The organism is Rhodococcoides fascians NBRC 12155 = LMG 3623, assembly GCF_001894785.1.
Taxonomy (GTDB): Bacteria; Actinomycetota; Actinomycetes; order Mycobacteriales; family Mycobacteriaceae; genus Rhodococcoides; species Rhodococcoides fascians.
The window spans coordinates 112,857-170,527 of sequence record NZ_BCWW01000009.1 but is presented as its reverse complement, the minus strand read 5'-3'; the positions used below and the strand labels follow the sequence as shown (position 1 = coordinate 170,527).

General features: G+C 65.3%; 46 protein-coding genes (2 of these 46 cut by a window edge). 21 read left to right on the top strand and 25 right to left on the bottom strand.

Features of this window, described 5'->3' with window-relative positions; translation table 11 throughout:
* Positions 1-935 carry the 5' portion of an MFS transporter gene (locus tag RFA01S_RS19395; RefSeq protein ID WP_371829109.1) on the bottom strand. It extends 367 nt beyond the left edge of the window, so only the first 935 of its 1,302 coding nucleotides appear in the window; the start codon lies at positions 933-935; its stop codon lies off the left edge, out of view.
* Between the two features lie 79 nt (positions 936-1,014).
* Here RFA01S_RS19395 and aroQ point away from each other — a divergent pair, with 79 nt between their 5' ends.
* The 5 genes from aroQ to RFA01S_RS19370 all read left to right on the top strand — a co-directional run bounded on the left by aroQ (position 1,015) and on the right by RFA01S_RS19370 (position 5,342).
* A complete protein-coding gene (gene aroQ / locus RFA01S_RS19390) occupies positions 1,015-1,449 on the top strand; it encodes a type II 3-dehydroquinate dehydratase (RefSeq protein ID WP_032375401.1) in 435 nt (144 codons plus the stop codon).
* A gap of 63 nt (positions 1,450-1,512) precedes the next feature.
* The gene (locus RFA01S_RS19385) at positions 1,513-2,283 is read left to right on the top strand and encodes a DsbA family protein (protein WP_027498181.1); all 771 of its coding nucleotides are present in this window, start codon (positions 1,513-1,515) and stop codon (positions 2,281-2,283) included.
* A 20-nt stretch (positions 2,284-2,303) separates the two neighbouring features.
* Entirely contained in the window at positions 2,304-2,888 is a 585-nt protein-coding gene (locus tag RFA01S_RS19380) for a vitamin K epoxide reductase family protein (RefSeq protein ID WP_032365300.1), read from the top strand.
* A 119-nt stretch (positions 2,889-3,007) separates the two neighbouring features.
* On the top strand, positions 3,008-4,513 hold the full coding sequence (locus tag RFA01S_RS19375) for a C40 family peptidase (RefSeq protein WP_032407326.1): 1,506 nt from the start codon (positions 3,008-3,010) through the stop codon (positions 4,511-4,513).
* 37 nt (positions 4,514-4,550) lie between these two features.
* Positions 4,551-5,342 (top strand): acyl-[acyl-carrier-protein] thioesterase, encoded by a 792-nt coding sequence (locus RFA01S_RS19370; protein ID WP_081371372.1) that lies wholly within the window; start codon positions 4,551-4,553, stop codon positions 5,340-5,342.
* Here RFA01S_RS19370 and RFA01S_RS19365 read toward each other — a convergent pair.
* The 7 genes from RFA01S_RS19365 to RFA01S_RS19335 all read right to left on the bottom strand — a co-directional run bounded on the left by RFA01S_RS19365 (position 5,246) and on the right by RFA01S_RS19335 (position 13,125).
* A complete protein-coding gene (locus RFA01S_RS19365) occupies positions 5,246-6,808 on the bottom strand; it encodes an AMP-binding protein (protein ID WP_238325114.1) in 1,563 nt (520 codons plus the stop codon). The two genes, RFA01S_RS19370 and RFA01S_RS19365, sit on opposite strands and share 97 nt — an antisense overlap.
* Positions 6,699-7,346, bottom strand: a complete 648-nt coding sequence (locus RFA01S_RS19360; protein WP_032407328.1) for an energy-coupling factor transporter transmembrane component T family protein — start codon at positions 7,344-7,346, stop codon at positions 6,699-6,701. Before RFA01S_RS19360 ends, RFA01S_RS19365 begins: the two co-directional genes overlap by 110 nt.
* Complete coding sequence (locus RFA01S_RS19355; RefSeq protein WP_032381305.1) at positions 7,343-8,023, bottom strand: energy-coupling factor ABC transporter ATP-binding protein; 681 nt, start codon at positions 8,021-8,023, stop codon at positions 7,343-7,345. Before RFA01S_RS19355 ends, RFA01S_RS19360 begins: the two co-directional genes overlap by 4 nt.
* Positions 8,020-9,138, bottom strand: a complete 1,119-nt coding sequence (locus RFA01S_RS19350; protein ID WP_032407460.1) for a thiolase family protein — start codon at positions 9,136-9,138, stop codon at positions 8,020-8,022. The genes RFA01S_RS19355 and RFA01S_RS19350 overlap by 4 nt, the downstream gene beginning before the upstream one ends.
* The gene (locus tag RFA01S_RS19345; RefSeq protein WP_032407329.1) at positions 9,138-10,286 is read right to left on the bottom strand and encodes an AMP-binding protein; all 1,149 of its coding nucleotides are present in this window, start codon (positions 10,284-10,286) and stop codon (positions 9,138-9,140) included. The genes RFA01S_RS19350 and RFA01S_RS19345 overlap by 1 nt, the downstream gene beginning before the upstream one ends.
* The gene (locus RFA01S_RS19340) at positions 10,283-10,834 is read right to left on the bottom strand and encodes a biotin transporter BioY (RefSeq protein ID WP_239535631.1); all 552 of its coding nucleotides are present in this window, start codon (positions 10,832-10,834) and stop codon (positions 10,283-10,285) included. The genes RFA01S_RS19345 and RFA01S_RS19340 overlap by 4 nt, the downstream gene beginning before the upstream one ends.
* Positions 10,835-10,992: 158 nt before the next feature.
* Positions 10,993-13,125, bottom strand: coding sequence for an HNH endonuclease signature motif containing protein (locus RFA01S_RS19335; RefSeq protein ID WP_052060711.1), 2,133 nt, complete (start codon positions 13,123-13,125; stop codon positions 10,993-10,995).
* Positions 13,126-13,200: 75 nt separating this feature from the next.
* On the opposite strand from RFA01S_RS19335, the gene RFA01S_RS19330 reads away from it, so the two are divergent.
* Positions 13,201-13,713, top strand: coding sequence for a GNAT family N-acetyltransferase (locus RFA01S_RS19330; RefSeq protein ID WP_032407330.1), 513 nt, complete (start codon positions 13,201-13,203; stop codon positions 13,711-13,713).
* Here the strand turns inward: RFA01S_RS19330 and RFA01S_RS19325 are convergent.
* On the bottom strand, positions 13,703-14,650 hold the full coding sequence (locus tag RFA01S_RS19325; protein ID WP_032407331.1) for a CPBP family intramembrane glutamic endopeptidase: 948 nt from the start codon (positions 14,648-14,650) through the stop codon (positions 13,703-13,705). The genes RFA01S_RS19330 and RFA01S_RS19325 overlap by 11 nt on opposite strands.
* Before the next feature lie 191 nt (positions 14,651-14,841).
* On the bottom strand, positions 14,842-16,020 hold the full coding sequence (locus tag RFA01S_RS19320) for an MFS transporter (RefSeq protein ID WP_162182886.1): 1,179 nt from the start codon (positions 16,018-16,020) through the stop codon (positions 14,842-14,844).
* Positions 16,021-16,109: 89 nt separating this feature from the next.
* Here RFA01S_RS19320 and RFA01S_RS19315 point away from each other — a divergent pair, with 89 nt between their 5' ends.
* Together RFA01S_RS19315 and RFA01S_RS19310 are read left to right on the top strand one after the other, a co-directional pair.
* A complete protein-coding gene (locus RFA01S_RS19315) occupies positions 16,110-16,652 on the top strand; it encodes a GtrA family protein (protein WP_032365292.1) in 543 nt (180 codons plus the stop codon).
* Entirely contained in the window at positions 16,639-17,172 is a 534-nt protein-coding gene (locus RFA01S_RS19310; RefSeq protein WP_032407462.1) for a SixA phosphatase family protein, read from the top strand. The genes RFA01S_RS19315 and RFA01S_RS19310 overlap by 14 nt, the downstream gene beginning before the upstream one ends.
* A gap of 6 nt (positions 17,173-17,178) precedes the next feature.
* Here the strand turns inward: RFA01S_RS19310 and RFA01S_RS19305 are convergent, their stop codons facing one another.
* Positions 17,179-17,379: a membrane protein gene (locus RFA01S_RS19305; protein ID WP_027498199.1), complete on the bottom strand. Its 201-nt coding sequence runs from the start codon at positions 17,377-17,379 to the stop codon at positions 17,179-17,181.
* Positions 17,380-17,536: 157 nt separating this feature from the next.
* Here RFA01S_RS19305 and RFA01S_RS19300 point away from each other — a divergent pair, with 157 nt between their 5' ends.
* From RFA01S_RS19300 to RFA01S_RS19290, 3 genes are read left to right on the top strand one after another with little or no spacing between them, the layout of a single operon-like run.
* Positions 17,537-18,136: a hypothetical protein gene (locus tag RFA01S_RS19300; protein ID WP_072692143.1), complete on the top strand. Its 600-nt coding sequence runs from the start codon at positions 17,537-17,539 to the stop codon at positions 18,134-18,136.
* Complete coding sequence (locus RFA01S_RS19295) at positions 18,136-19,422, top strand: sensor histidine kinase (protein WP_081371368.1); 1,287 nt, start codon at positions 18,136-18,138, stop codon at positions 19,420-19,422. Before RFA01S_RS19300 ends, RFA01S_RS19295 begins: the two co-directional genes overlap by 1 nt.
* Positions 19,419-20,075 carry a response regulator transcription factor gene (locus RFA01S_RS19290; RefSeq protein ID WP_032365291.1) on the top strand — a complete coding sequence of 219 codons (657 nt, stop codon included), beginning with the start codon at positions 19,419-19,421 and terminating at the stop codon, positions 20,073-20,075. Before RFA01S_RS19295 ends, RFA01S_RS19290 begins: the two co-directional genes overlap by 4 nt.
* Positions 20,076-20,088: 13 nt before the next feature.
* On the opposite strand, the gene RFA01S_RS19285 is transcribed toward RFA01S_RS19290, so the two are convergent.
* A complete protein-coding gene (locus tag RFA01S_RS19285) occupies positions 20,089-21,426 on the bottom strand; it encodes an NAD(P)/FAD-dependent oxidoreductase (RefSeq protein ID WP_032381392.1) in 1,338 nt (445 codons plus the stop codon).
* 131 nt (positions 21,427-21,557) lie between these two features.
* Between RFA01S_RS19285 and RFA01S_RS19280 the strand changes: the two genes are divergently transcribed.
* Positions 21,558-22,475 (top strand): LysR family transcriptional regulator, encoded by a 918-nt coding sequence (locus RFA01S_RS19280; protein WP_032399467.1) that lies wholly within the window; start codon positions 21,558-21,560, stop codon positions 22,473-22,475.
* Here the strand turns inward: RFA01S_RS19280 and RFA01S_RS19275 are convergent.
* Positions 22,451-23,449 carry an MsnO8 family LLM class oxidoreductase gene (locus RFA01S_RS19275; protein ID WP_032407332.1) on the bottom strand — a complete coding sequence of 333 codons (999 nt, stop codon included), beginning with the start codon at positions 23,447-23,449 and terminating at the stop codon, positions 22,451-22,453. The two genes, RFA01S_RS19280 and RFA01S_RS19275, sit on opposite strands and share 25 nt — an antisense overlap.
* A gap of 64 nt (positions 23,450-23,513) precedes the next feature.
* Between RFA01S_RS19275 and RFA01S_RS19270 the strand changes: the two genes are divergently transcribed.
* Positions 23,514-23,888 (top strand): VOC family protein, encoded by a 375-nt coding sequence (locus tag RFA01S_RS19270; protein ID WP_032407333.1) that lies wholly within the window; start codon positions 23,514-23,516, stop codon positions 23,886-23,888.
* Here RFA01S_RS19270 and RFA01S_RS19265 read toward each other — a convergent pair.
* Positions 23,885-24,835, bottom strand: a complete 951-nt coding sequence (locus RFA01S_RS19265; protein ID WP_032407334.1) for an endonuclease/exonuclease/phosphatase family protein — start codon at positions 24,833-24,835, stop codon at positions 23,885-23,887. The genes RFA01S_RS19270 and RFA01S_RS19265 overlap by 4 nt on opposite strands.
* A gap of 136 nt (positions 24,836-24,971) precedes the next feature.
* On the opposite strand from RFA01S_RS19265, the gene RFA01S_RS19260 reads away from it, so the two are divergent.
* Positions 24,972-26,612, top strand: coding sequence for a GMC oxidoreductase (locus RFA01S_RS19260; RefSeq protein ID WP_032390571.1), 1,641 nt, complete (start codon positions 24,972-24,974; stop codon positions 26,610-26,612).
* 23 nt (positions 26,613-26,635) lie between these two features.
* The gene (locus RFA01S_RS19255) at positions 26,636-27,202 is read left to right on the top strand and encodes a GNAT family N-acetyltransferase (RefSeq protein ID WP_032407335.1); all 567 of its coding nucleotides are present in this window, start codon (positions 26,636-26,638) and stop codon (positions 27,200-27,202) included.
* Positions 27,203-27,219: 17 nt separating this feature from the next.
* Here RFA01S_RS19255 and RFA01S_RS19250 read toward each other — a convergent pair whose 3' ends face one another.
* Entirely contained in the window at positions 27,220-28,875 is a 1,656-nt protein-coding gene (locus tag RFA01S_RS19250; RefSeq protein ID WP_032407465.1) for an alkaline phosphatase D family protein, read from the bottom strand.
* A 78-nt stretch (positions 28,876-28,953) separates the two neighbouring features.
* A complete protein-coding gene (locus RFA01S_RS19245) occupies positions 28,954-29,448 on the bottom strand; it encodes a MarR family winged helix-turn-helix transcriptional regulator (protein WP_032375383.1) in 495 nt (164 codons plus the stop codon).
* 76 nt (positions 29,449-29,524) lie between these two features.
* Here RFA01S_RS19245 and RFA01S_RS19240 point away from each other — a divergent pair, with 76 nt between their 5' ends.
* Positions 29,525-29,887, top strand: coding sequence for a nuclear transport factor 2 family protein (locus RFA01S_RS19240; RefSeq protein WP_032407336.1), 363 nt, complete (start codon positions 29,525-29,527; stop codon positions 29,885-29,887).
* Between the two features lie 38 nt (positions 29,888-29,925).
* Here the strand turns inward: RFA01S_RS19240 and soxR are convergent, their stop codons facing one another.
* Positions 29,926-30,363, bottom strand: a complete 438-nt coding sequence (gene soxR, locus RFA01S_RS19235; protein WP_174557295.1) for a redox-sensitive transcriptional activator SoxR — start codon at positions 30,361-30,363, stop codon at positions 29,926-29,928.
* 67 nt (positions 30,364-30,430) lie between these two features.
* On the opposite strand from soxR, the gene RFA01S_RS19230 reads away from it, so the two are divergent.
* Positions 30,431-31,816, top strand: coding sequence for an MFS transporter (locus tag RFA01S_RS19230; protein WP_032407337.1), 1,386 nt, complete (start codon positions 30,431-30,433; stop codon positions 31,814-31,816).
* Between the two features lie 17 nt (positions 31,817-31,833).
* Here the strand turns inward: RFA01S_RS19230 and RFA01S_RS19225 are convergent, their stop codons facing one another.
* The 3 genes from RFA01S_RS19225 to rpoB all read right to left on the bottom strand — a co-directional run bounded on the left by RFA01S_RS19225 (position 31,834) and on the right by rpoB (position 39,953).
* Complete coding sequence (locus tag RFA01S_RS19225) at positions 31,834-32,223, bottom strand: VOC family protein (RefSeq protein ID WP_045840689.1); 390 nt, start codon at positions 32,221-32,223, stop codon at positions 31,834-31,836.
* 167 nt (positions 32,224-32,390) lie between these two features.
* Positions 32,391-36,347, bottom strand: coding sequence for a DNA-directed RNA polymerase subunit beta' (locus RFA01S_RS19220; protein ID WP_027498213.1), 3,957 nt, complete (start codon positions 36,345-36,347; stop codon positions 32,391-32,393).
* Positions 36,348-36,446: 99 nt separating this feature from the next.
* Entirely contained in the window at positions 36,447-39,953 is a 3,507-nt protein-coding gene (rpoB, locus tag RFA01S_RS19215) for a DNA-directed RNA polymerase subunit beta (protein ID WP_032365281.1), read from the bottom strand.
* 900 nt (positions 39,954-40,853) lie between these two features.
* On the opposite strand from rpoB, the gene RFA01S_RS19205 reads away from it, so the two are divergent.
* Genes RFA01S_RS19205 through RFA01S_RS19190 form a run of 4 tightly spaced genes read left to right on the top strand, consistent with a single transcriptional unit; the run spans position 40,854 to position 51,406 of the window.
* Positions 40,854-47,276 carry a type I polyketide synthase gene (locus RFA01S_RS19205; protein ID WP_072692142.1) on the top strand — a complete coding sequence of 2,141 codons (6,423 nt, stop codon included), beginning with the start codon at positions 40,854-40,856 and terminating at the stop codon, positions 47,274-47,276.
* On the top strand, positions 47,273-48,649 hold the full coding sequence (locus RFA01S_RS19200) for an aminotransferase class I/II-fold pyridoxal phosphate-dependent enzyme (protein ID WP_032407339.1): 1,377 nt from the start codon (positions 47,273-47,275) through the stop codon (positions 48,647-48,649). The genes RFA01S_RS19205 and RFA01S_RS19200 overlap by 4 nt, the downstream gene beginning before the upstream one ends.
* Entirely contained in the window at positions 48,646-50,802 is a 2,157-nt protein-coding gene (locus tag RFA01S_RS19195; protein WP_072692141.1) for an MMPL family transporter, read from the top strand. The genes RFA01S_RS19200 and RFA01S_RS19195 overlap by 4 nt, the downstream gene beginning before the upstream one ends.
* Positions 50,792-51,406 carry a GNAT family N-acetyltransferase gene (locus RFA01S_RS19190; protein ID WP_032386234.1) on the top strand — a complete coding sequence of 205 codons (615 nt, stop codon included), beginning with the start codon at positions 50,792-50,794 and terminating at the stop codon, positions 51,404-51,406. The genes RFA01S_RS19195 and RFA01S_RS19190 overlap by 11 nt, the downstream gene beginning before the upstream one ends.
* On the opposite strand, the gene RFA01S_RS19185 is transcribed toward RFA01S_RS19190, so the two are convergent.
* The 5 genes from RFA01S_RS19185 to RFA01S_RS19165 form a co-directional block, all read right to left on the bottom strand.
* A complete protein-coding gene (locus tag RFA01S_RS19185) occupies positions 51,403-53,973 on the bottom strand; it encodes an aminotransferase class III-fold pyridoxal phosphate-dependent enzyme (RefSeq protein ID WP_032407468.1) in 2,571 nt (856 codons plus the stop codon). The genes RFA01S_RS19190 and RFA01S_RS19185 overlap by 4 nt on opposite strands.
* Before the next feature lie 212 nt (positions 53,974-54,185).
* Positions 54,186-55,073: a hypothetical protein gene (locus tag RFA01S_RS19180; protein ID WP_032407340.1), complete on the bottom strand. Its 888-nt coding sequence runs from the start codon at positions 55,071-55,073 to the stop codon at positions 54,186-54,188.
* 58 nt (positions 55,074-55,131) lie between these two features.
* Positions 55,132-55,809: a hypothetical protein gene (locus RFA01S_RS19175; protein ID WP_032365277.1), complete on the bottom strand. Its 678-nt coding sequence runs from the start codon at positions 55,807-55,809 to the stop codon at positions 55,132-55,134.
* Between the two features lie 83 nt (positions 55,810-55,892).
* Positions 55,893-57,140, bottom strand: a complete 1,248-nt coding sequence (locus tag RFA01S_RS19170) for an MCE family protein (protein ID WP_032365276.1) — start codon at positions 57,138-57,140, stop codon at positions 55,893-55,895.
* Positions 57,137-57,671 carry the 3' end of an MCE family protein gene (locus tag RFA01S_RS19165; RefSeq protein WP_139278473.1) on the bottom strand. The gene runs 731 nt beyond the window's last position, so 535 of the gene's 1,266 nt are visible here — the last part of the coding sequence; its start codon lies beyond the right edge, outside the window; the stop codon is at positions 57,137-57,139. The genes RFA01S_RS19170 and RFA01S_RS19165 overlap by 4 nt, the downstream gene beginning before the upstream one ends.

Below are 57,671 nucleotides of genomic sequence, written 5' to 3'. Positions count from 1 at the left end.
GCAGGTCCGGGCAGCGACAGCACGATGGCCCACATCGTGGCGTTGCTGACCATGATCGCCAGCACCAGCCAGGACCGACGCATCGGGTAGCGCCCGGTGAGCAAACCGAGCACGATGCCCGACGCCACCGCGGACAGCACCGACAACGTCAGCAGCGCTCCGGCCGTCGACGCCGACAATCCCTGAGCGGTGGTCATGTACGGCACACCCCACAACAAGGCGAACGTGGTGATCGAGAACTGGGTCCCCATGTGCGAGAAGAATCCGAGCCGGGTTCCCGGTCGTCGCCACACCTCGCCGATGGAGTCCAGCGTCTGTCGCAACGACGTCGGCTCCGGTTCCGGAGCAGTGCTGTCGTCGGGACGATCTCGAATCAGAGCGAGCGAGAGGACGAGTGCGAGCAAACCCAGTGCCGCCGCGCTACCGAAAGCGAAAGTCCACCCCGGCCCGTTCAACAGAATCAGAAACGGCACGGCCGAGAGCACCTGCCCGAGCTGACCCAGCAGCCCGGTCAACTGGGACACGATCGGCACCCGCCGCGGCGAGAACCAACGCGGCACCAGACGCAGGACCGAGATGAACGTCAGCGCGTCGCCGATGCCCACGAATGCACGTGCCGCCACCGCGACCGGCAGCGATTCGGTGAGCGCCAACGTTATCTGCGCCGACGCCATGATCAGCGCACCGGCAGCGATCATCTTGCGCGAACCGATCCGATCCAGCAGCACTCCGGCCGGAATCTGCATCGCCGCGTACACGACCACCTGCAGCACCACGAACGAGGACAACAGAGACGGGGAGATCGAGAACCGGTCCGCAGCGCTCAGCCCTGCGACCCCGAAGGCCGTCCGATGCAGCACCCCGATGACATACGCGAAGACACCGACGCCCCACACCACCCATACGGTTCTCCCCGTACTCACCGTCTTCCCAATGCTCACGGGGCAATTGTGTCAACCACGCTGTGGAATGATCGGACCCGGTAGTTCGTAGAGCAGGAAAGCGAGTGACGTCATGGCCAAGCAAGTGCTGGTGCTCAACGGTCCGAACCTGAACATGCTCGGCACCCGTCAGCCCGAGGTGTACGGCCGTGCCACCCTCGCCGACGTCGTCGCCCTGTGCGAGAAGACCGCCGCCACACACGGACTCGACGTGAAAGCAGAGCAGTCCAACCACGAGGGACAGTTGATCGACTGGATCCACGAGGCACGCGGGGTGGCGTCGGGCATCGTCATCAACCCCGGCGGACTGACCCACACGTCGGTGGCACTGCGTGACGCACTCGTCATCCCCGAGGTCCCGATCATCGAGGTGCACATCTCCAACGTGCACGCCCGCGAGGAGTTCCGGCACCACTCCTACGTCTCGCCGATCGCCAGCGGAGTCATCGCCGGACTCGGCATCGATGGATACCGATTCGCAATCGAAAGACTCGCAGTACTTGTCTGATACTGCACTTATTCGACACTGCTCTCATCTGACACTCAGGTTGTCCTGCATAAACTGGTCGCCGTGAACACCAGCAACAAGGCATCGAGAGACGGCAGAGCGTCCAAGGACATCCGGGCAATGCAGAACGGCGACAAGAATCGTCGAACGCTGATCCAGATCGTCGTCGCGGTAGTTCTCATCGCACTCGTTGCAGCCATTGCTCTGTTCATCGTCAACAAGGATTCGACGTCGGGTGAGGCATCTCCCGACGCCAGTTCCACATCGGGCCCGCAGCTGACGCCCACGTCGCTCACCGCGAACGGTGCCATACGTTTCGGCAACCCCGATGCCACCACTGTCGTCAGCGTCGTCGAGGACTTCCAGTGCCCGGCCTGCAAGGCATTCGAGTCGGTCAGCGGATCGACTCTGCAGCAGCTGGCCGACGCAGGCAACGTCGCCGTCGATTACCGTCCCATCTCCATTCTCGATCGCTTCTCGAACGGCACGATGTATTCCACTCGTGCTGCGAGCGCGTCGATCTGCGTCGCCGAGAACGATCGGGACAGTTGGATGAACTGGCACAACTCGATGTTCGCCGAGCAGCCCGCTGAGAACGGCAACGGTCTGCCCGACGACAAACTCGTCGAGATCGCCGCCGCAGCCGGTGCCGACTCCCCCGCCACCGCGTCGTGCATCACCGACGGCAGTTACACGGACTGGGTCACCACCCAGACGCAGACCGTCATCGGCGAGGGCATCAACGGAACGCCGAGCGTCCGCGTCAACGGCACTGACGTCGCCACTCCGACACCCGAGAACATCCTCGCTGCCGCCGCGGCAGCCGGAAACTGAGCAGCAACCGGTAACCGACCATGAGAACTCGCGCCGGCGCTGCAGTCTTCACACTCTTCAGCGCACTGGGGCTCCTCGCCGCACTGACCCTGACGATCGAACGATTCAAGCTCCTCGAAGACGCGTCCTACGTTCCGTCGTGCAGCCTGAATCCGGTGCTCTCGTGCGGGTCGGTGATGGTCACGAAGCAAGCTGCGCTGTTCGGATTCCCCAATCCGATCCTCGGAATCGTGGCGTTCTCCGTCGCTCTCGTCGCCGGTATCCTGTGGCTCGGCCGCGTCGAACTCCCGCACTGGTTCTGGCTCGGACTCAGTGCCGGTCTGCTGCTCGGCGAAGTGTTCGTGCACTGGCTGATCTTCGAGAGTCTCTACGAGATCGGTGCCCTGTGCCCGTACTGCATGGTGGTGTGGGCGGTGACGATGCCACTGTTCGTACTGGCTCTGAGCCGACTGATCAGCACCGGCTCCAGTAATCCGGACGAACGCCCGGGCACAGTCGGCCGTCTTTTCCTCGAATGGCGGTGGACGCTGCTCGCCGTGTGGTACGCAATCGTTGTCGCGCTCATCGGAATCCGGTTCTCGGACTACTGGGCATCGTTGCTCTGACAGTTTCGCAAAACTCATGAGTCGATCGGCTGCACCGTGCATGATGGTTGCAGCACCCGGGTGAGTCTGATCACAGCTCCTGGCTCGGGGAAGAACGATCGAGTAACAGGAGTCGAAGCATGGCAGGCGATCCCTTCGCAGTCATCGTTGCCGTCATCGTGTCTGCCGCAGGCGCAGTCGCCGGAACGGACGCCCCAGCTCCACTGCAGAATCAGGCGGTGAAGGATCAGGCAGCCGCGGTCGCCGCCGCTGCCGAGGACCAGGGCAAAACGATGTCCGATCAATGGGCAGACCTGATGGGCACCATGCCCGAACCCGCCGCCGACGTCGCAGACCGGACCCTGAACGACGCCGCCGAGGGACTGCACACCGCCGTCGAACCGATGCTGCCGGACCTGCCCGCGGTTGCCGAGATCGAGACGCCGGACGCTGCCGCAGCTGCAGGCGCTGCCGACACAGCTGCGCCGGGGGCGGTGTCCCCAGCTGCAGGGGCAGCCGTCACACAGGCTGCGATCACTGCCGGCGCCCCGCTACCCTTCAGTGTTTTTTCGTCGAATGCGGCATCCAGCGCCGTCGCCGGGCTCGCCACCGGCGCTCTGCAATTCGCCGGCCGGACGTACACCGCCGCCGACATCGCGACCCAGACGGCGTTCATGGCGTCGGCCGAAGCCATTCGGCGAGCACTGTTCCCCGGTCTACCCATCACGTTCACCGGCATCAATGTGGGCCCTATCGGTTTGGGTGCAGTGGGAGCAATCACCGCGTTCGTTCCGTGGTTGCAGAAGGCAGGCAACATCTGCGGCGGCGTCAAAGCCACAACGATTGCCGCGCTCTATGCCGCAGAGAACGGATTTCGATACGGTCCGACAGCTCCGGTATCGAGCACCGGCGCACAGGGACCCGGCCAGTTCATGCCGGGAACCTGGGCAACCTACGGCAAGGACTACGACGGCAACGGCGTGGTCGACGTCAACAGCATCGGCGACTCGGTCATGGCGTCGGGAACGATGCTGTGCGACATCTACGGACAGGTCGACGGCTGGAAGCGCGACGGCAAGGTCTCGGGCGACACGACGGACCTGACCCTCGCCGGATACAACGCCGGAGCGGGCGCAGTGTTGCGCTCGGGCGGAATGCCATCGGGGTCAGTCGATTACGAGACTCAGACCAAGCCCTACGTAGCGCGCATCCGGGCCACCGAGGCCCAGTTCGCGGCCATCCTCACTCCGTTCGCCGGGCTCGATCTCACCGGAATGGGCGGGCGGGCAGTGCAATTGGCGATGGATTACCTGGGCCTGCCGTACGTGTGGGGCGGCGGAAACATCAACGGGCCGTCCGGCGGCGGATTCGACTGCTCGGGCCTGACGTCCTACGCACTGTTCAAGGCCTCGGGCGGAAAGGTCACCCTGCCGCGTACGTCGGAGACGCAGTGGAACGTGGGCACCGAGGTGCCGATGGAGCTCGCCCAGCCGGGCGATCTACTGTTCGGCAACTGGGGCGCGGCGGGCCCGGGACACGTGGCGATCTACATGGGCAACGGGCAAATGGTGCATGCGCCCACCACCGGTGACGTGGTGCGGGTGGCACCGGTGTTCGACGGGATGCGAGCTCGCCACATCCTCTGACGGGTATCACGTGGGTCCACCCGCGTACAGTGCGGACGTGACCGATGCACGCGTGGAACCGGCCGGCTTCGACGACGAACTGGCACCCGAGCCGCCGCCCGGTGAAGGCTTCGAGACGAGCTGGCCAGTACGTACCGGCGACATCGACCCCAACAACCGACTCCGGTTCGACGGTGTCGCGCGCTACCTCCAGGACATCGGCACCGACAATCTCGACGCCACCCCTCTGGGTAAGACCGACCCGATGTGGATCGTGCGACGCACCGTCATCGACGTCTTCGAGCCCATCCACTTTCCCGACCGCGTGCACCTGCGGCGCTGGTGTTCCTCGATGTCGACGCGGTGGTCCAACATGCGGGTGGCGGTGACGACCCCCAAGGGTGGTCGCATCGAAACCGAGGGCTTCTGGATCAACATCAGCAAGGACACCGGCATGCCGACGCGCATCAGCGACGGGGCACTGGAGATGCTGGCCAAGACCACCGATCAGCACCGCTTGCGCTGGAAGGCGTGGCTGACCGAACCGGTACCGTCGCAGTCCCAGAGCGACGTCGAATTCCCTTTGCGCGCAACCGATATCGATCCTTTCAACCACCTCAACAACGCGGCGTACTGGCACGCGGTCGAAGAACTCCTGGTGGACTTGCCGCACCTGGCCGCAGCGCCCCACCGCGCCGTCATCGAATACCTCACGCCGGTGCTGGCGAACGAACGCGTGACGCTACGTCACCGCTACGAGGGCGGAGCGCTGACCGTCTGGTTCGTCGTCACCGGAGCCTCGGGCGAACCCACGGTCCGCACCGTCGCCAAGGTTGCACCCAAGGCCTGACGATCGAGCTTGCCGCGCGGGGTACGCGGCAAACCGTCGACGATCGCGATGACGACGGGCAGACTCGGGTCGGGTAGCAACGAACGCAGGTGCCGCCGTATCTGCGCCACCGTCGGTGAAACATCCTGTGCTACAACCACTCCGGCGACCGGTATCTCCCCTGCTCGGTCATCGGGCAGGCCCAGAACTCCGGCATCGAGAACACCGGGGACCGACAATAGCGCCGCCTCGATCGGGGGCAACTCGACCGTGAGGCCGGCTCGAACGATCGTCTCGCTGCCGCGGCCGAGCAAGGTCAACCGGCCCTGGTCGACGCTGCCGCGATCACCGACCGTCATCCACCCGTCGACCGGTCCGTCCGTCAGGGTGGTGTGCTCACCCACCCGACTCAGATAGCCGTCGAACAGCATGTCGCTGCGCACATGCAGCAGTTCTCCCCTGGTCTCCACCTCGACGCCGTCGAACAGCGCTCCCTCGATCTCCGCCCCCTCGATCCCCGCGCCCTCGGACGTTCGACGGTCGTACGAGACGAAGCTCAATTCCGACGCGCCGTAAAAGTGCGTCATGGTCGCGTTCGGTAGCACCGTGGCAAGTGCCGCCCGACCCGACTGCGGCCATCGCGCCGCAGACGAGAGCACCTCGCGGACGCTGGGGTACTGCACGTGCGACCGCGCGATGTCCCAGGCGATCGTCGGTACCGAATACAAGTGTGTCGGAACATCTTCGAGAGCAGCAGCCGCCGTGCGCAGGTCCACCGTCGCGCCGCGAGTAAGCCCGTGCAACGCACCGTAGAGAAAGTGCGTGTGATCGAGAGTTCCCGATGCAGACACTCTGTCGCCCGGACCGAGATCGAACAGAGAATCGGAACGGTCGAGCGTGGCCGCCCAGGACGCCTGATCACGAACGAACAATTTCGGTGGGCCGGTGGTTCCGGAGGTGATGCCCACGAGCAGTTCGGCGCTGCGTGCCGGCGGATCGACGCGCGCAACACGGTCGCCGGCGAGCTGCTCGGGTGCCAGCACCGCGTCGGCACCCCACCTGTGCAATCGTGCGTGCTGACGCGGATGCGCCACGATGAGCGACGGTGCAGTGACCGACATCGCGTCGACGAATTCGCCGGGTAGCAGATGCCGATGCAGCAGAACGACACTCACGCCGGCATGCATCGCTGCCGCGACGACGACCAGCGAGTCGATGTCCGACGTCGGCAAGACCGCGATGCGACGCATCCCGGCCATCGACCCGGCCGCACGTTCCACCCGACGCCACATATCCCGGTACGTGATCCGATCTGTCGCGTCGACGATCGCGATGTCCGCCCGATCGCAGTGCTGCGCTATCCGCGCGGTGAGAAGGTCACTCGTCATCTGCACCGTCATCATCCACACCGTCATCATCGACACCGTCGTCGTCCACACCGCGCGCCACCAGAGCGTCGCCCATCGCATCGGCGGTACGGAGCGCACGCACCAACACCGGTGTGGCCAGGGCCGTCATCGACCACTGCAGGCCGCGGGCCTTTCTTGCCTGCGACACTTCTTGCACGATCGACGCCAACAACGGTATGCAGCGAATGGCAAGGGCCAGAAGCAAACCGATTCGATCCGGGTCGACGCCGAAGCGGCGGACGGGACCGAGGGCTCGGGTGACGGTATCGAGCATGTCGGTGACCCGGGTGGTGAGCGTGACCAATGCGGCCAACGCGACGGAGACGATCAGCACTCCGCAGACCACCACTGCGCGTTGCCAGGTGGTGATGATCACCTGGAACACCCCTATGATCAGCAGCATCCACAGCACCGGACGTAGTTGCGCCAGAGCGACTTTCACAGGGATGCGGGCGACCGCGAACAGTACTGCGACCACCACGGCAACCACACCGACCTCGAGGGGTGTGCGTGCAAAAATCACCGTCGCCAGGATGGCAACGATCAGCGCCAGCAGTTTCGATCCCGGACTCACCCGATGCAGCAACGAATCACCGGGGCGGTAGAGACCGATCATTCGATCAACTCGCGGTAGGCCGGGACCGCGGCAGCCGGGGTGCCGTCGAACGCGATGCGGCCGTCGTCGATGACGATGACGCGCTCGAAGCCGTCCAGCAACGCCAGCTGATGAGTCACGACGATGACCTGCTGGTCCATCGAATTCAAGGCGTCTGCGACGACGCGGCCGTTACGCAGATCGAGCAATGTCGTCGGCTCGTCCGCGACGATCACCTCGGGCCGCCGGATAAGGACGGCCCCGATGGCGAGCAACTGCTTCTGTCCACCGGACAGCAGGTGAGCAGGGTGGTCGCGGTGCCGATCGAGTCGAAACCTGACGAGCATCTCGTCGACACGCTCGGCCACCTCGGTCTTGCTGAGCCCGGACCTCCGTAGCGAGAACGCGAGATCCTCAGCGACGGTGGGCATGACGATCTGAGAGTCGGGATCGGTGAAGACGAAGCCGACCTTCTTGCGGACCTGCGCGCCCTTCTTGGCCGCGTCGATTCCGTCGACCGTGACCCGGCCGGTATCGGGCTTGATCAACCCGTTGATCATGCGGGCCAGCGTGGATTTCCCCGATCCATTGGACCCGATGATGCCGATACGGCGTTCGTCGAATTCGAGATCGATGCCGCGCAACACCTGCCGCTCGCCGAAGGCGTGAGAGATGTTCTCGAAGGCGACCGTACTCATGACACTCTCTCCACCAGCATTGCTATTCCCTGCCCGCCGCCGATAGCGCAGGCCGCCAACCCCAGCGCGGGGCCTCCGGGCTGCAGCATACGAGAGAGCAACCGCACCAACAATATTGCGCCCGACGCTCCCCACGGATGCCCCATTGCGATGGCACCACCGTCCGGGCAGATGCGGTCCTCGTCGATGCCGAGCTCGTCCGCGACGGCAAGCACGACCGACGCGAAGGCCTCGGTGATCTCGACTGCTTCGATGTCGCTCAGCGCCACCCCGGTGCGGGCGAGCAGTTTGTCGATCGCGGGTACCGGTCCGAGCCCGGGAAGGGCAGGATCGGACCCGGCAACAGCGCTGCCGAGAATGCGCAGCGCCGGCATGCCCGCGGCGCGGTCGAGGGTGGTCATTGCCAACACGGCTGCGCCGTCGGAGATTCCACACGAATTACCGGCGGTCACGGTCCCGTCCGTGCTGAACGTGGGGCGCAGCCTACCCAGGCGCTGCGTCGTCATGTTGGGCCGAATGCGCTCGTCGGTAGCCATGTTGTTCACAGCCACGATTTCCGCGGAGAAGTCGTTCGCTGCCGCTCGGGCGAAAGACCTTGCGGCATAAGCGTCTTGGCTTTCGCGGCCGATCCCACGACGCCGTGCGAGGTGATCCGCCGCAACCCCCATGTCCGGGTCGTCGAACCCGTCGGGTGCGAACGGCGCTCGGGTGTAGCGGACCGGCTCCGCGTCGCCGACGGGCGGCCAGAACCGCCACGGGCTGGTACTTGCAGATTCGACTCCCCCGGCCAGAATCATCGTCTCGTCGCCGCTCCGGATGCGCGACGCGGCTTGGGCGAGCGCGTCCAACCCGGATCCACACTGGCGATCGACGGTGACCCCGGGGACGGCGAACCCGAGCCCGGCACCCAACGCCGCCACTCGGGCGACGTCACCGCCTGGGCCGAGGCAGTTGCCGAGAATCACGTCGTCGATCGGAACACCGAGCGGATCGATCTCTGCAGCAACAGCTTTCAGAACCGGTACCGCCAAGTTAGGTGCCGTGACATCGGCGAACCCGTGCCCTGCAATGCCGATCGCGGTGCGTTTACCCGCGACAACAACGGGTGTGGGCATCACGCCAGTGCTCCTCTAGCCAGCAGTGCCCCGCGTGCGATTTTTCCGCTGGCGGTGCGGGGCAACTGCTCTACCACCGTCCACCGCCTCGGTAGTGCCTCTTTGGTCATGATCGCTCGGGCATCGGCGCGCACCACGTCCAGATCGCGTGAACCGTCGAGTTCGATCACGGCAGAGACGGTTTCGCCGAGAATGGAGTGCGGGGTCCCGATCGCCGCGGCGGCGAGGACGCCGTCGATCGAGACCAGAATTCGCTCGACGTCCTCGGCGATCACGGTGGTGCCACCGACGTTGATCGCCGCATCTCCGCGCCCGTGGACGACGAGTTCCCGGCCACGCACGTCGGCCAGGTCGCCGACGGCGAACCAATCACGTGCACTCCAGGCGGCGTAGGGGGACCGCACGAACAGGTAACCGTCGTCGGTGCGCACCTCGACGTCGCGAAGCAGCGCCAGCGTCGGCTGCTCACCCACGACCCTCGCTGCGATCAAGGACAACTCGGCGGCCCCATAATATTCGACCAGTCTCACGCTGTCCGGAACAGACCGAGCTGCAACGGAGTCCAGCATCGTTCCAGCAACGACCGCAATCCGAAGGTGCGGCATCCGCGGAGCGACGTCCCGCAACACAGCGGGGACCGCATGTACCACCGTGGCCTGCGCCTGATCGTCGGTGACACAGGCACCGAGCCACAGCGCATGCAAGGCCGCGAACAGATGCATCGTGGCGTGCAGGGGTCCGGTGATCGCTACCGAATCGGTGGGACGGATGCCGGTGATGTCGGTGAACTCGGCGAAGCTGTCGACCCACGACGCCGCGGTCCGCGCGAGCGGCTTGGGTTTGCCGGTGGAACCGGAGGTTGCAACCAGCAGGAAGGCGTCGGGGTCGGGGTCGCCGCTGCGTTCGGGCCTGGCGGCCGGGTCCTCGACTCGCACCGCGCACCCCTGCCGAGCCGCCGCGACAACACAGACCAACGCGTCCGGCAGATCCAGTGCTGATGCGTCGTGTGATTGGGCGTCGTGAGATTGGGCGTGTGCCGGGAGGTGAGGCCACTGCTCGACGGCGGCGTCGAGTTCGGCGTAGGTGAGACTGCGACCGCGCCAGACGATGGCGGAGTCCTGGCCTCGACCTCCCAGCGTAAAGGTCACCTCTTGATCAGTCCCGGGTAAGCGCGGTGCACGCTCTTGGCCACGACCGTGGCGACGACGACCTTCGCGATGTCGCCGGGCAGGAACGGTCCGTTGGTGGTGATCGCGGCCCAGAGCCCGACGTCGGTGCGGAGCAGCAATCCGATGGTGCCGAAGATGTAGATAACGAGGATTCCGCCGACGGCGTTGATCAGCAGTCCGAGCACGATCGAGTACTTCGGCAGGATGCGGGCGGTGAGCCAACCGATGATCAGCGCTGCCGGAATCCAGCCGATCAGGTATCCGACGGTGGGGCCGGCCATCGCCGCGAGGCCGGTGCGTCCGCCCGCCAACAGCGGCAGGCCGATCATTGTCAGGGCGAGGAACACGAGTACTGCGGCCGTGCCCTTGCGTGGTCCCAGAACTGCGCCGGCCAGGATGATGCCGAGGGTCTGCAGGGTGATCGGGACTCCGGAGAAGCCCACCGTGATCGATCCCGGCAGTCCGAGCGCGGCGATGAGCGCCGCGAACACCGCGATCTGCGCCATGTCGCGGGCGGAGACGTTCATTCGACCGACCTTACGGCTCGGCGGGCGAGTACTGCTGTCGATACCTGACACGGTGGCTCCTCGAGGAAGGGGCGATCACCTGCCCCAGATACTTGAACGGCGTTCAAGGTAGCAGGTGCGTGGCCCTGACCACCTATCGGGCACCGGCAGTCCCGGCGTCAGAAGGGCGCGGGATCGTATCGACTCCAGTCCTGTCGTATGCGTGCGTGTACAACGCGGCAATGTTCGAGATAGGCCCGCCTCTTCTCGGCGAGCCGCTTCCTCGCCATGTCCGTCGAGGCAGCACGGAAGTCCGCGAGCGTTGGGGCTGCGGACCCGCTGTAGTCGAGTTCCCATCGGGTGGGTTCGGACAGGGACGTCTCCTTCCCTGAAGACCGCTTCGGACGTCGGCTGCGACCCGCGTGCGATCCGATCGAGAAGTCCGGCAACGTGATCGAGCGCAACCCGAGCGAGTTCGACCACAGAATCACCCCTCCGGCCACCATCGCCGCCGACCACGTTTTCGAGGTCTTCGCCTGATGATGGAACACGCACACCGGTTGAAGATTGGTCACGATGGTCCAACCTCCCCGCCGCGGATCGTCTTTGTCGAACGGCACCAGATGATCGATCTGGCACCGCGCCGACGGCACGTCGCAACGGGGGAACGTGCACGTGCGATACGCGGCCCGAACGACAGCAGCGACGCGGGCACTGGGTCGATAGGTCATCGCAGCCTGAGATGGACTGCGCTCCCCGCCGTGGCCGTCGGGAAAGATGCCCCGAGCACGCTCGGGCTTCTCGGCAATCCATGCGAGCCACCGCGCGACCAGCCCATCGCGGACAGACTCCTCCCCCAGCACAGGGGCTGCGGGTGAATTCGCGCAGTCACCTGCCCCGCGTATCGACGGAAGCTCGCCGGCAGCGCGCACGCGCCCGATGCCCACCACTCGACGTAGCAACGAACCGGTCGACAACCGCAAGCCTGGGTCCTGACCGCTACCCGGGTGCTTACTGCTGCCCGGGTCTCGACCGCTGCACTCACCGCGCTGCGAGCCTCCAGCGCCGTCCGGGCCTCTTCCGCGACGGTCGTCCTGGTCGCCGGCGCCTGGACCCGCGTCGCCGTCGGAATCGCCGTCGGGACCGGAATCGCCGTCAGGGCCGGACTTGCCATCAGGATTCACGTCGTTCGGGTCACCGCCATCCGGCCCTCTGCCAGACGGTCCTCCACCTTTCGGGTTATCGCCCTCAGGGCCTTCGTCGCCCTCGTCGTCGTCGCCGCACTCACCGCCCTCAGGGCCGTCGTCGCCCTCGCCGCCCTCGCCGTCGTCGCCGTCGTCGGAACTGTTTCCCTCGGGTTTGAGCATGTCGACCAACTCGGTCAGCATGGCCTGCCATTTCGCGTCGGTGGCGACGATGCGCGCCACCTCCGGATCGATGGGCGTCCCGTCCGCCAAGGACGCGGGATCCGAGGACAGTCCCAGCAGCGTCTCCACCGCCACCACGATCTGAAGGAGATGCCCGCGCCGAGCAGGGAGATCATCGGTGCCACCCGCAACCGGGCAGTCGTCACCCAGATCGCACTGACAGGCCAGCGAATGTTCGCCGTGTAGCAACGCCATCAGTCCCGCCGCCCGCAGCATCCCCGTCGACCGCGGATCGTCCTTGCAGACAGTCCGCACGATCTCGACGATGAGCGCATCCGCTTCGGCCGCCTCGAGATGCGTGATTTTTGCGATGAGCGACGAAATACCGCCGGGACCGGTGCGGTCGATCCGCACTCCGACTTCCTCCGACTTCGCGGTCTCGCGAGCCTGCGCAGCGCCGTCCGGATCGGCCCTCATCCACAACCGCCAGATTCGATTCCGCAAGGCCTGCGGACGCATTCGGCCCCCTGCGGCGCAGACCTCATATTCGATTGTCGAGATGGTCTCGTCACTGGCGCGATGCAACACCGAGGTGATGGTGACCACCGTCGACCAGTCGAAGCTGCCGGTCACGAAACGCAAGGCCGTCAACGGCATTCGATGTAAACGCTCGGCGACATCGTGCACCACCGACGCATGGCGACGCGTGCCGGTCATCGTCACGGCCAAGTCGCACAAAGCGCCGCGGACGGTCTCGCCGGGATCTCCGTCAGCGGCTTCGGCGGCCTCGAGACGCATCTCGAGTACGTCGCAGTATGCGAGCAAAGTCGCTGCCCGAGCGAGGTTTTCCTGAACACGGCTGAGCGCGATGACATCGAGAAACCCCGCGATACAGTCATCGACCGACGGCGTCTCCACCGCTCCCCACCCCCCGGTATCGAACATGTATTCGATACTACGAGAGGGGTCCGACAGGAAAATTCGATTCGGTCACCGAGTTCGGGCCGGTATAACGACACCATGCGCAGCTACTCGATTCGTGACGCCCTGCCCGGTGACGAGCATCAGATCGGTACAGCACACGTTGCGATCTGGAAGGCGACGTATGCGGGAATGATCAACGGTGCGAAGTTGGATGCGATGAGGCCCGCGCACCGCATCGATCGGTGGGAGCAGATCATCGCCCATCGCCACGAGTCGTCGGCGCGCGGAGTTCGCACCCGATGTGCAGTCGACGTCGCCGACTCACGCATTGTCGGCTTCGCGACCGGCGGACCCCCGCGCGACGAAAATCCGCCTGCACGCAGGGAATTGTGGTCGTTGAACGTTCTTCCCGAACACCACGGCACCGGCATTGCACTGGCGTTGATGAACGACGCACTAGGTGAGGACACTCCCGCTGCGTATCTGTGGGTGGCCGCGGCCAACGAGCGCGCGATCGCCTTCTATCGCAAGAACGGGTTCGAGCTGGACGGCGAAGCCCGCTTCGACCCGACGTGGGAATGCCACGAGGCGCGCATGGTCAGGGTTTGACGGGTGGTTCGTTTCTGGATCGGTCGGGGTTCACGTTCTCGGGATTCAGCACGACGTCGGTCACCACAGGCGTCGTGTCGACAGCCCGATCGTTGGAACGGACAGCCACCGTGTTCGGCAGGAACGCATCGAGGGCGCGGGGCGTGATCCACCACAGCAGGGCCGCGAACAGGATCAAAATGTTGATCCACTGCAGCACCGTCGCGGAATTGTCGGACGGAATCACCCGGTCGAAGACCTGGATGTTCATCACGAATCCATGAATGAGGATCAGCACCCACAATCGCCGATATCGGTAATACACCCACACCGCCGCCGCGCCCCATATGGCTGCCCACAGGAATCCGCCGCCGCCGAAATACAGGTACAGGAAGCCCCGCAACGTTGCCGACAACCCCATGATCGCCCAGATCGGCATCCTGCCCACCAACAGCAGAACCGGCAGAGCCACCAGAATCGGCTCCTCCCGCAGACCGACAGCGAGCGCGGAAACGACTGCAAGCCAATCTGATTCGACAGAGGCAGGGATAGAGAACCCGAACCGAACGATATTCAGTCGCGACAATACGAGCACTATTGCCGACGCCGCGCCGATCGCAGCACACCATGTCAACGCAGCCTCGCGCGCGGAGCCATGCCGCAGAGGCAGCACCGCCGGCAAAGTCCGTCGCCGTGCGTGATATACCGCGCCGATCGCGATCGCCCCCACAACGACCTGCAGGGCGCCGACCGCGAGATCGGTCCACTGATCGTGCATCGTGAGGATCGGTGCCGGCGCATGCGGCTCACGAAAACGCCACAGCGCACCCACCAAGCCGATGAAATACACGACGACCCACCCGACCACCAGGGCGAGCGCCAGAGCAGCCGTACCGGTGACTGAGAGCGCCCGCCTGCGGGATTCGTCACGGAGACCCGAGTCGGCATCGGTCGCCATCAAGTCACCACCATTCACTCATCGCCGCATCCTGCCCTGCGTCTCGCTATTGCCAACGGGCCTCTCACACGACCGAGACCGTAAACTCCGGACTTGTCTATCACGCACGAGGCCAGAATTCAGTACCGCGCACTCACGGTGACGTATCCCGAGCAACTCACGGCCGAAGAGGTACGTCGGTTGTTGCGCACTTATTTGGAGCCGCAGTCCTGAGCCGAGTCCACGGGAAATTTGCGGCCGTAGAGCCACCCGATCACCGCGACGACGACGCCCGCGGCAGCGATCGCGGCCAATACCGACCCGAAGCCCGATGCCTCGACGACCCGCCCGACCACCAACGGTGCCAGCAGAAATCCGGCACGCGAGATAAGCGACACGGTCGAGATCGCCGCAGCCGACGAGACGCCGGGAAGCCGTCCGGCCAGGCTGAACACGATGGGAAACAGCGGACTCGAACCCAGGCCGGCGACCGCGAATGCAGCGATGACCAGTACAGGCACGTCGACGGCGAGCACCGACAGCCCCGCGATGCCCGCAAATGCGACCGCAACCAGCGCTGCGCCACCCGTCAGTACCGACGACGGTCCGAACCGATCGACGATCCGGTCACCCACCAGGCGTCCCACCAACATGGCCCCCGAGAACGCGACGAACGCCAGACCGGCAGCGCCAGGACCGGCCCCCTGCTCGGTCGTCATGTACACCGCGCTCCAGGACTGCGGAAAATCCTCCATCAGGCCGGCCAGCAGAACCACCGCGCCGAGCATGGCCAGCGCCGCAATCGGACGGCCGACGGCCGGCTGAGGAGTTGGGCCGTCGGCGGACTCGTCCGGCCGTGTGTCCGGACCCAGCAGACCCCGGCCGACCGCCGCGAGCGCAAGAACCAGCACCACTGCCACGAAGGCGAAGTGCACCACGACCGGAAGGCGAGCACCCGCGGCCGCAGAACCCGTCACTCCGCCCACCACCGCCCCGACGCTCCACGCGGCATGAAAGCCACTGAGCAGAGACCGACCGGCCCGCTCCTCGACGAGAACTCCCTGGGCGTTCATGGAAATGTCCATCACCGCGTCGGCCCCGCCGAGCAGGACCAGAGCTGCCAGCAGCGTCCACCACGACACCGCCACAGCGGGGAGCACGAACGCACCGCACAACAAGAGTCCCGACCCGAGAACAGCCCACCGACTGCCGAACCGGTGTACCAGCACGGCGGCAACGGGTGCTGCGGCAAGCCCGCCGACACCGACCCCGGCGAGAGCGAGACCCAGCGTGGCTACATCGATGGACAACGAGTTCTGGATCTCGGGAATGCGGGGTGCCCAGTTGGCGAACACCGCGCCGTTGACGAAGAAGACGATCAGAACGGACAAGCGAGCACTGGTTTTCGGGCGGCCCATAGTGCCGCGAGCCTATCGTTGATGGGACTACCCAACCCGTTACTCGAGGTAACGTCGATGGGATGCATGTGTCCGACCGCCTCACCGACCACGTTCCCGAACGTTGGCTCGCGCCCCTCGTCAAGCACGCCGAGGCTCTGAAGTTCCTCATCGTCGGAGCAATCACCTTCGTCGTCACCGTCGTGCTGTTCTTCGGCTTGAAGTGGACGATCCTGCAGGACAAGCCGGTGACAGCCAATGTTCTGGCCGTGCTGATCGCGACGATCGTGTCGTACGTTCTCAACCGGGAATGGTCGTTCACTGCCCGCGGCGGACGACGTCGCCATCACGAAGCAGCGCTGTTCTTCGCCGTCGCCGGGACCGGTCTGGCCATCAACCAATTGCCGCTCTGGGTGTCGAGTTACGTGCTGGATCTGCGCGCTCCCAACGTGTCTTTCATCACCGAGAACATCGCGGACTTCGTCAGTGGATCCATCGTCGGCACCCTGCTCGCCACCGCGTTCCGGTGGTGGGCAATGCGCAAGTTCGTTTTCCCCGAGCCGGTGAACGTCGTTCCCGATGAGATTGCCCTGACCGTTTACGGTGGACGGCATGGCGACCACTAGGACCCTCGTGCTGATGCGGCACGGAAAATCCGGCTACCCCGACGGCGTGCCCGACCACGAGCGGCCACTGGCTCCACGCGGCCAACGGGAAGCAGGACTGGCGGGAGCCTGGATCACCGAGCACGTCGGCTCCGTCGACGCCGTGTTGTGCTCGACGGCTCTGCGGACTCGCGAGACCTTGGCCGCCACCGGCCTCGGCGATGCACCCACCCGCTTCGAGCGAGACATCTACGGTGGTTCGGCCGACGAAATCATCGACGAAATCAAACTGGCAGACACCTACTTCGACGAGGTGACCGTCTCGACACTGTTGGTCGTCGGGCACGAGCCCGGAATCCCGTGGACGGCACTCGAACTGGCCGTCGACGACGACACCGACGTGGCCCGCGACGTGCGACACCGCTTCCCCACCTCGGCGATCGCTGTGCTGACCACCGAATGCAGCTGGGCCGAGCTGGCAGCGAGTACCGCCACGATCACCGAATTCTGCATCCCCCGCGCCGAATCCGACGGCGCGTAGACCCGACTAACGGTTCCGGAGATACAGGTAGCCGGCACCGCCTGCGGCGATCAGCAGAATCAGCGCGGCAGGAAATCCGAGAAGCCACCACACCACCGCGAGCACCACCAATGCAGGTGCGGCGGCAATCAATGCAATACCGGGATTCTCGCGGACCGTTTCCAGCGCGGACTGTGCATGGACTCTGTCGATCTTCTTGCCTGCCATCGTCGACTCCCTTTTCGTGTCCCGTATGCGCAATTTCCACAGTAGCGCGGCCTACTACGACTTTCGGTGGACCGCCGCGTCGTACGTCGGTAGGAATCACCAGCTACGACGCCGCGGCGGGGTACCGCATCAGAGTCGACTCGCGTGAGATCGGCCCATGGACAATCCGATTCTGCTCACCATCGCCGTCTGCGAAGTCGGGTTCTGGGTACTGGTCCTCGGCGGCCTGTGCGTGCGCTACCTGGCTCGGATGCGGCGAGCCAGCACCGTCGTGCTGGCTCTGCTTCCGGTCCTCGATCTCGTCCTCGTCGCTGCCGTCGCCGTCGACTTGCATCGCGGCGGGGAGGTCGAGTTCGCTCACCGTCTCGCCGGTATCTACCTCGGTTGGACCCTCGTGTTCGCACACTCCACTGTGGCCTGGCTGGACGTGCGCTTCGCCCACAGGTTTGCGGGAGGACCGGCACCGTCCACGCCACCCAAGACCGGACCGCAGGCCTACCGCAACGAGATCCGAGGATTCGTGAAATGGCTGTGCGCTGCCGCAATAGCACTGGCTATCACCTACGTGCTGGCGGCCACCGTGGCAGACTCGGAGCAGGCAGCAGCGTTGAAAACAGTGGTGCAACCGCTCGGCGTCATCACGTTCTTCTGGTTCGTCACCGGACCGCTGTGGGTGCTGGGAACCAAGAGCCCTGGGCGCTCGAAAGATACTGCAGTAGTCTCGAAAGACACTGCAGCAGAACGGAGTCGACGCTGATGATGGGCAGGTCCCGGATACCGAACACGTTCCGCCCTTCCTGGCGGCCGCGTAATCCGGTGGTTCTGCCCGTCGAGATGCTGCTGGCCACCGTCGTCTACGCCGCATTCCAACTCTCGACGGGCATGGTCGGCGACACCAGAGACGAACTCGTCGAGAGCCCGGCCCTGATCACGGTAAGTGTCGTCGCAGTACTGGTGATGACGGCGGCGACCTGCGTCCGCCGGACCTACCCTGTCTTCTCGTACTCGGCTGTGGTCGCGATCAGCGTCGCACTCATCCTCGTATTACCCGAGCGCACTTTGGGTTTCACTCCCCTGTACTGGTTCGCCATCGCCGCGTTGGCAATTCGCGTGAGCGGCCCTCGACTCTTCGTTCCCCTCGGCGCAGGATTGATACTGGAGATCCTGGTCAGCGTCGATACACGCCTGTCCTTTCCCGACGCCGCAGCCGGACCTGGCGGTGCCGTCGGAGTGGTGGCCGAACAGATCGCCAACCTGGCCATCAACTACACGGTGCTCATCGCGCTGGGTAAATACATCGCACGTGGCCGGGCCCAGGAACTGGAGAGCGAGGCGGCACTGGGGCGGGCCGAATCGGCGCACCTGGAACGCCTGGAGGCAGCTCTGGACAACGAGCGGCGCACCATGGCGCGCGAATTGCACGACGTCGCAGCCCATCACCTCACCGGCATGCTCATCCAGGCCAAGGCTTCGAGAACTCTCATCACGAGCGACCCCGAGCAGGCACGCGAACTACTCACCGGCGCAATCGGACACGGTCAACGCACCCTCGACAGTCTCCGCCAAATTGTCGGCATCCTGCGCCCGACCGACAATGACGGCGGCGCACCACAGCCCATGATCTCCGATATCACCGACCTCGTCGAACAGTCTCGAATGTCGTTCGCCTCCATCGACTTCGAGGTCACCGGCGACGCAGCCCGCATGGACAGCGCGGTGCAGTTGACGTGCTTTCGCATCGTGCAGGAGTCACTGTCCAATGCTCGACGCCACGCGCCCGATTGCGCCGCGCTGGTCCAGGTCAGCACTGGAGCCGCGAATGTCGAGGTGACCGTTTCCAACACGATTGCTTCCCCCACCTCCGGTCATGACGATTCCTCGGGTCAGGGATTCGGTATTCCCGGCATGCGGGAGCGAGCAGCCCTCTTCGGCGGGACGCTGGAGGCCGGGCCGAACGAGCTCGCCGAAGGCAGAGGCTGGGTGGTGCGCGCGCAACTACCGGTCGACGGCAAGATCTCTCGCCCCGACGGGGTACCGGCATGATCAGAGTACTGATCGTCGATGATCAACCCGTGGTTCGGCAGGGATTCGAGCTGTTCCTGGCCGGCAACTCCACCATCGAGGTCGTCGGACACGCCTCGTCGGGACGTCATGCCGTTCAACAGGTCTCGGCGCTGCAGCCCGACGTCGTACTGATGGACATTCGGATGCCGAACGGCGACGGACTCACCGCGACACGGGAAATCCTGGCGCGATTCGACGATGTTCGCGTCATCGTCGTCACCACCTTCGATCTCGACGAGTACGTGTTCGCCGCACTCGACAGCGGTGCATCCGGATTTCTGCTCAAAGACGCAGATCCGGACGAGCTCATCGACGCCGTGACGACCGTCGCCGCCGGCGGAGCGGCCCTGTCGCCGCGCGTCACCCCGCGGTTGATGGCGGAGTTCGCGCGACGCGGGGCACCACAGCGATCGGCGAGAAGCACTGCCCCACAACATGACCTGAGTCTCCGGGAGATGGAGGTGGTGCAATTGCTCGCGACAGGGCTGGGCAACAGCGAGATCGCCCGATCACTGCGACTCGAGCAGAGTACGGTCAAGACCCACATCGGGAACATCTGCCGCAAGCTCGAGGTCAGCACCCGAGTGCACGTGGTGATCTGGGCCTACCGCAACGGTCTGGTGAGCAGCTAGGCCTATCCGAACCCTAAGCCGCTGAACGTTCCTCGTCGTCAGATGTCTCGCTGTCCGATGTCTCGTCGGCAAGTTCCAGCATCGACCCGGATTTGTCGGTGTACTGAAAGTGCGGTCGCTTGTCGCCGATGTACGACGTCATCCACGACACCACTGCAACGTAACGATTGCGGAAGCCCACCAGGTACATCAGGTGCACCGCGAGCCACATCAACCAAGCGATCGGTCCGGACATGTCGACCTTGCCGAACAGTCGAGCCACCGCACTGAATCGGCCCACGATCGACATGCTGCCCTTGTCGACATACTTGAACGGCGTTCCCGCGTCGACCTTCCCGATGATCGTCTTGGCTACGTGGCGGCCCTGCTGCATCGCGACCGGCGACTGTCCCGGCAGCTTGTGCAGCGAGGTCACGTCGCCGATCGCGTAGATGTCCTTCGCGGTACCGACGGTGAGGTCGTCGTGCACGAGCAACCGACCGGCCCGATCGGTCTCGCACCCGGTGCGATCGGCGATCGTCGCCGCCAGCTCACTGGCCTGAACGCCGGCCGACCAGATCACGGTCTTGGCCGGGTAGGTGCGCGAGGTCTTCGAGTCGACGTCCTGCACAGTCACGACGTCGTCGGCGATATCGGTCACCATGGCGCCGGTGACGACGTCGACGCCCGACTTCTCCAGCTTGGTGCGGGCATAGGCACTGAGCTTGCCGCCGAAAGCGGGGAGTACTTCTTTCACACCGTCGACGAGGGTGACCGTGACGTCGTCGGGTCCGATATCGGGGAACGAGCCGGCGAAGTACCGGTGCGCGAGATCCCTGATCTGGCCGGCCAGTTCGACGCCGGTCGCGCCTGCACCGACGACCACGAAGCTGAGCAGTTCCTTGCGTACGTCGAGATCGGTGGTCTGGTGCGCCTTTTCGTAGCAGCTCAGAATCTGCTCACGCAGGGCGATTGCGTCGTCGACTGTCTTGAGCGCGAAGGTGCGGTCCTTGAACTCGTCGCGGCCGAAGTAGGCCTGAGTGGCTCCGGTGGCGACGATCAGGCGACCGAAACCGATGGTGTGGCGTTCGCCGCCACCGACGTAGGTGACCTGATGGCTTTCGGGATCGACGTCGACCACTCGGCCCAGACGCACGTCGGCGGAGTCGTACTGCGCGAGAATGCGCCGGATCGGCGGGGCGATCTCGCCCGTCGAGATCATCCCGGTGGCTGCCTGGTAGAGGAGCGGCTGGAACAGGTGCTCGGTGGTGCTGGAGATCAGAGAGAACGTCACACCGGCCTTGCCCAGAGCCTTGGCCGCGGCCAACGCTCCGAATCCCGAACCCACGATGACGACGTCGTACGTTTTCACAGCACTTCCCTTTCCGAGCACACATTTCTAGTAGATCGCAGAACTACCTCCATGAAACTCCGCCGTTCCTGCGCTATCAACGCGAAAGTTGAAATAGCATCCATGAGCAGAACTCATGAATGGAGGTCGCCGTGGAGCTGCGGCAACTGAAGTACTTCCTCGCGGTCGGGGAAGAACTCAACTTCTCCCGTGCCGCCGAGCGGTGCTACGTCTCGCAATCGGCGATCAGTCTGCAGATCTCCAAGCTCGAACGCGAGATCGGTGAGCCGCTGTTCGAGCGCACCTCACGCACAGTCCGATTGACCGTCGTCGGAGCACAATTGGTGTCCATCGCCCGCCACATGGTGGAGCTCGAACAGGCAGCGTTGGCGCTGACGACCAGGCGTCGAAACCAACTCCGCCTCACCGGAAACATGACGTTCGCCGCGAACGCCATCTCGGCAATCGTCGCGGTACGCGAACGCCATCCCGACGCCGAGATCGACTTCGTCCTCAAACGATTCGCAGAACAGATCGAAGCGGTGACGTCGGGTGACTGCCAGGTGGCACTGATCCGCGGCAGCGTCGAACGCTCGGGTCTGCACGTCACCGAACTGTGGACCGAGGACCTCGTCGTCGTCCTCGCAGAGGGCCATCCCCTGGCCGGGGAACCCAACCCGAGCCTGAGCCAACTCGCCGAATACCCACTGCTGCTACCCAAACGAAGCGAGCAGATCCTGTTGCACCGCGTCATCGAACGCGAGATGAAACGCAGTGGGCTTCCACTGACCTTCGGCCCGCCGGTGGCGTCCGATCACACCGCGAGCGCCGAACTGCTCAACCACCCGCAATGCTGGTCGATCCTCTACGCCAGCACGGCCGAGAGCACACCCAAAACCGGCCTCGTCTTTCGCACCGAGGCCGACCGTCGGCTGCGACTACCCGTCTCGGCAGTGGTCGACGCGACCGTGCCGGCCACCGACATTCAACGCGATCTGGTTGCCGCGCTGGCCGATACGGCACCGGCCCAGCCCACAGCTCCGGTTCAAGAAACAGCGGCGGAGAGCTGAGCGAAAGCGGCGTCCGCGGCGAACAGTTCGGCCCGGTCGAACGTCGACGTGGAGGCCATGACCTCGTCCGCTCCGGTGCGCTCGATCAGCTCGTCGAGCCGGGGCCGGACCTGCTCGGCCGTGCCGAGGATGGTTGCATCCAAAGAGGATTCGATCCGATCTCGGGTTCGCGGCGTCCACCGCGATTCGTCGATCGACGATGCGGGTTCGAGCGCCGGAAATTCGCCCTCGCGCCGCGATCGCGCCATCGCCCATGCCTCCGGGAGTGCGAGACGGCGCGCGTCTGCTGTGTACGCGGCGATCGTCACATCGAGCGAGACGATCACGTACGGCTCCGACAGTTGCGAACTCGGCCGAAAGTGCTTGCGATACAGCGCCAATGGGTCGTCCCCGCGCAATACAGGACCACCGACGACCACCGGCAGCCCGGCGCGGGCGGCGACCTCGAGACCGGCACCGGTCGCGAGCACGAACATCGGCGGCGGCGCGGCTGCCGGCCGCGCGGTCACAGGACCGGACCCGTCGAGATACGACCGCAGTTCGGCGATGTCGGCCTCGAAAGTATCGGGAGCGTCGCGGTCTCGACGCAGCGCGGCGCGCACCGGCTCGGTGAACCCGAGCGACCGCCCGACGCCCAGGTCTACCCGACCCGGAAACAGCGACTCCAGCATCAGAAACTGCTCGGCCACGATCAGCGGTTGATGGTTCGGCAGCATCACCCCGCCGGATCCGACGCGAATGCGCGAGGTCTGCGACGCCACCGCCGCTGCGAGAACCGCAGGCGCGCCCGAAGCGATGCCGGGTACCGCATGATGCTCGGCCACCCAGAACCGGTGCAGCCCGAGCTTTTCGGCGTGCACGCCGCGTTCGACGGTGTGACGGAGCGCTGCGGCGTCGTCGACGCCTGCCCTCGTGCGGGATCGGTCGAGCAGTGAGAAGAACACATCAGCTGCAACCGGCGATGCGTCGGGCATATTTCTCGGAACGACCTGCTCATCGCGGACCGAATATGTCCGCAATGGGGCTCATCATTGCTTCATGACTCTCACCATGAAGGTCGAACTCATCACCGTCCCTGTCACCGACGTCGACCGCGCCAAGGAGTTCTACACCTCGATCGGGTTCGATGCCGACCACGACGCACGCCCATGGGAAGGCATTCGGTACGTCCAACTCACCCCTCCGGGATCGGCGTGCTCCATCGCCATCGGCGAGGGCATCACCGACGCCGAACCCGGTGCCGGCGCAGGCATTCTGATGGTCGTCGACAGTGCCCAGGAGGCTTACGACCACCTCACCGCGGTGGGCCTGACCGTCGAGGAGCCGAAGGACGAGGGCTGGGGAACATTCGTGTACTTCGCCGACCCCGACGGCAACAAGTGGTCGCTGCAGCAGTTGCCGGCACAGCCCTAGTTCGGAAAGCCCTGGTTCGGTAAGAAAGCGAATCGCGCCAGGATGCCGCGGTGGTCGGAGCCGGGGACGGTCACGGCCTCCACCGAACGAACCCCCATGTCTGCCACCAGAACAGGGTCGATGGCAATGACCGGCGGGTGCCAGGTGTGCGCCGGATACGTCCTGAGCATGCCTGCTCCGGTGGCCACCGCGGCGTCGACGAATCGGCCGTCCTGCAGATCGCGGTAGCGCCGGTGGTCCTGCGTGGCATTGAAGTCCCCGGCCACCACGACGGGTCCGTCGTCGGTGGGGATCTTGGCCAGCAGCTGCCGAAGCAGCCCGAGCTCACGTACCCATTCGGACGGCTCCCGCGGCCACGGCGGAACAGGATGGACCGCGAACACCAGCGGCCGGCCCGGCATCTGTACCCGAGCCGACAGCAGTTCGGTCACGAAGCCGTCGTGCCGCTGCTCGTCGGCGAGAGGAAATCGGCTGTAGATGCCGGTTCCGTTGCCTCCGGGTCCGGCGCTGACGTGGGCGTGCGGTAACAGCTCGGACAGCCTGGGTCGAAGACTCGCATCGGCCTCGGGCGTCAGCTCGACGAGAGTGAGCACGTCCGGCCGATGGTGTTCGACGAGCGCGATCAACGCATCCGGATCGGCCTGGCCGAGCCAGATGTTGGCGTGCAGCACCGTCAGGTCCGCGGCCCGGGGCCTCGGGGCGACGCGGCGGTAGCGGAGCCGGAACTGGGTCGCGACCGCCGCGGCAGAGACCGCCGATCCTGCCGCCAGCCCCCACCCACCGAAGGCCACACCTGCCAACACGGTTCCGGGCACAGCCGCGAGCATGAGGACATGTGCCAAAGCCGCAGCGACCGCCATCGGCTGCCCACGTCCGTCGACCAGGTGCGCGACGACCCCTGTGACCGCCGCGACGAGCAGTAATACAGCCACCGATGCCGACACCATGAGCGGAGTCTGGCAGGCAAACCTGAGGCCGAGCTGGGAGCCGTCCCGAAATACGACCGGACCGTTGGCTTTCTTGTCGCAAACACGACAGAATCGGGAGCGCTGTCCGCGAGGTGTCCGAGGGGGAAGTACTGCCGTGAATAGAAGGCAACTGTTGCGGTTGGCCGCTGCCGGAATGCTCGGTGCCGCTGCAGCCCCGGTCCTGAGTTCGACCGGACTGGCCGGATCCCCCGTCGCCGGCGCTCTGCCGATCGGAGCAGACCGCATCCGGTCGCTGGTACCCGAACTGTTCGCCGACCCTCCCCGGCCACCGGACCACTCGCCCGTCATCGTCATCGGTTCCGGCTTCGGAGCCAGCGCCGCCGCCCTACGCATGGCTCAGGCCGGCACCGCGGTGACCGTCCTCGAGCGCGGACTGCGCTGGCCGCGCGACCCCTGGCGCGAAATCTTCACGGCGGACATGACGGCCGACGGCCGCGGACTGTGGCAGCAGAACTCGTTCACCAACATCACCGGTCTCCCCGTCGGACCGGTCGATCTCTTCGGCGGTGTCCTCGACACCACCCGCTACGAGAACCTCTCGGTCTGGCGCGGCGCGGCTGTCGGCGGCGGCTCCGTGGTGTACACCGGCGTCACCATCGCACCGAACAAGAAATTCTTCGACCTCTCGTTCGGCGGACGCCTGAACTACGACGAGATGGCAGCCACCTGGTATCCCAAAGCCCGTTCCATGCTCCGGCCGTCGGCGATGCCCGAGGACGTCTACAACAGCCCCAACTTCGCTCACTCACGAACCTGGGACGATCACGCCCGCCGTGCAGGCTTCCGCCCCGAAGCAGTCGACGGCAACTGGAACTGGAACGTCGTGCGCGACGAGATCGCCGGCCGCTCCCGGCCGTCCGCGACCGTCGGGGAAAGCACTTTCGGTAACTCCAACGGTGCCAAGCACGACCTGACCCAGAACTACATCCCCCAAGCCGAAGCCACCGGTAACGCGACGGTGTGCCACAGCCACCGCGTCGCAGCGATCGGCAGCGAATCCGGCGGCCGCTACCGCGTCGACATCGAACGGCTCGACCCGTTCGGCAACATCGTCGAGACCCGGACACTCACGTGCGACACCCTCGTCCTCGGGGCCGGATCCATCGGTACCACCGAACTGTTGATGCGCGCACGCACCACCGGAGCATTGTCGAACCTCAACGAATTCGTCGGCACCGGCTGGGGCACCAACGGCGACGCCTCGATGACCAGGTCCCTCGGACCGATGTCTGCCGGCCCTCAGGCTGCGCCCTGCGCATCCCGCATCGTCGACGACTCCGGACTGCCCCTGACCGTCGAGAACTGGTACACCCCAGGCGTTCCCGTGAACATGGGCTTCCTCGGCTCACTCGGTATGACCATCGACCCGTTGCGCGGAAACTTCGGATTCGATTCCGCCGCAAACAGATTGACCCTCAACTGGCCCAAGGGTGGCAGCCGCGACACCGTCGAAGCCCTACGCGCCGTGCAGAATCGAATGGCGCAGGCCGGCGGCACCATCGTCGCCGCCGAACCGTTCACCCGCGATGTCGACGACACCTTCACCGCGCACCCCCTGGGCGGCGCAGTACTCGGCGACGCCACCGACGATTACGGTCGCGTCAAGGGCCACCCCGGGCTCTACGTCGTCGACGGTGCCCTGATCCCGGGCAGCACCGGTGCCGCCAACCCGTCACTGACCATCACCGCACTCGCCGAACGCAACGTCGCACAGATCATCGCCGACGGGCGCTGAGCCGTCTTTCCAGAGGTTTACCCATGCACCATCCCGCCACCCGACTTGCCGAAAATCACGATCTGCTGCCTGCGGCCGACACACTGCGCGACGCATTTGCCGACTACCCATGGACGCGATGGGTGATCCCGGCCGAGGACTACCTGGCCACGCTGCGGGAACTCCAGCAGCTGTACCTACGACACGCGCATCGACACGGAATCGTATTGCTCACCGCCGACTACGCCGGGGTCGCTGCACTACTGCCCGCAGATGCCCCTCCGCCCGATGACGAATCCATCGCGCGGATCATCGAGCTACACGGAGATCGGATCGACCGACTGTCCTCCAGTGACGCAGCACCGGGGTCATGGACACTGGAAACGCTCGGCGTGCAACCGCATCGGCAAGGGCACGGGATCGGCGGACTACTGCTCGAGAAGGCCGTCGAGGAAGCACAGCAACGTGGTGCCTCCGGGTTGGCCTTGGACACATCGGATCTGCGCAACGTGCGCCTGTACGAGCGGGCCGGGTTCCGTGTTTCGAGCCACGCCACACCGAGTGAGGGGCCCGAGGTGTGGTCCATGATCCGAACATTCGGCACGGGATGAGCCTGCGGCACCAGGCGCTACCCCAGCTGGATCTCCGGCCGCCCCTCGGGAACGGTGACCGTCATGGCCGTGCGAACCGGCTTACCCGGCGTCGACACGGCATCGAGAACCCTTACCTCCGAACGCCATTCGGTGGGTGTCAAGGTGCTGCGCAGGTAGCCGCGACGGGCATTTCCGTACTTGACGTGGGGTGAACCGTCGGCGATCGCAGCACCGGTCTTGTCGATGTCGGCACCGTCCTTGCCCGACGCGATGGACGTGGTGGCGATCTCGACTCCCTGCAACGGCGAGACCTGATCCTGGTAGTCGCGTCGCAACTCCGAGACGATCGTCCGGTGGATGTCGCCGACGATCGACGCCACGTTCTTCGTGCCACGATCCCTGGCTCCGTCGAGAATTCGATGCCGGGACGCTTCGTAGCCGCTCCACGGATCCATGCCGACCTTCCGGTCGTTGCCCTGCCCCTGCGCGAGATCGGCCATGACGGTCTGATGCGCCAGGAAGTTCCACCTCGACGGCGACGCGAATCCGTCGAGGATCCATTGTTCCTGTGCCGCACCGGTGATGGAGCGCGCCGGATCCGCCGTCTCGCCGTCCTGCGCGTGCTCACCGTCTCCATGAGCCTGATCGCTGCGGTACTGCCGGGTGTCGAGCACCGAGAAGTCCACCAGATCACCGAACGAGAACCGGCGATAGACCTTCATGTCCGGGCCGACGGGCCGCAGGTTCGCGCGCACCGGAGTGTTCTCCCACCACGCCTTGAACGCATCGGCCCTGCGTAGCAGGAACTCTCGTGGATCGTCGTTCTGGCTTGGGTCGTTCCGCGGGCTCCACTCCTGGGCGTCCTGGCTGATCTGCGAGGCCCAGTTGTTGTCCACCTCGTGGTCGTCGAACGTCGAGACGAACGGTGCCGACGCATGTGCCGCCGCCAGATTCTCGTCTGCCTTGTACAGGGCGTACCTATCGCGATAATCGGCCAGCACCATGGTTTCTCGGGCCGCCGACTCGGTGCGCGGCTCGCCCGCCCGCGCACCCTCGTTCTTGATCGCGTACTCATAGATGTAGTCGCCCAGAAAGAACACCACATCGAGATTCGAGGCCGCCAGGTCCTGGTACGCGCCGAAAAACCCGTCCTCCCACTTCTGGCACGAAGCCCAGGCGAAATCGAGCGTGCTCAGCGGCTGCCCAAGTGCGGGTGCAGTTTTGGTGCGACCGACGGGACTCGCATGTGGGCCGACCAGGAAACGGTAGAAATACTCGCGCGCCGGCTCGAGCCCGCGCACATCGACGTGAACGGACCAACCGTCGAATTCGGTTGCCAGCTCGACCCCCTGCGCTGCGATACGCCCGAACCTTTCATCGGCAGCGATCTGCCACTGGACCGGCACCACGCCGGGCGTCATGCCGCCCAGCGGGGCGAACGGATCGGTGGCGAGTCTGGTCCACAGCACCACCGAATCGGGCAACGGATCGCCGGAGGCAACACCGAGACGGAAGGGATAGTCGGGGGTGATCACGGACTGCGCACCCGCAGTCGCGGATGTCCCCGCGAGCTCGGGCGTGAAGGCCAGCGCCCCCACCAACGCACTCCACGTCAGAAACTGTCGACGTGTGGCCCCGGCCCGCAGAGAAATGTCGCGACCGATCCTGACGTCGTTACCTCGGTTCACCATTGTCCGAGACTCTCGTGCGACCGACAACTGCATTCGTCATCGATCCGACGGGCAGGTGAACTTCGTGTGTCGCCTCCGTCACTGCGGCCGCGGCAGTGTCCCGTTGGCTCGCAAGTGGTCTCGCAGACGAGTGAGAAGCGGTTCGAGAGTGGCGATGTCCTCGGGTGCGAGCCCGTCGAAGAACAATCGCCGAACCACGTCGACGTGACCCGCCGCCGATGCGTCCAGAGCGGCCCTGCCTGCCTCGGTGAGGACTGCATCCGTGGCCCGTCCGTCGGTAGTCGAGACAGCGCGATCGGTGAGCCCTCGCGTGGACATCCGCGCGAGGTGATGGGAGGCCCTGCTGCGCTCCCAGCCGATCTCGGCGGCCAGTTCGGTCACCCGGCGACGACCGTCGGGACTGTCCGCCAGTGCGACCAGCACCGAATAGTCGGCCAGGGACAGACCGTGCTCCTCGGTCAGCTGCCGGTTCATCTCGAACGTCATCTGCAGCGACAAACCCATGTAGGCGCGCCACGCCGATTCCTCGATGGGCGTCAACCACGGAGTGCTTTCGGGGTTACTTGGTGACATGTCACGTACTTTCTGCGATGCTGGGTCCGGGGGCACCGGCGCACCGAACCCCGACCACCAACCCTAGGGGCACACCATGGATCGCAGCACTCCCGCAGAGCTGGCACGCCGCAACGTCGTCGAAGTATTCAACACGAACGACGACGCGAAACGACGCGAACTCATCGAGTCCATGTATCACCCGGACGCGGTGTTCTACGACGCCGAGAACACCGCCACCGGGAGAGAGGCGGTCATCGAGGCGATTCGAGCGCTGGTCGAGCCCGCCGAGGGTCTGATGTTCGCCGTCACCGCCGAGCCCACGGCCCTGGGCAACGTCGCCCGAATCTCCTGGGCACTGTCGCCGCCCGACGCCCCCGCCGTAGTCTCGGGCCAGGACTTCGTCGTCGTGAAGGACAACCTGATCACCGAGCTGTACACGTTCATCGACCAGCCATAGCCGGCCACCCACAAGACTCGACACCGCCGACGTACGCGTCAGATGAGCCGCGCCCCGGGGCCCGCCTTGCCCAGCTCGTCGCCTGGATTGAGCAGACTGCATTTGTTGAGGGAGAGACATCCGCAGCCGATGCAGCCGGTGAGTTGCTCCTGCATCCGCGCAATCGACTGCTTCCGATCCTCCAACCGCTGGTTCCATGCAACCGAAATCTTGGCCCAGTCGCGCTTGTTCGGGGTGCGCCCCGACGGTAGGGACGCAAAGACCTCGGCCACCTCGGCGAGCGGTATTCCGAACCGCACCGCGACCTGAATCAGGGAGATCCGCCGAATGGCATGACGGGGGAACTTTCGGACGTTGCCCGCCGTCCGCTCGGCGGGAACGAGCCCGAGAGTCTCGTAATACCGGACCGCGGACACTGCGGCCCCGGTTCTGGCCGCGACCTCCCCGATGGACAACAGTTCGTCACTGATACGGATCATACTGCCTCCCAACCGACACGACGAGTTGATCTCAAGTGCACTCGAGATCCTAGCCTTAAACACCATGCACTCCCCCACCCAATCCACGACCGGAACCTGGCGACAGCTGCTCGGCGCTCGCTACCTCGGCACCGCTACCGTTCTCGCCGGCGGCGTCGCGCTGTACGCCACGAACGTCTACCTGACGACCAGCCTGCTCCCCACGGCCATCGACGAGATCGGCGGCCAGCGCTACTACGCCTGGACTGCAACGGTTTTCCTAGTTGCGTCCGTCATCTCGTCGATGCTGGTCAGCAAAGTTCTGGCCGCCCGCGGACCTCGCGGTGCCTACCTGATCGGCCTGACGGTCTTCGCTCTCGGCACCGTCGTGTGTGCCGTCAGCCCCACGATGGAACTCTTACTGGTGGGGCGCACAATTCAGGGCGCAGGAGGTGGCCTACTGGCCGGACTCGGCTACGCCGTCATCAATGCCGCACTGCCGCAACATCTCTGGACGCGAGGTGCGGCTCTGGTCTCGGCCATGTGGGGTGTGGGAACGTTCGCCGGACCGGCCGTCGGCGGCATCTTCGCGCAATTCGGAGCCTGGCGAATGGCCTTCGGTGTGCTCGTTCTCGCAGCTCTGGCCATGGCTGCCCTCGTCCCGCGAGCACTGCCCGCCCACACCGCTGAGGCCACCGAACCCAGCCCGGTACCGACACTGTCGCTGACCCTGCTCACCACGGCTGCCTTGCTGGTGAGCATCGCCGGTGTGGTCTCCAACCTCGCGATCACCGCGGCAATGGTCCTGGGAGGAGTACTGCTGCTGATCGCCTTCGTGGCCGCCGACCGTCGCGCAGCGCACGGCGTACTCCCCCCGTCGACCTTCGGCGCGTCCGCGCTGAAATGGATATACCTGACCATCGTCGTCCTCGCCGTCGCGTCCACGGTGGAGACCTTCATCCCACTGTTCGGCCAACGTCTCGCCGGATTGGCACCGCTGGCCGCCGGATTCCTCGGAGCCGCACTGGCGCTCGGGTGGACCCTCGGCGAGATACCGAGCGCATCGGCCACCGCTCCACGCGTCGTGCGACGCATCGTCATCGCAGGCCCGATCCTCGTCGCCGCCGGATTGTGCATCGTGGCAACGTGTCTCGCCGACCAAGCAGGTCCCGGTTCCATCACCACGTGGGTAGTGGGTCTGCTCGTCGCGGGCGTCGGAATCGGAATCGCGTGGCCACACTTGGCCGTCGGTGCCATGACCTCCGTTGCCGAACCCGGCGAAGGCGCACGAGCCTCAGCCGCCATCAACACTGTTCAGCTGATCGCCAACGCCTTCGGAGCAGCTCTGGCGGGTGTCCTGGTGAACCTCGGGGAACCGTCGACGCTGCGATCGGCGCAGTTGCTGCTGTTCACCTTTGCGGCGCTGGCATTCGTCAGTGTTGCAGCGGCGGCGCGATCGCAGCGCGCGTAGGTCGTCGGCTGCCCGGATCAGGTCTGGACGACCCAGATCGAATTGCCGTCGGGATCTCGCAAGGCGAACATCGGCGGCACGCCGTCCACCTCTTCCATGAAGTCGTCGAGATCGACGCCGCCGAGAGCGCTGAGCCGCTTGTGCTCGGCCGCGACGTCAGCTGTCTCGACACCGATGGACCCGCCACCGGGCGTACCTCCCATCGGCGGGTTGAGGGCGAGCCGCGCCGTCGAACCCGGCGGGGCCACTTCCAACCACCGGTATTCACTCTCGGGACCGAAGCGCAGATCACCGCGAATCTCGAACCCGAGAACGCGGGAGTAGAAATCGAGGGCTGCGTCCTGATCGGCGACGGTGAACATGGCCACGCCGATGTTCACGATGGTGCTGGGTGTTTGCTCGGTCATACCGGTACCGACCCGAGTGCCGCGGCAAACTCACCGCGCCCCCTCCACATAGAACAAAGCCCCGCACCGACCGAAGTCGATGCGGGGCTTTGTTGGTCACGCCCTGTCGTCGTGAGTGGAAACTCGTAGTGGGCTACGAAGTTCCGTGCACGTGCGACGGAGTCGCTCTAGCGGTATTCGTTGGAGAAACCGTAGTCGTCGAGCGGCACTGCAGCACCGGTTCCCTGGCCGAAGCCGTCCGGGCTGTAGTACTGATCGTCGTACGACGGCACCGCGTATGCCGCGGCACGTGCCTCTTCGGTCGGCTGCACCGTGATGTTCCGGTACCGGTTGATGCCGGTACCAGCCGGGATGAGCTTACCGATGATGACGTTCTCCTTGAGACCTATGAGCTTGTCGCTACGGCAGTTGATCGCCGCGTCGGTGAGCACACGAGTGGTCTCCTGGAAGGACGCTGCCGACAGCCACGAATCGGTGGCCAGCGACGCCTTGGTGATACCCATCAGGACCGGACGTCCGGCTGCGGGCTCGCCACCCTCGGAGACCACGCGACGGTTGCTCGACTCGAATTCGCTGCGCTCGGTGAGTGAACCGGGCAGGAATTCGGTGGAGCCGCTGTCGATGATCGTCACGCGACGGAGCATCTGGCGCACGATGGTCTCGATGTGCTTGTCGTGAATCGACACACCCTGCGACCTGTACACCTCCTGGACCTCGTTGACCAAGTGGATCTGAACCTGGCGAGGACCCATCACGCGCAGCACCTCGTGCGGATCGGCAGCACCTTCCATGAGCTGCTGGCCGACCTCGACGTGGTCACCGTCCGCCAGAAGGCGCTCGGTGCCGTCGTCATGCTTGAAGACGCGCAGACGCTGACGCTTGGAGAGCTTGTCGTAGACAACCTCTTCGCCGCCGTCGTCCGGGACGATGGTGATCTTGTAGAAACGATCGCCGTCCTCGAGCTGGATGCGTCCCGACACGTCCGCGATCGGAGCCTTGCCCTTCGGCACACGTGCCTCGAACAGCTCCTGCACGCGAGGCAGACCACCGGTGATGTCATCTCCGGCGACACCACCCTGGTGGAAGGTACGCATGGTCAGCTGGGTTCCGGGCTCACCGATGGACTGTGCGGCAACGATACCGACGGCCTCACCGATGTCGACCAGCTTGCCGGTGGCCATCGAACGGCCGTAGCAGGTGGCGCAGACGCCGGTTCCGGTGGTGCAGGTCAGCACCGAGCGAACCTTGACCGACGTGATGCCCGCAGCGAGCAGCGCGTCGATGGCCGGGTCACCGAGATCGTGTCCACGAGCGACGATGACCGTGCCGTTCTCGTCGACAGCGTCGTTCGCCAAGGTGCGGGCGTACGTGCTGGTCTCGACGTGAGCGTCGCGGATCATCTTGCCGTCGGCGGTCTTCTCGGCGATCGTCGTGACGATGCCGCGCTCGGTGCCACAGTCGGTTTCCCGAACGATGACATCCTGCGAGACGTCGACCAGACGACGCGTCAGGTAGCCCGAGTCGGCGGTACGAAGCGCCGTATCGGCCAGACCCTTACGAGCACCGTGCGTGTTGATGAAGTACTCGAGGACCGTCAGGCCTTCCTTGAAGGAAGACTTGATCGGACGCGGGATGAACTCACCCTTCGGGTTCGTCACCAAGCCCTTCATGCCGGCGAGCGAGCGAACCTGAGTCATGTTTCCGGCTGCGCCGGACTTCACGATCATCGGGATCGGGTTGTCGTCGGGGAAGTGGGCCTCCATGGCCTTACCGACCTGCTCGGTCGCGTCCTGCCAGATCTTGACCAGTGCGGAGTTGCGCTCGACCTTGTCGAGTGCGCCACGCTGGTACTTCTTCTCGATCTGATCGGCCTGAGCCTCGAAGGTCTCCATGATCTGCGGCTTCTCCGGCGGCACGAGGACGTCGGAGATCGAGATGGTGACACCCGAACGCGTGGCCCAGTAGAAGCCTGCGTCCTTGAGCTTGTCGACGGTCTGCGCGACGACGATCATCGGGTAACGCTCGGCGAGATCGTTGATGATGGTCGACTGACGCTTCTTCGGCATCTGCTCGTTGACGAACGGGTAGTCCGCCGGAAGCAGCTCGTTGAAGAGCACGCGTCCCAGAGTGGTCTCCGCGGTCCATGCATCGCCGCGGTTCCAGCCCTCGGGGAACAGCTCGTTCTCGATGTCACGCGGCGGGCGCTGCGTGGTGAGACGAACCCGAATCTGCGACTGCACCGTCAGCGATCCACGATCGACGGCCATCTGAGCCTCGGCCGGGGAGGAGTACGCCCCGAACTCGGCCTGATCGGTCGATGCGTCGACGCGCTCGCCGACAGCACCGGCATCGAGACGTGTCAGGTGGTACAGACCCGTCACCATGTCCAGACGCGGCATGGCGAGCGGACGGCCCGATGCCGGCGAGAGGATGTTGTTCGACGACAGCATCAGCACGCGTGCCTCGGCCTGAGCCTCGGCGGACAGCGGGAGGTGGACAGCCATCTGGTCACCGTCGAAGTCGGCGTTGAACGCCTCACACACGAGCGGGTGCAGCTGGATGGCCTTGCCTTCGACGAGCTGCGGCTCGAACGCCTGGATGCCCAACCGGTGCAGGGTGGGTGCACGGTTCAGCAGCACGGGGTGCTCGGCGATGACCTCTTCGAGAACGTCCCACACCTGCGGACGCTGACGCTCGACCATGCGCTTGGCCGACTTGATGTTCTGCGCGTGGTTCAGATCCACCAGACGCTTCATCACGAACGGCTTGAACAGCTCGAGTGCCATCAGCTTCGGCAGACCACACTGGTGCAGCTTGAGCTGCGGGCCGACGACGATGACCGAACGGCCCGAGTAGTCGACGCGCTTGCCGAGGAGGTTCTGACGGAATCGTCCCTGCTTGCCCTTGAGCAAGTCGGAGAGCGACTTCAGCGGGCGGTTACCCGGTCCGGTGACCGGACGTCCACGACGGCCGTTGTCGAAGAGGGCGTCGACCGACTCCTGCAGCATCCGCTTCTCGTTGTTGACGATGATCTCGGGAGCACCGAGATCGATCAGACGCTTGAGGCGGTTGTTGCGGTTGATGACGCGGCGGTACAGGTCGTTGAGGTCGGACGTCGCGAAACGGCCACCGTCGAGCTGCACCATCGGACGAAGCTCCGGCGGGATGACCGGGACAGCGTCGAGAACCATGCCCATCGGCGAGTTACGGCCGGCCTGGAACGCAGCGACGACCTTCAGACGCTTGAGCGCGCGCAGCTTCTTCTGCCCCTTGCCACTGCGGATGGTCTCGCGAAGAGATTCCGCCTCGGCATCGATGTCGAAGGTCTGCATGAGCTTCTGGATCGACTCGGCACCCATGGCACCGGTGAAGTACTCGCCGTACCGGTCGATGAGCTCGCGGTAGATGAGCTCGTCGACAATGAGCTGCTTGGGGGCAAGTTTGGTAAACGTGGTCCAGATCTCTTCGAGACGATCGAGCTCACGCTGCGCGCGGTCACGGAGCTGACGCATCTCGCGCTCGCCGCCGTCCTTGACCTTGCGGCGCACGTCGGACTTGGCACCCTCGGCTTCGAGCTCGGCGATGTCGGCTTCGAGCTTCTGCGCACGAGCCTCGAGATCGGCGTCGCGCTGATCTGCGACGGCCTTCTTCTCGACCTCCATCTCGGCCTCGAGCGTCGAGAGCTCGTTGTGACGGAGCTCGTCGTCGACCGTGGTGATGACGTATGCAGCGAAGTAGATGATCTTCTCGAGATCCTTCGGAGCCAGGTCGAGCAGGTAGCCCAGACGCGACGGCACACCCTTGAAGTACCAGATGTGCGTGACCGGAGCGGCCAGTTCGATGTGGCCCATGCGCTCACGACGCACCTTGGCGCGAGTGACCTCGACGCCACAACGCTCACAGATGATGCCCTTGAAGCGGACGCGCTTGTACTTGCCGCAGTAGCACTCCCAGTCCCGAGTGGGGCCGAAGATCTTCTCGCAGAAGAGGCCGTCCTTCTCGGGCTTGAGCGTGCGGTAGTTGATGGTCTCCGGCTTCTTGACCTCGCCGTAGGACCACTGACGGATGTCGTCCGCAGTGGCAAGGCCAATGCGAAGTTCATCGAAGAAGTTGACGTCGAGCACGTAACTTCCTTTCCCCGTTATGGGTGTTGTGATACCGAATCAAAAACAAGAAATATCGCCCGGTGGGCCTGCATCGCTGCAGGCCACCGGACCACAGAACTACTGTGCGAGGTCGTCGACCGTGGCAGCTTCGTTGCGGGAGAGGTTGATTCCCAGGTTGGCTGCGGCACGCTCGAGGTCTTCGTCGTCACCGTCGGCCATCGTGATGGCAGCGCCGTCCGAGGACAGCACCTCCACGTTGAGGCACAGCGACTGGAGCTCCTTGAGGAGCACCTTGAAGGACTCGGGGATACCGGGCTCGGGAATGTTCTCGCCCTTGACGATCGCCTCGTACACCTTCACACGGCCGACAACGTCGTCCGACTTGATGGTGAGAAGCTCCTGCAGCGTGTACGCGGCACCGTAGGCCTGCATGGCCCAGCACTCCATCTCACCGAAGCGCTGTCCACCGAACTGGGCCTTACCACCGAGGGGCTGCTGCGTGATCATCGAGTACGGCCCGGTCGAACGAGCGTGGATCTTGTCGTCGACCAAGTGGTGCAGCTTGATGATGTACATGTAGCCCACCGACACCGGGTACGGGAACGGCTCGCCGGAGCGGCCGTCGAACAACGTGGCCTTTCCGTCGGATCCGACCATCTGCTCGCCGTCGCGGTTGGGAATTGTGCTCTCCAGCAGGCCGGCGAGCTGATTCTCCTTGGCACCGTCGAACACCGGGGTGGCGATGTTGCTGTCGGCCGGAGCCGCCAGCATCTCCTCGGGCAGACGCTCGGCCCAATCGGGCTTGCTGCCGTCCGCGGCGATCTGCACGTTCCAACCGGTCTTGCCGATCCAACCCAGGTGGGTTTCGAGGACCTGACCGATGTTCATACGACGCGGAACACCGTGGGTGTTGAGGATGATGTCGATCGGGGTGCCGTCGGGCAGGAACGGCATGTCCTCCTGCGGGAGGATCTTGCCGATGACGCCCTTGTTGCCGTGGCGGCCGGCGAGCTTGTCGCCGTCCTGGATCTTGCGCTTCTGAGCCACGTAGACGCGGACCAGCTCGTTCACGCCGGGAGGCAGATCGTCGTCGTCGTCGCGCGAGAAGACGCGGATGCCGATGACCTTTCCGTTCTCGCCGTGCGGAACCTTGAGCGAGGTGTCGCGAACTTCGCGAGCCTTCTCACCGAAGATGGCGCGCAGCAGGCGCTCTTCGGGGGTCAGCTCGGTCTCGCCCTTCGGCGTGACCTTTCCGACCAGCACGTCGCCGTCACGAACCTCGGCACCGATACGGATGATGCCGCGCTCGTCGAGGTCTGCGAGGACCTCGTCGGAGACGTTCGGGATGTCGCGAGTGATCTCTTCGGCACCGAGCTTGGTGTCGCGAGCATCGATCTCGTGCTCCTCGATGTGGATCGAGGTGAGAACGTCCTCTTCCACGAGGCGCTGCGACAGGATGATCGCGTCCTCGTAGTTGTGGCCCTCCCACGGCATGATCGCCAGCAGCAGGTTCTTGCCGAGTGCCATCTCACCGTTCTCGGTGCAGGGGCCGTCGGCGAGGACCTGGCCGGACTCGACGCGCTGTCCCTCGTCCACGATCGGACGCTGGTTGGCGCAGGTGCCCTGGTTGGAGCGCGCGAACTTGCGCATCCGGTAGGTCTTGCGCGATCCGTCGTCGGCCATGACCGTGACGTAGTCGGCGGAGACCTCTTCGACGACACCGGTCTTCTCGGTGATGACGACGTCACCGGCGTCGACAGCGGCACGCAGCTCCATGCCGGTACCGACGATCGGAGCCTCGCTGCGGACCAGCGGGACAGCCTGACGCTGCATGTTCGCGCCCATCAGGGCACGGTTGGCATCGTCGTGCTCGAGGAACGGAATCATCGCGGTAGCGACCGACACCATCTGACGAGGCGAGACGTCCATGTAATCGATGTCGTCGGACGAGACGAACTCGACCTCTCCACCCTTACGACGGACGAGAATCTTGTCCTCGATGAAGTGACCCGAATCGTCGACCGGGGAGTTCGCCTGCGCGAGCGTGTGGCGATCCTCCTCGTCGGCGGTCAGGTAGTCGACCTCGTCGGTGACCTTGCCGTCGACGACCTTGCGGTACGGGGTCTCGATGAAGCCGAACGGGTTGACGCGTGCGTACACCGAGAGCGAACCGATCAGGCCGATGTTCGGGCCTTCCGGGGTCTCGATGGGGCACATGCGGCCGTAGTGCGAGGGGTGCACGTCGCGGACCTCGAGGCCGGCGCGCTCACGAGAGAGACCGCCGGGTCCCAGTGCCGACAGGCGACGCTTGTGCGTCAGACCCGACAGCGGGTTGTTCTGGTCCATGAACTGCGAGAGCTGGGAGGTTCCGAAGAACTCCTTGATCGCAGCGACGACGGGACGGATGTTGATCAGGGTCTGCGGCGTGATCGCCTCGACGTCCTGAGTCGTCATACGTTCGCGCACGACGCGCTCCATGCGGGACAGGCCCACGCGGATCTGGTTCTGGATGAGCTCGCCAACGGTGCGCAGACGACGGTTGCCGAAGTGGTCGATGTCGTCGACCTCGACCGGAACCTCGACGCCGTCGGGTGCGGTCATCGAGGTCTCACCTGCGTGCAGACGCACGAGGTACTCGATGGTCGCGACGATGTCTTCCTCGGTGAGGGTCGACGCCACGATGGGCTGACCCGAGTTGAGGCCGAGCTTCTTGTTGATCTTGTAGCGACCCACGCGAGCGAGGTCGTAGCGCTTGTCCTTGAAGAACAGGTTCTCCAGCAGGGTCTGCGCCGACTCCTTGGTCGGCGGCTCGCCCGGACGCAGCTTGCGGTAGATGTCGAGGAGAGCCTCGTCGGTACCGGCGGTGTTGTCCTTCTCCAGCGTGGCCATGAGGATCTCGGAGAAGCCGAAGCGCTCCGTGATCTGCTCGGTGGACCAGCCGAGAGCCTTCAGCAGCACCGTGACGGGCTGACGACGCTTGCGGTCGATACGGACACCGACGGTGTCGCGCTTGTCGACGTCGAACTCGAGCCAAGCACCGCGGCCGGGGATGACCTTGACGCTGTGCAGGTCCTTCTCGGTGGTCTTGTCGATCGAGTGATCGAAGTAGACGCCCGGAGAACGCACCAGCTGCGAGACGACGACGCGCTCGGTGCCGTTGATGATGAAGGTGCCCTTGTCGGTCATCATCGGGAAATCACCCATGAAGACCGTCTGGCTCTTGATCTCGCCGGTGTTGTTGTTGATGAACTCGGCGGTGACGAACAGCGGAGCCGCGTACGTCATGTCCTTGTCCTTGCACTCATCGGTCGAGGCCTTGACCTCGTCGAATCGTGGGTCGGAGAAGGAGAGCGACATCGAGCCCGAGAAGTCCTCGATCGGAGAGAGCTCGGTCAGGATGTCCTCGAGTCCGCCGGAGACACCGCTGTCTCCACGGGCGGCGGCACGGTCGCGCCAACTCTGCGCACCTACCAGCCACTCGAACGAGTCCGTCTGTACATCGAGGAGACCGGGTACCTCCAACGGCTCGCGAATGTTCGCGAACGAAACCCTCCTCGGGGCTCCCGGTGTTCCGACAACTGCCTTGGTCTGGCTAGAGACTGCCAAGATGCGTCCTTCCAGCACCTCACGCGGGTCGCGCCGTTCTGTCAACCGAAACGACATGGCGACCGCCGCTGTATCTGTTTGCTATATGTGGGGCGAATTTCGGCTGGTCGCAACCAGACCGAATCCCCATCACAGCGGCCCGAAAACGTGCTTTCGGGTAACAGCGATCGAGAGGTGGACAGGAGGCAGCCAGCGCAACGTCCAAAGATACCCCAAATGTGCGCAAGGCGCAACGGGGGCATCAAAAGTAACACCCGAGGTCCGTTCTCGCACCGAGTCGAGGAAAGCGTGTCGCCACGCCGCCTCGAACAGGTGTGCGCCCGATACCGCAAGGGGGTGCTCCTGACGACAAGAGTGAACCTTGCGCCTCCCTTCGTCAAGAGGTCCGCGAGAAACCGACGCATCGACCCGGCCCGAGGCGACCGTTGTGACGACTGGCACAGACGCGAGTCTGCCGGTCCTCCCGACCGACACGGAAGCTGATCACCCCTGCAGTTCACTCCAGCCGTTCGCTTCAGCCGTTGATCCCGCCGATCGCGGCGACCCGGACGAATCGCTACCGAGGGATCTGCTGATCGACATTCGTTGGATCGGGGCTCCGGCGACTGCGACCCGAGCCCAGTTGCGGACCGCGATTCCCGCGTGAGCTGTCAGATCCTTCGCGACAATCACGAAAGATATTGGTGGAACACGCATTTCATTTGCAACGACAACGGTCGAGTCGTGATCGACCATGCAGACCGACCCGATCGACGCAACCCCTCGGTTGCTATGGAAATCCGGCCCGCGGTCTGATTGTATTCACTTTGTCGCAACGGGGGTCGTCGACGAGGGGGTTCGATTCGTCGACGCGCGTCTTTTCTTTTGCGCAACAAACGCATTCGCACAACATAACTCTTTGTCTCTCGGGGGGACAGCATGGTCGCGGTGGCAGTGGTCGGAATCGGATGCAGATTCCCAGGCGGGGTACACGATGGCCCCAGCTTCTGGAAGTTCATGCTCGACAAGGGCGACGGCATCGTCGACGTACCAGCGGATCGGTGGAACGCCGATCGCTTCTACGACCCCAATCCCGACGCGCCGGGGCGCGCCTACACCCGACGCGGCGGATTCCTGACCCAGTCGCTGTGGGACTTCGACCCCGAATTCTTCGGAATGTCGCCTCGCGAGGCCTCGGTGACCGACCCTCAGCAACGTCTCCTACTCGAAGTCGCCTGGGAAGCGCTCGACGACGCCGGGCACGCAGGCCGGGTCAGCGGGCAACCGATCGGAGTGTTCGTCGGCGGATTCACCAACGATTCGGCCGGGCTGCGCGCATCCAGTTCCGCACGCGCCCAGATCAATTCGCACAGCGCCACCAGTTCCTCGCATACGTTGCTCTCCAACCGCATCTCGTTCGCGCTCGATCTCGTCGGACCGTCCATGACGATCGACACCGCATGCTCGTCGTCCCTCGTCGCCGTCCACCAGGCCGTCCGCGCACTCGAGCGCGGCGAATGCACCATGGCCCTGGTCGGCGGAGCCAATGCGATGTTCCGCCCCGAAACGTTCGTCTCGATGTGCAAGGGCAGGTTTCTCTCGTTCGACGGCCGATCGAAGTCCTTCGACGCCGCCGCCGACGGATACGGCCGCGGCGAAGGCGCGGGCATGGTGCTGCTCCGCCCCCTGGCGGATGCGATCGCGGACGGGGACCGGATCTATTCGGTGATTCGAGGTTCCGGCGTGAACCAGGACGGGCGCACCATCGCCATTCCCGTCCCCAATCCCGTCTCGCAACATGCACTCGCCACCCGAGTGTGCGCGGAAGCAGGTATCGAACCCGGACGGGTCGGCTACGTCGAAGCGCACGGCACGGGAACCGCGGTGGGAGACCCACTCGAACTCGAGGCGATCGGCGGAGCTTACGGCGTGGTCGACGGACGCGAAAGCCCGCTGGTGGTCGGGTCCATCAAAGCCGCGATCGGGCATACCGAAGCGGCCGCGGGCATCGCCGGCCTCATCAAATCGGCGCTGACGCTGCACCACCGGACCATCGTGCCGCAGGCGTGGCTGCACACGCTCAATCCGGCAATCCCGTTCGACGAGCTGAACATTCGCATTCCGGTGACCGCGGAACCCTTCTCCGATGCAGACCCGTACGTGGCCATCAACGGCTTCGGATACGGCGGTACCAACGCACACGTCGTGATGTCTGCGGCACCGGCCCAGCTCGACGCGCCGGCCACCGGACCTGCGAACGACACCGTCGAACTTCGGCTGTTCCCCGTCTCCGGACGGACCGACACGGCCGCACGTGCGTCCGCCGCGGCATTCGGAACCACGGTGCAGGATCTGATCGATTCCGGCCGCGCGGACGAACTACCTGCGCTCACCTCGGCCGCGTGGTCGCGTCGAGCCCACCACCCCGTCCGGGCCGCACTCCCCTACACCGATGCCGACGACTTGCTCGGCGCCCTGGTCTCGTTCGCGGGCGGCAGTGGGTCGACCGCCCACACCGTCGTCGGCCACAGCGCGGCACCGGTGTTCGTCTTCAGCGGCATGGGCCCGCAGTGGTGGGCCATGGCCCGCGAACTGCTGCTCGCGGACGGCGAATTCGCCCGTGTCGCACGGCTCGTCGATGCTGCGTTCGTCGACATCGCCGGTTGGTCGATCATCGAGGAACTGACCCGGGACGAGGACGTATCCCGGGTCACCGATACCTCGATCGCGCAACCGGCGAACTTCCTCGTCCAGGTCGCTCTCGTCGCCGAGCTCGGCTCCCTCGGGATAGCACCGACCACGGTCGTCGGACACAGCGTCGGCGAGGTCAGCGCCGCCTACATCAGCGGAGCACTGAGCCTGCACGACGCCCTGCTCGTCAGCTACCACCGCGCCCGATTGCAGGCCACCACAGCAGGCTCCGGCGGCATGCTGGCCGTCGGGTTGTCCGAGAACGATGCCATGGCCCGGATCCAGGAGCACGGCGTGTCCGCGGAGATCTCGGTGGCCGCGATCAACAGCCCGACCGCGGTCACGTTGGCAGGCGACACGACAGTCTTGGCAGCGTTCGCCGAGACACTCACCGGCAGCGGAGTTTTTGCCAAGATGCTGCACGTCGAGGTGCCGTACCACAGCCACCTCATGGATCCCATTCTGGCGCAGATCGATTCGGCCCTGCACACCATCGATGCACAGGTCCCTGGCCTCGCGCTGTACTCGACGGTCACGGCAGAACGCGTCACCGGCGCAGAATGGAACTCGAGCTACTGGTGCGACAACGTTCGACGCCCGGTGCGTTTCGCCGACACGATGGCCGCTCTCGTCGCCGACGGCCACCGCGTCTTCCTCGAAGTCGGCCCCCATCCGGTGCTCTCGGGCAACATCAGGGAAATCCTGATCCGAGCCGGCGAGACCGGAACGTCGATCGGAACGTTGGTCCGTGGGGCGGACGACCGATCGAGCCTGACGGCCGCAATCCAGGGTCTGTACGCGAGCGGCTCCTTCGACGGCTCTGCAGCCGTATCGCCGCACGTGGAGCTGCCCGCATACCCGTGGCAACGCACACGCTGCTGGTCCGAGCCCGAATCCTCGATTCTCGACAGGTTCGGTGCCCCCGACACCTACCCCCTGCTCGGCGAACGTTCGGACGAGGCCGGTTCCCACTGGAGCGTCGAACTGGCCGTTGCCCAACTTCCGTGGCTACGCGACCACGTCGTCGACGGTCTCGTGCTGCTACCCGGTACCGCATACCTCGACGCCGCACTGAGCGCCGCGGCCGCGCGGACCGGACATCCCGAGGCCGCAGCCGAGAACGTGGAGTTCGTCGCCCCGCTGGTGATCGACGCCGACGACGTTCCCGTTCTGCAGATCTCGGTGGAGGACTCGACGAGAAGATTCGTGCTGCGCTCGCGGTCGGCGGCCGACACCCAATGGACCGTCAACGCCACGGGCCGCCTCGTGGAGGGGCGATTCGACGCCCCGTTCGTCGCCGCTGAGATCTCCGACGCCGCCGTCGAGATCACCGGAGACGCGCTGTATCCGCTGCTCGCCGCGGCCGGGTTGCACTACGGACCGGCCTTCCAGGGCATCGTCTCCGCCCGAATCGACACCGACACAGTCGTCGCCGTCATCGACGCCGGCCGTCACTCCGGCTCCCGTCACCTGGTGCATCCCGCGGTACTGGACACCGCGCTGCAATGCGTCGCTGCACTGGCCGGCACAGCCGCACTGGCTGGAACAGCGCTGGGTTCGTCGGCTGCCGCCGGGGACCGCAGCGGCGCAGTGGTTCCGGCCACCATCGCGTCCGTCCGCAGGTACGGACCGGTTCCCGACCATGCCGTCGTCGTGGTGCGGCGCACGGGAACCGACCCGATGCGAGCCGACATCACCGTGACCGACGACGAGGGCCGGGCCGCGGTCGCGTTGGGCGGCGTCGAGTTCAAACCGATTGCGCCGCCGCAGTCGCTGCACACCGAACTGGACCGGTTGTTCTACGAACCGGTGTGGGAATTGCGGGACAACCGCGATGCTCCGATGCCCGCAGCCGACACAGATCGCGACTTCGCTCTGGTCGTCGTGCTGGGCGACGCCGCAGCCGACAGCCGAGCACACACGCGCGCCGAGGCCATCGCCCGTGCCCGCCGAACATCGGTGGTGTTGGCGCAGAACACCTTCGACGCCACCGACCTGACCAGAATCCTGCGTACCGGTCTCGAGGCCGACGGTGTCGACCGCGCCACCGTCGTCGCCGTCGCCGGCGAGTTCGCAGACCCGGCGTCGGCCGTGCACGCCCTGACCACCATCGCACGCACCGTGCAGAACGCGCTGTACGGCGACTCGAACGGGCCGGCGTCCGAGCCGGGGTCCGTCACCGCGGTGATCGTGACCGAGAAGGCCTTCTGCATGCCGGGCGATCCCGCCGGCGCGCACCTGACCCACTCCGGCCTCGTCGGTGCCCGACGGTCACTGCGCAACGAACAATCCCCTGCCGCGTGGCGTCTGGTGGACACCGAAGCCGACACCGACGTCGAGCAGGTGGTGACCGAGACGATCGCGTTCGGACCCTACGCAGGCGACGATGCCGACGAGGTGGCTCTGCGCCAGGGTTCTCGATGGGCGGTGAGGCTGCGCAGCAATTTGCGTGACCACCTGGCGCTACGGGATACACCCGCCCCGCTACTGGACCGGGAGGCATCCTTCGCGATCGAGGCTCCGGCATCGAAGATGTTGTCCGATATCGCTTTTCGCGCGACAGAGCGCATGGAGCCCGGCCCCGGCCAGATCGAGGTTCAGGTCCGCGCAATCGACATCAACTACAAGGATCCGCTCAAGGTCATGGGAGTGCTGACCGAGCGCGAACTCGCGGGTACCTACTTCGGCACGACACTCGGGCTCGGCGGACTCGGTGTCGTGACTCGCGTCGGACCGGATGTGGACGGCATCGCACCGGGCGATCACATCGGTTTGTGCTCACGAAACATCATGGCGCGCTTCGTCACCCTCGACGCCGACGAAGGGGGCTCGGCGAAGGTACCGTCCGACTGGGAGTTCGGGTGGTGCTCGTCGATCCTGCCGCTGATGTGCGCGCGATTCGGCCTACTCGATCTCGCCCGAGTTCGACCCGGCGAGACCGTCCTGATCCACGGTGCCGCGGGCGGATTGGGATTGGCCGCAATCCAGGTCGCCCGCGGACTCGGAGCAGTGGTGATCGCGACCGCAGGCACCGAGGAGCGGCGGGCAGTCGCAACCGAGGCCGGCGCTCACCACGTGCTCGCGTCCAGATCACTGAACTTCGCCGACGACATTCGTGTGCTGACCGACGGACGAGGCGTCGACGTCGTCTACAACTCCTCGCCGGGTGAGATCATGGCCCAGAACCTGCATGTGGCAGCAGAATTCGGCCGCATCGTCGAGCTGGGGAAAGCCGACATCTACTTCGGCGGCGTACTGGACCTCGCCCCGTTCGATCGCAATCTCACCTTCTTCGCCGTCGACATGGACCGAATGTTCGAGTTCAAGCCGGCTCTGGCGCGGCAGGTCACCGAGGCCGTCATCGCGGGGTTGGTGGACCGCACGTACACACCACTGCCGTACACGACGTACCCACTCGCTCGCGTCGCCGACGCGTTCGACGCTGTCGTGCGCTCCACTCACACCGGCCGCGTCGTACTGTCCTTCGACGACGACATGCCCTCGGTCCGGCCCGAGGTCCCGACCGTACGCATCGATCCCACGGCCGCCTACATCGTCACCGGCGGATTCGGCGCGTTCGGAATGGCGATCGCGCGCTGGCTCGTCGCCGAGGGCGCACGACACCTCGTACTCGTCGGGCGCAGCGGAGCAACCACCGAGACCGCCATCGCGGGAGTCGCCGCGTTCGAGGCAGCCGGAGTACGAGTGGTCGCCGAACGCGTGGACATCTCGCACTACGACGCAGTGGCCGAACTGATCGGACGCACCGTCGCCGACGCCCCGCTCGGCGGGGTGTTCCACACCGCCGGGGTGGTGGACAACCTGCCGGTTGCGAACATCACCGAACAGTCCGTTCGAGAAGTGTTCGCGCCCAAAGTAACCGGCGCACTGAATCTCGATCGCGCACTCGACGTCGCCGGAATCGATCCTGCGATCTTCGTCCTGTTCTCCTCGATGAGCAGCCTCAGCGGTGGCACCCCGCAGGTGTCCTATTCCGCCGCGAACTCCGTGCTCGATGCACTCGCCTGGTCCCGGCGTGCCCGCGGTAAGTCGGCATTGACGGTCAGTTGGGGCGCGATGAGCGGAGGAGGCATGGCGGAAACTGCCGAGGAGGTGGTGCGATACCTCGACATGCTCGGCTTCCGCAATGTCGACATGGACGCAGCAGCCCGCTATCTGGGCGAATGCCTGACGCTGGACCTTCCGCACGTGGCCGTCGTCGGAATCGACTGGGAACAATGGGGTATCGCCAACCCCGCGTCCGCGCACATCCCACGCTTCGCAGCGCACATCGCCGCAGCGAGCACCGGCGGGTCGGGCGTCACCGCACTGCACGCCGAAATACTCGCGCTGCCCGAGGACCAACGCGCGGACGTGCTGACGTTCGTTCTGGCCGAGCAGCTCGCTGCCGTCATGGGCATCGATCCGGATGCAGTCGACACCTCGACACCGTTACCGGAACTGGGCCTCGACTCACTGATGGCAGTCGAATTCGCCGCTCGGGTCGGCAAATCCGTGGGTCTCGAAATGTCGGTGCTCGAGTTCGGGCGTGGTCAAGGCCTTGCCGCGATCGGAGCGAAACTCGCTGCGAGCATCACCAGGAATGCCGCCGCGGGTAACGCCGCATCCACCGTGCCCCCGTCCGCACCTCTGGAAGCGGTCGCACCATGAGCGTCGATTCACGAGAGATCGCTCGCAGGCTGCTCGCCCGCGGCGGGTACTCCACGGTGAACGTGGACACCGGCCCCGAGTCGATCGGCCGTGGACCCACAGCCGCCGAACCTGCCGTCGCCGGGCACGGTAAGGGGCAGCGAAGCGGGTCTCTGGCCGACCATCCCGACGTCGCGGCGACCACCGCGCAATTCGACGGAGTCGACCGGATGTTCGCGGAACTCGGTGTGCCCAACCCGCTGTACCTGCCGCACGACGGCACGGCCGGAGCAACCATCCGACAGCTCGACTGCGACATGATCAATTTCGGCAGCTTCAACTACCTGGGCCTGAGCTCGGACCGGCGCGTGATGGACGCAGCCAAGGACGCGATCGATCGTTACGGAACCTCGGTGTCCGGCAGCCGCATCGTGAGCGGTCAGATTCCGCTCTACGAGGAGTTCGAGTCGGCGCTCGCCCGCACCTACGACGTCGACGACACGGTGATCACCGCAAGCGGGTACCTCACCAACGCCGCCGCGGTCGGCTATCTGCTGGGCAAAGGTGACCTGGCAGTGTGCGACACCCTGGTCCACAGCAGCATCGTCTCGGGAACCGAATGGGCAGGGTGTCGACGAGTGTTGTTCCGTCACAACGACCCCGATGCGCTCGAGGCGATACTGAAGATGTCGCGCGGCAGTTTCGCACGCGCAATGGTGATTCTCGAAAGCCACTACAGCATGGACGGCGACGTCGCCCTACTCCCCGAGTTGATCGCCGTGGCCCGGCGTTACGACTGCGCCGTGATGGTCGACGAAGCACACGCGTTCGGCGTACTGGGTCAGCGCGGCCTCGGCATCCGCGAACTCTACGACCTGCCCGGCGACGCCGTCGACGTGTGGATGGGAACCATGTCCAAGGCCCTCGGCAGCGTCGGCGGGTTCCTGGCCGGCTCCCGCGAGCTGATCCGCGGATTCAAGTACTCCGCACCGGGATTGAGCATGTTCACCGCCGGACCCGCGCCGTCCGCAGTGGCAGCGGCGAATATGGCGCTGAACGTGCTCACCGCCGAACCGCACCGTGTCGAACGCCTGCGCGAGAACGGCCGCTATGCGTTCACCCGCGCACGCTCTCACGGGTTCGACACCGGGACCGCCGAGGGCACGTCCATTCTGCCGATCGTCATCGGCGACACCCAACGAACCGTACTGGCCTGCGTCGCACTGTTGCACCAGGGCATCAACGTCAACGCCATCACCTATCCCTCGGTACCGGTGGGCCAGGAACGGCTCCGGTTCTTCCTCTCGAGCGAACACACGCACGCACAGATCGACGCCGCGTTGACCGCACTGGCGTCCTTCGTCGACGGCGTCGGCGCCCCGGGTGCGTCGTGACCACCGGCACCGGCCCGGTCGACTTCGTCGTCGAACGTGCGCGGTGGGTACTGGTCACCGTGGTCGCGCTCGTGCTGGCCGCGGGTGCGTGGGGCATCGGTGTCGTCGACGAACTGAGCCTGGGCGGGTACACCGACCCGGCCAGTGAATCGGCCGAAGTAGACGCGTTGGTCGAATCGCGTTTCGGCCGAAAGGTTCCCGACGTCGCGGTGGTCTACACCCCGACGGACGGACGCTCGATCGACGACATCGGCGACACCGTTCTCGGTCGCCTCGACGACATCGACGACGGACTGCTCGCCCGCACTCCCATCACCTACTGGACCGTGCCCGACGCGTTCGCGTCGGGTCTGCGATCGTTCGACGGCCGGTCCGCACTCGCGGTCCTGACGCTGACCGGCGACGAGGACCGACGCGTCAAGACCTACCGGGACCTGCGCGCGGAGTTGACGATCGACGGCGCGACCGTGCAGTTCGGCGGCTTCTCGGCCATCGCCGACGCCTACAACGAGCAGGCGCGAGCGGATCTGGTGCGGGCCGAGACCATCACGTTCCCGATTCTGCTCGTCCTGCTGCTGTTGATCTTCGGCGGACTCGTCGCTGCTGCAACGCCGTTGGTCATCGGCGGCATGAGCGTCGTGGCGTCGCTCGCCGTACTGCGTGCACTGAACGAGGTCACCGAAGTATCGGTGTTCGCCACCAATATCGCCTCGCTCGTCGGACTCGGGATGGCCGTCGACTACAGCCTGTTCGTCATCACGCGTTTCCGCGAGGAACTACGCGACGGCCGAGACCCGGCAGATGCGGTGCGCCGCACGATGTTCACCGCGGGCCGCACCGTGGCGTTCTCGGCCCTGTTGCTCGTATGTGGGTTCGTGGGCATGCTGATCTTCCCGCAGTCGATGATTCGATCTCTGGGCTTCGGCGGCATGGCCGCGGTGGCCGTTGCTGCCGTCATCTCACTGACCGCGCTGCCCGCAGCGCTCGCGATCCTCGGACACCGTATCGACTCGTGGAGTTGGCGCACAGGCGCGATCGACCGAGGCGACGCCCGCGCCCAACGGTTCTGGGGCACGGTCGCAGACCGCGTCATCCGCAGGCCGGTCCTCGTCGTCGTAGCCATTGTCGCGATACTTGCACTGCTCAGTGCGCCGATTCTCGGTGCCCGGTTGGGCGATCTCGACCACACGGGCCTCCCCTCCGACGCGTCCGCGAAAATCGCCACCGAGAAGCTGTTCACCGAATTCCCGCTCGCGAACACCGGTGTCACCGTCCTCGTCGAATCCGACACCGACTCCCCACCGAGTCCCGCAGCGGTCGCCGAAGTGACCAGAGCGGTCGACGGGTCGCTCGGTGTCGTTGCAGCAGTCCCCGGCGGAACCGTGGACAACCTGACCGTCGTCGACGCCATCATGAGCTCACCCGATCGCACGGCAGGTGCCCTGGAGACACTGGACTCCATCCGGTCGATCCCGGCCCCGACCGGGACGACACTCCGCGTGGGCGGCGGCACCGCGCAGAGCCAGGACGGCATGGACGCCATCTACGCGACGCTTCCGTGGATGCTGACCATCATGGTTCTCGCCACGTTCGTGATGACGACGGTGGCGTTCCGCTCGATCGTGCTCAGCGTCAAGGCAATTGCGATGGCATCGATAAGCCTCGGTGCCACCTTCGGAGTGCTCACCTGGATCTTCGTCGACGGCCACGGTGCCGAGTGGATCGGCGTCACCCCGGGGCCGTTGCAGTCGACGATGAGCATCCTCATCATGGCCGTGGTGTTCGGCCTGTCGACCGACTACGAGATCTTCCTGCTCTCCCGCATCGTCGAAGCACACGATTCAGGAGCCACCACCCGGGACGCCGTCCGCATCGGTGCCGCCCACACCGGACGCGTCGTCACGGCCGCCGCGCTACTGCTCATCACCGTCACCGCATTCTTCTCGCTGTCCGAACTCACCATGATGCGGCTCGTGGGTATCGGCATCATCGTCGGTCTCGTCATCGACGCCACTATCGTGCGCATGATGCTGGTGCCCGCGCTCGTCGCGTCGATGGGCAACGCCAACTGGTGGCTGCGCCCCACCCCTGAGCGACCGCAGGCCACACCACGTCCGCACTCGCCCGCAGAGGAGACCAGCCGTGCCCATTGAGATCCGAACGGCCACCACAGCAGACATCGCCGAAATGTCCGCGATGATGGCACGCGCCTTCCAGGACGACGACCCGGTCAGTGAATACTTCTTCCCGGACGCGTCCAGCCGCCCGAGCAAACAGCGGCGCATGATGGCCGCACTGATCCGCCACCGCTACATTCCCGCAGGTGGGGCCGACCTCGCCGTCGAGAACGGCCGCATCGTCGGAGTGTCACTGTGGCATCCACACGACGCGCCCGCGACACCGCGGTGGCGACAGCTGGTGTCCGGTCCACATCTGTTGTGGGCCATGGGTTCCGGCACCCGGGCCGGCATCGAGATGGATCGGCTCCTGACCGAGAACTCCCCCGCCCCCGACGCTGTGCTGTGGGTCTATCTCGGCGTAGAACCGTCCACGCACCGATCCGGGGTCGGTGCTGCGCTGTCGGCCCACGTGCAGGCGCGCACCGATCGCGAGGGCCGACCTCTGTACGGAATCTGCAAGGAGGGCAACCTCGGATTCTGGACGGCGATGGGCTTTGTGCCATGGGGAACCGCCCGCATCGGCGCGGCGGGACCGGAGGTCCACCTGCTCTCGCGACCTCCGGCCCCGGTCACCTAGTGAGCGTCCTGACGCCACCGGGTGGCCTCGGCGAGCGTGAAGCCGTGAACGTCGGCCAGCGCACCCAACCGTTCGACATTCTCACCGTCCAGAGTGGTCCCGATGCTGCGGAGCGCGAATTCGCCCGACAACGCGATGAGCATCGTCTCGGCCATGCACGCGTACGTCAGCCCCGGAGCCAACCCGTACGTCAAACCGAAATCCGAGCCCGACGGCACCCGCACGATCCCGCCGTCGAACACCGTCACGTCCGGCCGTTCACCGCGGACGTCCCGGCCGATGTTCGGTGGCTGCGCCACGTCGCAGACGATGGCACCCTGCATCAGGTCCGTCGGATCGATCAACGACTGCGGAGCCGACGTCGCCGCGATGACGATCAACGAATCCCGCACAGCAGCAACAGGATCGGTGAAGAATTCGATGTGACGCGAACGGATCAGATCGTCGAGATCGCCGTCGACCTCGGCGGCAGCCACCGCCAGGTCACCCGAACCCGCACCGGCACTCGCCACCATCTCCTGCGCCGCAGCCCACAACTTCGGCGCGATCACCGAGTTCTCGCCGCGCCTGCCCACCAACGCGATACTGCCGACCTCACCGGCCAATTGCTTGCCGATGGTCCGTCCGATCGCCCCACCCGCACCGAGAATCGTCACCCGAGCGCGAGCGACATCGATACCCCTTTCCTGGCATACACGTCGGACGGCCCGCAGACTCGCGGCCGCGGTGAAGGTGTTGCCCGTCGTGATCGGCCGAGATGTCGCACCGAGACCCAGCCCGTTTCCGGTGATTACCGACGAATACCCGCCGAGTCCGACCACGGTCGCCCCGCGCGAGATCGCGAGTTCGACGGCTCCGCCCACCACTGCCAGCGCACGATCGGTCGGCAGCTGCAGCAACTGCTGGGAGGTGTACGGCAGCCCGATCAGGTCGCCGTGCGCAGTTGCGTCTCCGAATCCGGACACCCGCCCGCTGCCGATGACGAACGAGGCCGGATCGAGCTCGGACGTCGACGCGGCGAATCGCTCCAGCAAGTCCTGTCTCTCGGCATTGTCGAACACCTCGAGCGCAGGATCGAACGCAGCGAAGAAGCCGAGATCGAGAGGATGGGCGATGAAGGCAAAGCGTCGATCGCCCGGCCGTACCGCGATGTCGGGAGTACGGCCAGGACGCAATGCCGTGAGCGCCGCGGGAGTGGCGACAGTCGGACGCCCGAGCAGATGTCCGAACAATCCGTCCATGTCCCCTTCGGCCGCGTAGCCGAGCGCGCGATCGAGGGCAGCGACCAGACGCGAGCATGCCGACGACGAGACCGTCAACGGTGGTTCGATACGAATCACCCTGTTGCCGAACAGAGTCGGAGCCACGCGAATGCCCTCGACGTTGAGCAGATACGAGCAGATCACCGCGGACAGGTTGTGCTGATCCGCGATCGAACCGAGCAGCGACTGCCGTCCGACGAAGTTCACATCCGCGGTGAGTTCGATGCCCAGCAGTAATCCGCGACCACGTACCTCGGTGACCACTGAGGGGTACTTCTCGGCCAGGCCGGCCAGATCGTTCTTCAGCTGTCGTCCGAGCGCGGCAGCTCCGGTGACCACCGCGCAGTCGTCTCGGGTCAACTCCTCGAGCACGGCCAGGCCGACCCGTGCGGCCAACGCGTTGCCCGCGAACGTCGACGTGTGGCGAAGCGCGAAACTCTCCCCCACCAGCTCCGGGCGGCACAGCACCGCGCCCACCGGCACGATCCCGCCGCCGAGCGCTTTCGCGAGAGTCAGAATGTCGGGAACCACGCCCTCGTGCTCGGCTGCGAACATCCGGCCGGTCCGGCCGAGTCCCGTCTGCACCTCGTCGAGCGCGAGCAACACACCGTGGCGGTTGCAGATCTCCTGGACCTGCCGCAAGTAACCGTCGGGCGGGCACACCACGCCGCCCTCACCCTGAATCGGCTCGACGAGGAACACCGCATAGTGATCCGGCGCAGCCGCCAGAGCCGCGTCGAGTGCCTCTGCATCGCCGAACGCGATGTGGTCGAATCCCGATACCGGGGCCCCGAATCCACTCTGGTACTTGATATTTCCTGTCGCCGACAGCGCCCCCAGCGTCTTGCCGTGAAAACTGTTCCCGGTCGTCAGCACCCCGAGGCGGCCGGTATGGGCCCGCGCGATCTTCAGCGCCACCTCGGTCGCTTCGGTGCCACTGTTGACGAACGTCGTACGCGTCAATCCCTCGGGTGCGATTCTCCCCAGACGATCGGCCAGTTCACCTGCGGCGGTGAGCACCGAGGGCTGCACGAAGATGGGCTCGCCGCTGCACCGAACATCGTTGATGGCCTGCCAGATGGGCGTCGGCCCGTGCCCGAACGGCAGCGCCCCGTAGGCACCCGCGAAGTCCAGATACCGACGGCCCGCAGAATCGAACAGCACGGTGCCGTCGCCGCGGACGTACTCGCGATCGAGATTCAGCGCAGTCAGCAGTCGGTACAACTCGGGATTGACGCTGCCCGCAAATCCCGAGCGACCCGACCGCTCGGGTACTACAGATACATCGATTGTCGTGTCAGTCATGACCAGCATGCTCCGTTTTCATCGGATCCATCCCTGGCCGTCGAGCATCGAATGGTTGTCCCGAACAACCAGGGCTCGCCCCAAGCCAGGACGCAAACGCGATGGTAGACCTGGCCAGGGACACCGACGGAGACCGTGAAAACAACGAAAAGCCCCGTCCGAGCAGCGCTGACGCTGCATCGGACGGGGCCGAAGTATCGACCGGCCGGGGTCTACTGGTCGTCGATCGCCGACAGCTTCCAGGTGCCGTCGATCTTCTCCATGTTGACTGTCAGAGGGCCTTCCGCACTGCCGGAGGCAACGCCGTTTTGAGTCGCGCTGATGTTGACGTTCGCGATCAGTTCGGCCTTGTCGTCCTCGAGTCGCGAGACGCCGATATCGGTGACCATTGCCTCGGTGCCGGTATCGGTTTGCACCACAGCAGATTTGGTGGTGTCGGCGGTGGAGTTGAACTCGTCGAGCATCGACTGATTGAGCACCGCCCGCGCCGCATCGAAATCTGCATCGATCGTCTCGGCCTTGTACGTGTACAGGGTCTGCAGAGCGTCGGTAGCTGCCGACGTCACCTCTTGCGTCGCCGAAGAATCCACCCACGCCTTGTTGTCGATCGTCGCGAACGGCTTGAATGCAGCGACGGCTGCGAAAGCACCGAGAACCACGGCGATGACCGCGACCGCGATCACGTGCTTGAACCCGATACCCGACGCCGATTTCGGCGATTCGGTCGTCTCGGTCGAGGTCGAGGTGGGCGCGACCGGTTTCTTCAGCCCGGCCCTGGACGGGCGCGACTTGTCCTGCTGCGTGTCTACGGGCTGCGTCTCGGCTGGCTGTGTCGTGGCCGGGGCTGTCGTGGCCGTATCCGTCTCGACCGGATCTGTCTTGTCCAGTCTGGGCTCTTCCGACGCGGGTGTGGTGCCGACGGCTGTCTCGGCAGCCGTGGTGTCGGGTGCCGCTGTCTCGGGTCCCGTTGTGTCGGGTGCCGTTGTCTCAGGTGCCGGTGCGTCGGTCTCGGCCGACGTCGGCTTGGCGGTGCCGGCTACCTTTCGACGTACCTTGCTGGTGGTCGTGGGGGGAACGATCTTGCGACGCTGGGGAGGCACTGCAGAACTCCTTCGAGGCTTACTTCTGTACAGATGGACGACGGCGCTGCCGGCAAACTCAGTTGCCGCCGGTGTTCGGCTGGGGGGCCGGCGTCGCTTCCGTACTGGGGTCGACCGCGTTGGGGTCGGTGGGACCACCCGGTTCCGTCGGAATGACGGGATTGGTGTTCGGGTTGTCGAGAGAGATCCGCGAACCGATGGGATCGACCTTGTTGGTCTTCCACACCCCGTCTACGTCTTCCATGGCCATCCGCATGGTCAGCTTGCTGCGCTCCACCCGGTCGGGCCAGGTGGTGGTCGTGGCGATGACGACGAGCGCCGTTGCGGTGTTCTCGTCGGTGCTCAGCTCGGTGAGGGTGCCGTGCAGCACCTCGGCCTCGCTCTTGGCACCGGACTGACGAACCTGATCGGTGATTCCCGAACGGGTCTGCTCCAGATCGTTGAGCATCAGATCACCGGTGATCGAGGACTTCATGTTGTCGAACGACTGGTCGATGTTGGCTGCATCCACAGTGTTCAGGTTGACCGCAGCCTGCTGAGCGCCGGTGAGCGCCGCATCGCGGGTGTCGGCGGTGGGCTTCTCACTCAACAGCGCCGTGCCCCAGCCGTATCCGAAGAACACGGCCGCTGCGAGCGCCGCCACGGCAATCACCGTGACGACGGCCAACAGAATCTTTGCTGTCTTGCTTGACCCTGGAGTCGCGGGCGACTCCAGGGTTTCGGTGCTCGAGTTCACACTGTCACCCTACTACTCGGTAATATCCGGCCGAACCGCTCTCGGCCCGATAGTAGTGCTGAGCAGCAGTTCCTTCGGCCCCGCTACTTCGGCGTGACGCCGAGGAGCGGTGCCAACTGGGTGGCGATGGGGTTGAGGTTGAGCTTCTCGGGATCGACCTTGGGCTTGAGGTCCCACGGCTGCGGCACGTCCGGATCGGCGAACACGATTCGGTTCGCGCTACGGACACCGGTGACGCTGCCCTGCGGCGTCGCGCAGTTCGCGTCGAGGTTCAGTGGGTAGTTCTCCCGAGTCTCGTCGAAGTTCGGATTCTTCCGCTTCTCCTCGTCCAGGATGGCCTGGCTGCCCTCGTAGCCGACGGTGCACGGCGGCGGGTTGTTGGTTTCGAGCAACAGACCCTGATGGATAGTGCCGTCGTTCGGGACGATGGTCGAGATACCGGCACCGAGTGCAGGCAGGAACGTCAGGAACGGACGGAGCGCGACCGTCCGCGGCTCGGCCTGAGCCGCGACCAGGGCCAGATTGTTGATATCGGTCGTCAACGCCGGGCCTGCATCGGTGATGAGACCACCGACCTGGTCTCCGGCAGCAGTTCCGGTATCGATGAGACGACGGATATCGGGATCGCTCGACTTCAGCTGAGCCGTCACCTGATCCAGGCTCGTGCTGAATTCGCGAATCAGATCCGACTGCTCTGATTGAGTGTCGAGCACCGGCACCGCGTCACGAACCAGCGACAGAGTCTGCGGCAGAGCCTCGTTGGCCGACTCGGAGATGTTCCCGAGCGAATCGACCAGAGACTGCAGGTCGTTGCCCTTGCCGTCGAACGCGACACCGAGCTCGTTGACCACATTGGTCAACGTGTCCAGCGGCACCGACCTGACCAAGGTGTTCGTGTTCGCGAGCACGTCCTCCACCGGAACCGGCGTGGCGGTGTCGGCCTGTGCGATTTCCGAACCATCCACCAGGAACGGACCCTGATCGGACTGCGGCTGCAGGTCGACGAACTGCTCGCCGATCGCGGAACGGTTCGCAACGACGGCCTTGGTGTCGGCCGGGATGTCGGGTCCACCGTTGTCGAGTTTGAGCGCCACCCGGACACCGTCCGACGTCAACTGCAGATCGCCGACGGTTCCGACCGGCACACCGCGGTACGTCACCTCGGCATTGGAGAAGATGCCGCCGGAGTCGGCCAGGTTGAGTGCGACCTCGTACTGCCCGAACCCGAGCATGTTGTCCAGGCGGACGTACTTGCCACCGACGTAGATCAGCCCGAGCAGGGCGACCACGACGAACGCGACCAACTGAAAGCGAACGAGCTTCGATCTCACTGTCCAACTCCGAATCGTTCGAGCAGATCGGTCACGGGAGCCAACGGGTCGAACGGTGCAGGCTCGGCAGCACCGGCGGCCTCACCCGTAGGCGCACCCGGTCCGGGAACCGGCGACGGAATGATGGGCGGCAACGGCAGCAGCGAGATCGTCGGCCAGCCTGGACGCGGGCCGTTTCCGTTGTAGTACGGATTCGACGGATCCACGACCGGCAGCGTGTTGCCGTACTTCGGCTGGATGTAGACCGGATCGCCCTCTCCCACACCGAAGTTCCGCAGCGCCGTACCGATCGAGAGATCCAGCGAGAGGAACAGGTTGGCCGAGTTGCCCTCGATGATCTTCTCGGTGCCGTCCGCGAACGGCAGTGTCGGGATCACCGCGAGCGAGGTGACGACGTCGTCCGCGGAATCGGCCAGGGCCTGCAGCGTCGGACGCAGTGCACGCAGATCTGCGATCAGGTCGTCCTTGGAGCGATCGATGACATCGGTGCCGACGGCCCCGAGTCGATCGAGTGCCCCGAGCATCTCGGTG

What these genes read in the sequence shown, in the direction of transcription:
- aroQ (WP_032375401.1), top strand. Translation starts at nt 1,015, where the DNA reads ATGGCCAAGCAAGTGCTGGTGCTCAACGGTCCGAACCTGAACATGCTC.
- RFA01S_RS19380 (WP_032365300.1), top strand. Translation starts at nt 2,304, where the DNA reads ATGAGAACTCGCGCCGGCGCTGCAGTCTTCACACTCTTCAGCGCACTG.
- RFA01S_RS19375 (WP_032407326.1), top strand. Translation starts at nt 3,008, where the DNA reads ATGGCAGGCGATCCCTTCGCAGTCATCGTTGCCGTCATCGTGTCTGCC.
- RFA01S_RS19360 (WP_032407328.1), bottom strand. Translation starts at nt 7,346, where the DNA reads ATGATCGGTCTCTACCGCCCCGGTGATTCGTTGCTGCATCGGGTGAGT.
- RFA01S_RS19355 (WP_032381305.1), bottom strand. Translation starts at nt 8,023, where the DNA reads ATGAGTACGGTCGCCTTCGAGAACATCTCTCACGCCTTCGGCGAGCGG.
- RFA01S_RS19350 (WP_032407460.1), bottom strand. Translation starts at nt 9,138, where the DNA reads ATGCCCACACCCGTTGTTGTCGCGGGTAAACGCACCGCGATCGGCATT.
- RFA01S_RS19340 (WP_239535631.1), bottom strand. Translation starts at nt 10,834, where the DNA reads ATGAACGTCTCCGCCCGCGACATGGCGCAGATCGCGGTGTTCGCGGCG.
- RFA01S_RS19335 (WP_052060711.1), bottom strand. Translation starts at nt 13,125, where the DNA reads ATGTTCGATACCGGGGGGTGGGGAGCGGTGGAGACGCCGTCGGTCGAT.
- RFA01S_RS19330 (WP_032407330.1), top strand. Translation starts at nt 13,201, where the DNA reads ATGCGCAGCTACTCGATTCGTGACGCCCTGCCCGGTGACGAGCATCAG.
- RFA01S_RS19325 (WP_032407331.1), bottom strand. Translation starts at nt 14,650, where the DNA reads ATGGCGACCGATGCCGACTCGGGTCTCCGTGACGAATCCCGCAGGCGG.
- RFA01S_RS19315 (WP_032365292.1), top strand. Translation starts at nt 16,110, where the DNA reads ATGCATGTGTCCGACCGCCTCACCGACCACGTTCCCGAACGTTGGCTC.
- RFA01S_RS19310 (WP_032407462.1), top strand. Translation starts at nt 16,639, where the DNA reads ATGGCGACCACTAGGACCCTCGTGCTGATGCGGCACGGAAAATCCGGC.
- RFA01S_RS19305 (WP_027498199.1), bottom strand. Translation starts at nt 17,379, where the DNA reads ATGGCAGGCAAGAAGATCGACAGAGTCCATGCACAGTCCGCGCTGGAA.
- RFA01S_RS19300 (WP_072692143.1), top strand. Translation starts at nt 17,537, where the DNA reads ATGGACAATCCGATTCTGCTCACCATCGCCGTCTGCGAAGTCGGGTTC.
- RFA01S_RS19295 (WP_081371368.1), top strand. Translation starts at nt 18,136, where the DNA reads ATGATGGGCAGGTCCCGGATACCGAACACGTTCCGCCCTTCCTGGCGG.
- RFA01S_RS19290 (WP_032365291.1), top strand. Translation starts at nt 19,419, where the DNA reads ATGATCAGAGTACTGATCGTCGATGATCAACCCGTGGTTCGGCAGGGA.
- RFA01S_RS19275 (WP_032407332.1), bottom strand. Translation starts at nt 23,449, where the DNA reads ATGCCCGACGCATCGCCGGTTGCAGCTGATGTGTTCTTCTCACTGCTC.
- RFA01S_RS19270 (WP_032407333.1), top strand. Translation starts at nt 23,514, where the DNA reads ATGACTCTCACCATGAAGGTCGAACTCATCACCGTCCCTGTCACCGAC.
- RFA01S_RS19265 (WP_032407334.1), bottom strand. Translation starts at nt 24,835, where the DNA reads ATGGTGTCGGCATCGGTGGCTGTATTACTGCTCGTCGCGGCGGTCACA.
- RFA01S_RS19255 (WP_032407335.1), top strand. Translation starts at nt 26,636, where the DNA reads ATGCACCATCCCGCCACCCGACTTGCCGAAAATCACGATCTGCTGCCT.
- RFA01S_RS19250 (WP_032407465.1), bottom strand. Translation starts at nt 28,875, where the DNA reads ATGGTGAACCGAGGTAACGACGTCAGGATCGGTCGCGACATTTCTCTG.
- RFA01S_RS19245 (WP_032375383.1), bottom strand. Translation starts at nt 29,448, where the DNA reads ATGTCACCAAGTAACCCCGAAAGCACTCCGTGGTTGACGCCCATCGAG.
- RFA01S_RS19240 (WP_032407336.1), top strand. Translation starts at nt 29,525, where the DNA reads ATGGATCGCAGCACTCCCGCAGAGCTGGCACGCCGCAACGTCGTCGAA.
- RFA01S_RS19230 (WP_032407337.1), top strand. Translation starts at nt 30,431, where the DNA reads ATGCACTCCCCCACCCAATCCACGACCGGAACCTGGCGACAGCTGCTC.
- RFA01S_RS19225 (WP_045840689.1), bottom strand. Translation starts at nt 32,223, where the DNA reads ATGACCGAGCAAACACCCAGCACCATCGTGAACATCGGCGTGGCCATG.
- RFA01S_RS19205 (WP_072692142.1), top strand. Translation starts at nt 40,854, where the DNA reads ATGGTCGCGGTGGCAGTGGTCGGAATCGGATGCAGATTCCCAGGCGGG.
- RFA01S_RS19200 (WP_032407339.1), top strand. Translation starts at nt 47,273, where the DNA reads ATGAGCGTCGATTCACGAGAGATCGCTCGCAGGCTGCTCGCCCGCGGC.
- RFA01S_RS19185 (WP_032407468.1), bottom strand. Translation starts at nt 53,973, where the DNA reads ATGACTGACACGACAATCGATGTATCTGTAGTACCCGAGCGGTCGGGT.